This is a genomic window from uncultured Salinibacterium sp. (assembly GCF_963974405.1).
Lineage (GTDB): Bacteria > Actinomycetota > Actinomycetes > Actinomycetales > Microbacteriaceae > Rhodoglobus.
On the sequence record NZ_CAXBBH010000001.1, the window covers coordinates 342,020 to 397,064 of the forward strand.

General features: G+C 61.1%; 61 protein-coding genes (2 of these 61 cut by a window edge). 44 read left to right on the forward strand and 17 right to left on the reverse strand.

From position 1 onward, the window contains the following. A protein-coding gene (locus AACZ26_RS01620; protein WP_100387841.1) for a heme oxygenase (biliverdin-producing) crosses the window boundary here: on the reverse strand, positions 1-51 show its beginning. Its footprint begins 597 nt before the window's first position; 51 of the gene's 648 nt are visible here — the first part of the coding sequence; the start codon lies at positions 49-51; its stop codon lies off the left edge, out of view. 135 nt (positions 52-186) lie between these two features. On the opposite strand from AACZ26_RS01620, the gene AACZ26_RS01625 reads away from it, so the two are divergent. Then, entirely contained in the window at positions 187-1,674 is a 1,488-nt protein-coding gene (locus AACZ26_RS01625) for an MFS transporter (protein ID WP_339620612.1), read from the forward strand. Positions 1,675-1,698: 24 nt separating this feature from the next. Here the strand turns inward: AACZ26_RS01625 and AACZ26_RS01630 are convergent, their stop codons facing one another. Both AACZ26_RS01630 and AACZ26_RS01635 read right to left on the reverse strand, forming a co-directional pair. After that, entirely contained in the window at positions 1,699-2,106 is a 408-nt protein-coding gene (locus AACZ26_RS01630; protein ID WP_339618604.1) for a DUF4383 domain-containing protein, read from the reverse strand. Positions 2,107-2,230: 124 nt separating this feature from the next. After that, positions 2,231-2,533 carry a DUF2470 domain-containing protein gene (locus AACZ26_RS01635; protein ID WP_339618605.1) on the reverse strand — a complete coding sequence of 101 codons (303 nt, stop codon included), beginning with the start codon at positions 2,531-2,533 and terminating at the stop codon, positions 2,231-2,233. A 70-nt stretch (positions 2,534-2,603) separates the two neighbouring features. Between AACZ26_RS01635 and AACZ26_RS01640 the strand changes: the two genes are divergently transcribed. Further along, positions 2,604-4,583: a heavy metal translocating P-type ATPase gene (locus AACZ26_RS01640; RefSeq protein WP_339618607.1), complete on the forward strand. Its 1,980-nt coding sequence runs from the start codon at positions 2,604-2,606 to the stop codon at positions 4,581-4,583. 76 nt (positions 4,584-4,659) lie between these two features. On the opposite strand, the gene AACZ26_RS01645 is transcribed toward AACZ26_RS01640, so the two are convergent. After that, positions 4,660-4,815, reverse strand: coding sequence for a hypothetical protein (locus AACZ26_RS01645; protein ID WP_339618608.1), 156 nt, complete (start codon positions 4,813-4,815; stop codon positions 4,660-4,662). Positions 4,816-4,881: 66 nt separating this feature from the next. Here AACZ26_RS01645 and AACZ26_RS01650 point away from each other — a divergent pair, with 66 nt between their 5' ends. After that, positions 4,882-5,016 carry a hypothetical protein gene (locus AACZ26_RS01650; RefSeq protein WP_339618609.1) on the forward strand — a complete coding sequence of 45 codons (135 nt, stop codon included), beginning with the start codon at positions 4,882-4,884 and terminating at the stop codon, positions 5,014-5,016. Between the two features lie 165 nt (positions 5,017-5,181). Continuing rightward, positions 5,182-6,162, forward strand: a complete 981-nt coding sequence (locus AACZ26_RS01655; protein WP_339618610.1) for an Abi family protein — start codon at positions 5,182-5,184, stop codon at positions 6,160-6,162. A gap of 250 nt (positions 6,163-6,412) precedes the next feature. Here the strand turns inward: AACZ26_RS01655 and AACZ26_RS01660 are convergent, their stop codons facing one another. Continuing rightward, positions 6,413-7,162 carry an SDR family oxidoreductase gene (locus tag AACZ26_RS01660; protein WP_339620613.1) on the reverse strand — a complete coding sequence of 250 codons (750 nt, stop codon included), beginning with the start codon at positions 7,160-7,162 and terminating at the stop codon, positions 6,413-6,415. Positions 7,163-7,194: 32 nt separating this feature from the next. Continuing rightward, entirely contained in the window at positions 7,195-8,331 is a 1,137-nt protein-coding gene (locus tag AACZ26_RS01665; protein ID WP_339618611.1) for an alcohol dehydrogenase catalytic domain-containing protein, read from the reverse strand. A 43-nt stretch (positions 8,332-8,374) separates the two neighbouring features. On the opposite strand from AACZ26_RS01665, the gene AACZ26_RS01670 reads away from it, so the two are divergent. From AACZ26_RS01670 to AACZ26_RS01735, 14 genes are all read left to right on the forward strand, one after another. Then, a complete protein-coding gene (locus tag AACZ26_RS01670) occupies positions 8,375-9,571 on the forward strand; it encodes a CaiB/BaiF CoA-transferase family protein (protein ID WP_339618613.1) in 1,197 nt (398 codons plus the stop codon). After that, positions 9,568-10,701: an extracellular solute-binding protein gene (locus AACZ26_RS01675; RefSeq protein ID WP_339618614.1), complete on the forward strand. Its 1,134-nt coding sequence runs from the start codon at positions 9,568-9,570 to the stop codon at positions 10,699-10,701. Before AACZ26_RS01670 ends, AACZ26_RS01675 begins: the two co-directional genes overlap by 4 nt. Continuing rightward, positions 10,701-11,156, forward strand: coding sequence for a MaoC/PaaZ C-terminal domain-containing protein (locus AACZ26_RS01680; RefSeq protein WP_339618615.1), 456 nt, complete (start codon positions 10,701-10,703; stop codon positions 11,154-11,156). Before AACZ26_RS01675 ends, AACZ26_RS01680 begins: the two co-directional genes overlap by 1 nt. 22 nt (positions 11,157-11,178) lie before the next feature. After that, positions 11,179-12,192, forward strand: coding sequence for a LacI family DNA-binding transcriptional regulator (locus tag AACZ26_RS01685; RefSeq protein ID WP_339618616.1), 1,014 nt, complete (start codon positions 11,179-11,181; stop codon positions 12,190-12,192). A gap of 18 nt (positions 12,193-12,210) precedes the next feature. Next, on the forward strand, positions 12,211-13,182 hold the full coding sequence (locus AACZ26_RS01690) for an aldo/keto reductase (RefSeq protein ID WP_339618617.1): 972 nt from the start codon (positions 12,211-12,213) through the stop codon (positions 13,180-13,182). Positions 13,183-13,291: 109 nt separating this feature from the next. Beyond that, positions 13,292-14,461, forward strand: a complete 1,170-nt coding sequence (locus AACZ26_RS01695; protein WP_339618618.1) for a mandelate racemase/muconate lactonizing enzyme family protein — start codon at positions 13,292-13,294, stop codon at positions 14,459-14,461. Then, complete coding sequence (locus tag AACZ26_RS01700) at positions 14,448-15,134, forward strand: RraA family protein (protein WP_339618619.1); 687 nt, start codon at positions 14,448-14,450, stop codon at positions 15,132-15,134. Before AACZ26_RS01695 ends, AACZ26_RS01700 begins: the two co-directional genes overlap by 14 nt. 27 nt (positions 15,135-15,161) lie before the next feature. After that, entirely contained in the window at positions 15,162-16,028 is an 867-nt protein-coding gene (locus AACZ26_RS01705; protein ID WP_339618620.1) for an amidohydrolase family protein, read from the forward strand. A 164-nt stretch (positions 16,029-16,192) separates the two neighbouring features. Next, positions 16,193-17,518 carry an ABC transporter substrate-binding protein gene (locus AACZ26_RS01710; protein ID WP_339618621.1) on the forward strand — a complete coding sequence of 442 codons (1,326 nt, stop codon included), beginning with the start codon at positions 16,193-16,195 and terminating at the stop codon, positions 17,516-17,518. A 92-nt stretch (positions 17,519-17,610) separates the two neighbouring features. After that, complete coding sequence (locus AACZ26_RS01715; RefSeq protein ID WP_339618622.1) at positions 17,611-18,591, forward strand: sugar ABC transporter permease; 981 nt, start codon at positions 17,611-17,613, stop codon at positions 18,589-18,591. Then, entirely contained in the window at positions 18,588-19,517 is a 930-nt protein-coding gene (locus tag AACZ26_RS01720; protein WP_339618624.1) for a carbohydrate ABC transporter permease, read from the forward strand. Before AACZ26_RS01715 ends, AACZ26_RS01720 begins: the two co-directional genes overlap by 4 nt. A 2-nt stretch (positions 19,518-19,519) precedes the next feature. Then, positions 19,520-19,843 carry an L-rhamnose mutarotase gene (locus AACZ26_RS01725; protein ID WP_339618627.1) on the forward strand — a complete coding sequence of 108 codons (324 nt, stop codon included), beginning with the start codon at positions 19,520-19,522 and terminating at the stop codon, positions 19,841-19,843. 94 nt (positions 19,844-19,937) lie between these two features. After that, positions 19,938-21,254: an L-fuconate dehydratase gene (locus AACZ26_RS01730; protein WP_339618628.1), complete on the forward strand. Its 1,317-nt coding sequence runs from the start codon at positions 19,938-19,940 to the stop codon at positions 21,252-21,254. A 144-nt stretch (positions 21,255-21,398) separates the two neighbouring features. Beyond that, a complete protein-coding gene (locus tag AACZ26_RS01735) occupies positions 21,399-22,163 on the forward strand; it encodes an SGNH/GDSL hydrolase family protein (protein WP_339618630.1) in 765 nt (254 codons plus the stop codon). Between the two features lie 39 nt (positions 22,164-22,202). Here the strand turns inward: AACZ26_RS01735 and AACZ26_RS01740 are convergent, their stop codons facing one another. Both AACZ26_RS01740 and AACZ26_RS01745 read right to left on the reverse strand, forming a co-directional pair. Continuing rightward, positions 22,203-22,820 (reverse strand): bifunctional 4-hydroxy-2-oxoglutarate aldolase/2-dehydro-3-deoxy-phosphogluconate aldolase, encoded by a 618-nt coding sequence (locus AACZ26_RS01740; RefSeq protein WP_339618633.1) that lies wholly within the window; start codon positions 22,818-22,820, stop codon positions 22,203-22,205. A 39-nt stretch (positions 22,821-22,859) separates the two neighbouring features. Beyond that, positions 22,860-23,768 (reverse strand): sugar kinase, encoded by a 909-nt coding sequence (locus AACZ26_RS01745; protein ID WP_339618634.1) that lies wholly within the window; start codon positions 23,766-23,768, stop codon positions 22,860-22,862. A gap of 89 nt (positions 23,769-23,857) precedes the next feature. Here AACZ26_RS01745 and AACZ26_RS01750 point away from each other — a divergent pair, with 89 nt between their 5' ends. After that, positions 23,858-24,595, forward strand: coding sequence for an IclR family transcriptional regulator (locus tag AACZ26_RS01750; RefSeq protein ID WP_339618636.1), 738 nt, complete (start codon positions 23,858-23,860; stop codon positions 24,593-24,595). 16 nt (positions 24,596-24,611) lie between these two features. On the opposite strand, the gene mgrA is transcribed toward AACZ26_RS01750, so the two are convergent. From mgrA to AACZ26_RS01765, 3 genes are all read right to left on the reverse strand, one after another. After that, positions 24,612-25,640, reverse strand: coding sequence for an L-glyceraldehyde 3-phosphate reductase (mgrA, locus tag AACZ26_RS01755; protein ID WP_339618637.1), 1,029 nt, complete (start codon positions 25,638-25,640; stop codon positions 24,612-24,614). Positions 25,641-25,697: 57 nt separating this feature from the next. Continuing rightward, on the reverse strand, positions 25,698-26,471 hold the full coding sequence (locus AACZ26_RS01760) for a lysophospholipid acyltransferase family protein (RefSeq protein WP_339618638.1): 774 nt from the start codon (positions 26,469-26,471) through the stop codon (positions 25,698-25,700). 307 nt (positions 26,472-26,778) lie between these two features. Then, complete coding sequence (locus tag AACZ26_RS01765; RefSeq protein ID WP_339618639.1) at positions 26,779-26,976, reverse strand: hypothetical protein; 198 nt, start codon at positions 26,974-26,976, stop codon at positions 26,779-26,781. Between the two features lie 196 nt (positions 26,977-27,172). On the opposite strand from AACZ26_RS01765, the gene AACZ26_RS01770 reads away from it, so the two are divergent. From AACZ26_RS01770 to AACZ26_RS01790, 5 genes are all read left to right on the forward strand, one after another. Then, positions 27,173-27,430, forward strand: coding sequence for a hypothetical protein (locus AACZ26_RS01770; RefSeq protein WP_339618640.1), 258 nt, complete (start codon positions 27,173-27,175; stop codon positions 27,428-27,430). Positions 27,431-27,655: 225 nt separating this feature from the next. Beyond that, a complete protein-coding gene (locus AACZ26_RS01775; protein WP_339618641.1) occupies positions 27,656-28,759 on the forward strand; it encodes an ABC transporter substrate-binding protein in 1,104 nt (367 codons plus the stop codon). A 17-nt stretch (positions 28,760-28,776) separates the two neighbouring features. Continuing rightward, positions 28,777-29,634 carry an ABC transporter ATP-binding protein gene (locus AACZ26_RS01780; RefSeq protein WP_339618642.1) on the forward strand — a complete coding sequence of 286 codons (858 nt, stop codon included), beginning with the start codon at positions 28,777-28,779 and terminating at the stop codon, positions 29,632-29,634. Positions 29,635-29,656: 22 nt separating this feature from the next. Then, positions 29,657-30,514: an ABC transporter permease gene (locus AACZ26_RS01785; protein ID WP_339618644.1), complete on the forward strand. Its 858-nt coding sequence runs from the start codon at positions 29,657-29,659 to the stop codon at positions 30,512-30,514. A gap of 88 nt (positions 30,515-30,602) precedes the next feature. Next, a complete protein-coding gene (locus AACZ26_RS01790; protein ID WP_339618646.1) occupies positions 30,603-31,961 on the forward strand; it encodes an NtaA/DmoA family FMN-dependent monooxygenase in 1,359 nt (452 codons plus the stop codon). 2 nt (positions 31,962-31,963) lie between these two features. Here AACZ26_RS01790 and AACZ26_RS01795 read toward each other — a convergent pair whose 3' ends face one another. Next, positions 31,964-32,563, reverse strand: coding sequence for a PadR family transcriptional regulator (locus tag AACZ26_RS01795; protein ID WP_339618647.1), 600 nt, complete (start codon positions 32,561-32,563; stop codon positions 31,964-31,966). A gap of 141 nt (positions 32,564-32,704) precedes the next feature. On the opposite strand from AACZ26_RS01795, the gene AACZ26_RS01800 reads away from it, so the two are divergent. The 3 genes from AACZ26_RS01800 (at position 32,705) to dcd (ending at position 34,371) form a co-directional block, all read left to right on the forward strand. Next, entirely contained in the window at positions 32,705-33,199 is a 495-nt protein-coding gene (locus AACZ26_RS01800; RefSeq protein ID WP_339618648.1) for a flavin reductase family protein, read from the forward strand. Positions 33,200-33,292: 93 nt separating this feature from the next. Beyond that, a complete protein-coding gene (locus tag AACZ26_RS01805) occupies positions 33,293-33,700 on the forward strand; it encodes a riboflavin kinase (protein ID WP_339618650.1) in 408 nt (135 codons plus the stop codon). 65 nt (positions 33,701-33,765) lie between these two features. Further along, complete coding sequence (dcd, locus tag AACZ26_RS01810; RefSeq protein ID WP_339618651.1) at positions 33,766-34,371, forward strand: dCTP deaminase; 606 nt, start codon at positions 33,766-33,768, stop codon at positions 34,369-34,371. A 71-nt stretch (positions 34,372-34,442) separates the two neighbouring features. Here the strand turns inward: dcd and idi are convergent, their stop codons facing one another. After that, positions 34,443-34,970, reverse strand: a complete 528-nt coding sequence (gene idi / locus AACZ26_RS01815; RefSeq protein WP_339618652.1) for an isopentenyl-diphosphate Delta-isomerase — start codon at positions 34,968-34,970, stop codon at positions 34,443-34,445. A gap of 106 nt (positions 34,971-35,076) precedes the next feature. Between idi and AACZ26_RS01820 the strand changes: the two genes are divergently transcribed. The 5 genes from AACZ26_RS01820 to AACZ26_RS01840 are packed head-to-tail and all read left to right on the forward strand — an operon-like array spanning position 35,077 to position 39,073. Then, on the forward strand, positions 35,077-35,943 hold the full coding sequence (locus AACZ26_RS01820) for a squalene/phytoene synthase family protein (protein ID WP_339618653.1): 867 nt from the start codon (positions 35,077-35,079) through the stop codon (positions 35,941-35,943). Continuing rightward, positions 35,940-37,523 (forward strand): phytoene desaturase family protein, encoded by a 1,584-nt coding sequence (gene crtI, locus AACZ26_RS01825; RefSeq protein WP_339618655.1) that lies wholly within the window; start codon positions 35,940-35,942, stop codon positions 37,521-37,523. The genes AACZ26_RS01820 and crtI overlap by 4 nt, the downstream gene beginning before the upstream one ends. After that, the gene (locus AACZ26_RS01830; RefSeq protein WP_339620614.1) at positions 37,520-37,852 is read left to right on the forward strand and encodes a lycopene cyclase domain-containing protein; all 333 of its coding nucleotides are present in this window, start codon (positions 37,520-37,522) and stop codon (positions 37,850-37,852) included. The genes crtI and AACZ26_RS01830 overlap by 4 nt, the downstream gene beginning before the upstream one ends. After that, positions 37,849-38,223 (forward strand): lycopene cyclase domain-containing protein, encoded by a 375-nt coding sequence (locus AACZ26_RS01835; RefSeq protein ID WP_339618656.1) that lies wholly within the window; start codon positions 37,849-37,851, stop codon positions 38,221-38,223. Before AACZ26_RS01830 ends, AACZ26_RS01835 begins: the two co-directional genes overlap by 4 nt. Continuing rightward, positions 38,216-39,073: a prenyltransferase gene (locus AACZ26_RS01840; RefSeq protein WP_339618657.1), complete on the forward strand. Its 858-nt coding sequence runs from the start codon at positions 38,216-38,218 to the stop codon at positions 39,071-39,073. The genes AACZ26_RS01835 and AACZ26_RS01840 overlap by 8 nt, the downstream gene beginning before the upstream one ends. 86 nt (positions 39,074-39,159) lie before the next feature. On the opposite strand, the gene AACZ26_RS01845 is transcribed toward AACZ26_RS01840, so the two are convergent. The 3 genes from AACZ26_RS01845 to AACZ26_RS01855 all read right to left on the reverse strand — a co-directional run bounded on the left by AACZ26_RS01845 (position 39,160) and on the right by AACZ26_RS01855 (position 42,030). Next, complete coding sequence (locus tag AACZ26_RS01845) at positions 39,160-39,630, reverse strand: hypothetical protein (RefSeq protein ID WP_339618659.1); 471 nt, start codon at positions 39,628-39,630, stop codon at positions 39,160-39,162. An 83-nt stretch (positions 39,631-39,713) separates the two neighbouring features. Then, positions 39,714-40,514: an isocitrate lyase/phosphoenolpyruvate mutase family protein gene (locus AACZ26_RS01850; RefSeq protein WP_339618661.1), complete on the reverse strand. Its 801-nt coding sequence runs from the start codon at positions 40,512-40,514 to the stop codon at positions 39,714-39,716. A 58-nt stretch (positions 40,515-40,572) separates the two neighbouring features. Continuing rightward, positions 40,573-42,030, reverse strand: coding sequence for an MFS transporter (locus AACZ26_RS01855; protein ID WP_339618662.1), 1,458 nt, complete (start codon positions 42,028-42,030; stop codon positions 40,573-40,575). A gap of 242 nt (positions 42,031-42,272) precedes the next feature. Between AACZ26_RS01855 and dnaK the strand changes: the two genes are divergently transcribed. The 12 genes from dnaK (at position 42,273) to AACZ26_RS01915 (ending at position 54,717) form a co-directional block, all read left to right on the forward strand. After that, positions 42,273-44,141: a molecular chaperone DnaK gene (dnaK, locus tag AACZ26_RS01860; protein WP_339618664.1), complete on the forward strand. Its 1,869-nt coding sequence runs from the start codon at positions 42,273-42,275 to the stop codon at positions 44,139-44,141. After that, the gene (locus AACZ26_RS01865) at positions 44,142-44,831 is read left to right on the forward strand and encodes a nucleotide exchange factor GrpE (protein ID WP_339618665.1); all 690 of its coding nucleotides are present in this window, start codon (positions 44,142-44,144) and stop codon (positions 44,829-44,831) included. It begins immediately after the preceding gene. 17 nt (positions 44,832-44,848) lie between these two features. Next, the gene (locus AACZ26_RS01870) at positions 44,849-45,820 is read left to right on the forward strand and encodes a DnaJ C-terminal domain-containing protein (RefSeq protein ID WP_339618666.1); all 972 of its coding nucleotides are present in this window, start codon (positions 44,849-44,851) and stop codon (positions 45,818-45,820) included. Positions 45,821-45,825: 5 nt separating this feature from the next. Further along, positions 45,826-46,260, forward strand: a complete 435-nt coding sequence (locus AACZ26_RS01875; protein WP_339618667.1) for a heat shock protein transcriptional repressor HspR — start codon at positions 45,826-45,828, stop codon at positions 46,258-46,260. Between the two features lie 49 nt (positions 46,261-46,309). Beyond that, on the forward strand, positions 46,310-47,092 hold the full coding sequence (locus tag AACZ26_RS01880) for a DUF2071 domain-containing protein (protein WP_339618669.1): 783 nt from the start codon (positions 46,310-46,312) through the stop codon (positions 47,090-47,092). Between the two features lie 241 nt (positions 47,093-47,333). Then, the gene (locus tag AACZ26_RS01885; protein ID WP_339618671.1) at positions 47,334-48,182 is read left to right on the forward strand and encodes a nitrilase-related carbon-nitrogen hydrolase; all 849 of its coding nucleotides are present in this window, start codon (positions 47,334-47,336) and stop codon (positions 48,180-48,182) included. A 65-nt stretch (positions 48,183-48,247) separates the two neighbouring features. Then, positions 48,248-49,711: a dihydropyrimidinase gene (gene hydA / locus AACZ26_RS01890; protein ID WP_100387926.1), complete on the forward strand. Its 1,464-nt coding sequence runs from the start codon at positions 48,248-48,250 to the stop codon at positions 49,709-49,711. A gap of 79 nt (positions 49,712-49,790) precedes the next feature. After that, entirely contained in the window at positions 49,791-50,807 is a 1,017-nt protein-coding gene (locus tag AACZ26_RS01895; RefSeq protein ID WP_339618673.1) for a TIGR03842 family LLM class F420-dependent oxidoreductase, read from the forward strand. A 4-nt stretch (positions 50,808-50,811) separates the two neighbouring features. Continuing rightward, positions 50,812-51,765 carry an ABC transporter permease subunit gene (locus tag AACZ26_RS01900; protein ID WP_339618676.1) on the forward strand — a complete coding sequence of 318 codons (954 nt, stop codon included), beginning with the start codon at positions 50,812-50,814 and terminating at the stop codon, positions 51,763-51,765. Continuing rightward, positions 51,762-52,655 (forward strand): ABC transporter ATP-binding protein, encoded by an 894-nt coding sequence (locus AACZ26_RS01905; protein WP_339618678.1) that lies wholly within the window; start codon positions 51,762-51,764, stop codon positions 52,653-52,655. Before AACZ26_RS01900 ends, AACZ26_RS01905 begins: the two co-directional genes overlap by 4 nt. Then, the gene (locus tag AACZ26_RS01910; RefSeq protein WP_339618680.1) at positions 52,652-53,503 is read left to right on the forward strand and encodes an ABC transporter permease subunit; all 852 of its coding nucleotides are present in this window, start codon (positions 52,652-52,654) and stop codon (positions 53,501-53,503) included. Before AACZ26_RS01905 ends, AACZ26_RS01910 begins: the two co-directional genes overlap by 4 nt. A gap of 62 nt (positions 53,504-53,565) precedes the next feature. Next, positions 53,566-54,717: an ABC transporter substrate-binding protein gene (locus tag AACZ26_RS01915; protein WP_339618682.1), complete on the forward strand. Its 1,152-nt coding sequence runs from the start codon at positions 53,566-53,568 to the stop codon at positions 54,715-54,717. A gap of 76 nt (positions 54,718-54,793) precedes the next feature. On the opposite strand, the gene AACZ26_RS01920 is transcribed toward AACZ26_RS01915, so the two are convergent. Beyond that, positions 54,794-55,045, reverse strand: partial view of an ABC transporter permease gene (locus tag AACZ26_RS01920; RefSeq protein ID WP_339618684.1) — the final stretch only. Its footprint extends 561 nt past the window's final position; only the last 252 of its 813 coding nucleotides appear in the window; its start codon lies off the right edge, out of view; its stop codon occupies positions 54,794-54,796.

A 55,045-nucleotide genomic window follows, 5' to 3' on the forward strand; every position in this document is an offset into this window, starting at 1 on the left:
GCTTGACCAGGTGCGCTCGCGAAGAGCCTGCGAGAACGGAATGACGGCCACGGGGTCTCCTAGCGAAAGCGGGGTTAGGTATCCCTCACTCTAGCGAAGCCGAATTGGGCGAAACATCATCCGAAAGTTGGGTATTCCGCGGGACTGTATCGTGAGCACGTGAGTGCAACTGAACAGCCCCAGGTGATGGCAACGACTAAGCAGTGGTTCGCGCTGGGTGTGCTGATGCTGCCGACGCTGTTGGTGTCGATCGACAACACCGTGCTGAGCTTTGCCCTGCCGAGCATTGCCCGCGATCTGCGCCCGAGCGCGGTTGCCCAACTCTGGATTGTTGACGTTTATCCGCTGGTATTGGCCGCGTTGTTGGTAGGGACGGGCAACCTTGGCGATCGCTTTGGCCGTCGTCGTCTGCTGCTCATCGGTGCCTCAGGATTCGGAATCGTTTCGGTGCTCGCGGCGTTCGCTCCCGACGCCACCTCGCTTGTTCTCGCGCGCATTCTGTTGGGCGTCTTTGGCGCGATGCTCATGCCCTCCACGCTGTCGTTGCTTCGCTCGCTGTTTGCGGATCGCCGTCAGCGGCGCCTCGCGATTGCGATTTGGGCCGCAGGGTTCTCAGCGGGTTCCGCCATTGGGCCGCTCGTCGGGGGAGTGCTGCTGGAGAACTTCTGGTGGGGATCGGTGTTTCTCGTCGCTGTGCCGTTCCTGCTGCCGCTGCTGATCTTCGCGCCCGTCTTGATTCCCGAGTCGAAGGATCCCACCCCCGGACCGTTTGACCTGGGCAGCATACTGTTGTCGATTCTCACGCTCGGCCCGGCGGTGTACGCGATCAAAGAACTCGCGACCGAGGGTGTGGGAGTGCTGCCCGTTGTCCTGTTAGTAATTGCGGCGCTGTCCGGCTTTTTCTTTGTGCGCCGGCTGCTCGGGCAAGCCAATCCGATGCTCGATATGCAACTCTTTCGCGTGCCCTCGTTCAGTGGTGCCGTGCTCGTGAACCTCGTGAGCGTGTTCTCGTTGCTTGGCCTGCTTTTCTTCCTCACCCAGCACCTTCAGCTGGTGGAAGGATTGAGCCCGTTCGACGCTGCTCTTGCTCTGACGCCCGGCATTCTCGTGATCATTGTGGCGGGGCTCGCGGTGGTTCCACTCGTGCGTTTCGTGCGACCGGGATACCTGATGGCGGGCGGACTCACGCTGTCACTGCTCGCGTATGGCTCCATTGCACTGACCGGTAGCGATGCCACGGTGCTGAGCTACATCGTGGCGTTCTGTGTTCTTGGGGCCGGCATCGGTTCGGCCGAGACCCTCTCGAACGACCTCATCATTTCGAGCGTGACTCCAGACAAAGCGGGAGCGGCATCCGGAGTCTCAGAGACCGCTTACGAGCTCGGCGCAGTGCTGGGAACCGCGGTACTAGGGAGCATCCTGACCGCGTCGTACCGCTCGACCATTGAGATTCCGGAGGGGCTCAACGCTACCGATTCGACCGCAGCGCGCGAAACGCTGGGCGGTGCTGTTGAGGTCGCGTCGTCGGCGCCGGCCGGTGTGGGGGAGCAGCTGCTGGACTCCGCCCGTCACGCCTTCGACTCGGGAGTCGTCACCACGTCGTGGGTCGCCGTAGCGCTGATGGCGGTCGCGATCACGATCACGCTGGTGACGCTGCGCTCAGTGCGCAGCTAGCTACCTTCGTGAGCGGGTAGCTGGCTAGACGCTCACGCCAGTGGCGCGGCTGTCGGCGCCGATACCGACGAGCAGCAGTACGACAGCGGCCGCAAAGTGCAGAACATTGTCGGCGGCATTGAGCGCCAGAACGTTGAATTCTGATCCGATGAGCAGCAGTCCGGCGAACCCGAGCACGAGCAGGGCAAAGCCGAGCCCGGAGTTGGCGGCTCTCGCCGCAGCACGGTTGGAGAGTGCTGCTAGCACCAGCGCCGCACCAATTAAGATGTGGATAACGTTGTGGAAAACGTTCACTTGGAAGAGGTCGGCGAGCAGTCCGCCTTCGGTGTCGAAGAAACCTACACCGCCCGTGACGGTGAAACCCAGCAGCCCGATGAGCACAAAGAAGGCTCCGACGATTGAGCCAATCATGCGGTTGGGTGATCGGGTCATGATTTCTTCCCCCTTGCGGGCGCACGAGGTGTGTGCGCGATGCTGCTCCTTATTCGTACTCCTCCTCGGTGCTATTTGGCTAGAGCAGGGGAGGGTGAAACGTGAAGTGGATGCCGCAACGCTACTAGCTGTGCGGTCGAGCGTCGACGCCCAACTTGTCACACGCAGCGTCGTAGAGTTTCACGATCTCCTGGCGGATCTCCGCGCGCTCGCTAATCTCGGTGCTCCACGGCACGGTGACGTGATGTTCAATGCCGTCGACATCGGAGTACTGCCAGGTGCCTTCGCTGCCGTCGAGGGACACCATGGCTGCTGAGATTGCGGCAGATCCCGCGAACGCACGAACGATGAGCAGATTGTCATCGTTGTGGTCGCTGTTCATGTGGGCGAGGACTGCGGACACGGTTTCTTCGCTGAATGTGGTCACGGCTCTACGGTAGCTGGGAGTGGCCTTCAATGGGTTGATGGATACCCTCTAGGGGTATAGTGTGGCGCGCATGGACCACTCTCATCACGTTGCTCAGTTCCGTCGGCTGTTCTGGATCATGCTGGTGATCGCCGTGCCCGTCACGGCTTTCAGCATGATGTTTGCGCAGATCGTGGGCTACACGCTTCCCGACCTTGCGCTCATCCCGTGGATCTCGCCCGTGCTCGGTACCGTCATGTATTTCTGGGGCGGCAAGCCCTTCCTCACGGGCGGCTTCTCTGAACTGAAATCGCGCCAGCCGGGAATGATGCTCCTAATCTCGCTCGCGATCACTGTCGCGTTTGTCGCTTCGTGGGCATCCACGCTCGAGCTGATTGCGCACGAACTCGACTTCTGGTGGGAGCTTGCGCTGCTCATCGTCGTGATGTTGCTCGGCCACTGGGTAGAGATGCGGTCGCTGGCTCAAACCTCGAGTGCACTCGACTCGCTCGCCGCGTTGCTTCCGGATGAAGCGGAGAAGGTTGAGGGGGATGACTTCGTCACCGTGCATCCGTCTGACCTCGTGGTTGGCGATGTCGTAATCGTGCGCCCTGGCGGACGAGTGCCCGCCGACGGTGAAGTGATTGACGGTTCGGCCGAAGTGGATGAGTCGATGATCACGGGAGAGTCGCAGCCGGTTACACGCGGCGAGGGCGACCGCGTCGTGGCGGGAACCGTGGCCACCGATAACTCGATCCGCGTGAAGGTCACCGCGATTGGCGATGATACGGCGCTCGCGGGCATCACGAAACTTGTCGAAACGGCGCAGAGTTCATCGTCGCCCGCTCAGCGCATCGCCGACACCGCCGCTGGCTGGCTGTTCTGGTTCGCACTCGTTGCCGCCGCGATCACCGCAACCGTGTGGACTCTCGTGGGCAGCCCCGACGATGCCATCGTGCGCACCATCACCGTGCTCGTCATCGCCTGCCCACACGCTCTTGGCCTCGCCATCCCGCTCGTCGTCTCGATTTCGACCGAGCGCGCGGCACGAGCCGGGGTGCTCGTGAAAGACCGCATTGCGCTCGAAACAATGCGCAAGGTCGACACCGTTCTCTTTGACAAGACGGGCACCCTCACGAAGGGCGAACCCGCCGTGACGCACGTCGCGGGGGTCGGGGATGCGAGTGAAGACCAGGTGCTTCGACTCGCTGCCGCTGCTGAGTACGACAGTGAGCATCCGCTCGCAAAGGCGATTGTGGCGGCCTCGCGCGACCGCGAGCTCGAACGGGTCACTGCCTCAAACTTCAGCTCGTCGAGCGGTGTTGGCGTCGAAGCGTCTGTTGATGGTGCGACGATCAGCGTGGGCGGGCCGAGCATGCTGCGTCAGCACGACCAGAAGGCAATTGAGGTCACAACCGAGTGGGCGGATGCCGGCGCGATCATTCTGCACGTGCTCTCTGACGGTCACGTGATCGGCGCAATCGGTCTCGCGGATGAGGTGCGCGAAGACTCGCGCCAAGCGATCGATGCCCTGCACGCGCAGGGCGTCACAGTCGTGATGATCACGGGAGATGCGGATGCTGTTGCACAGTCGGTGGCCGCAGAGCTCGGTATCGACAAGGTGTTCTCGGGCGTGCATCCGGAAGACAAAGCCAGCAAGGTTGCCGAACTGCAGAAGGCGGGCGGCACCGTCGCGATGGTGGGTGATGGCGTGAACGATGCGCCAGCGCTTGCCCAAGCGGATGTCGGAATCGCGATCGGTGCCGGAACGGACGTGGCGATTGCTTCAGCCGGTGTTGTTCTCGCGAGCGATGACCCGCGCTCGGTGCTCGCCGTGTTCGAACTCTCGCGGCGCAGCTACGCCAAGATGCGCCAAAACCTGTGGTGGGCCGCCGGCTACAACCTCATTTCGGTTCCCCTCGCCGCTGGAGTGCTCGCCCCCATCGGCTTCGTCTTGCCGATCTCCGTCGGAGCACTGCTCATGTCGGCCTCAACCGTTGTTGTTGCGGCGAACGCTCAGCTCTTGCGCCGCCTCGACCTGCGGCCCGAAGCGGTTATCGGCAAGGACTGAGTTAGGCGGCCGAACTCCAGAAACAACTGTTGGTACCCACCGACGAGGATGGATGCCAACAGTATGCGCGTGAGGTTTAGCGGCCGAGCCAGCCGCCATCCACGTTGAGGATGGCGCCCGAGACGTAGTCGGAGGAGCGCGAGGCGAGGAACACGGTTCCAACCGCGAGGTCGTGTCGGGCCCTCGCCTCGACGCTCGTCCCGTGGAAGTCGCGCGTTGGACTAACGAACAAGCGCAACGAGCTATCTCGCCCGCCATCAGCCACATCGCCCGCTAAACGACTGACGGAAGAAATCCAATGGACACGTTAGTAAACTCGTGCCCCGACCCGGTCAGTCCCCAGCAAGAGAACCTTCAAAAACCGATCGGCACCTTCGAACGCGAGATCCACGCTGCAGCAATTAAGGTGTTCAAAACGATGACGGGCAACTAACAAACACTGCGCGGCATGTGTTTGTGCTAACCTCAAATTACTACATCTCCCACGCCTCTCTTGGATGCGCACTTGGGAGATTTTTTTGTTAAGGAGGAGCCCCCGATGTCCCGACAGCGTCGGCCATTGCGCCCACGTGGCAGTCTCCATTACGACAAAAAGGCGTTGAGCCTCGATAAACTCGTCGATCAGCTCGAGGAGCGCGGCTTAATGATTCCCGATCGGGATCGGGCCTCACGGTACCTTCGACATATTGGCTACTTCCGCCTCTCGCCATACACAATCCCGTTCCAGCACGGACAGCCGGATCATCTTTTCCGCGACGGGACTAACTTCGACGACGTACTGGACCTTTACGTCTTTGACCGAGCACTTCGACTGCTTGTCATGGACGCATTGGAGCGCGTCGAGGTCGCGATCCGCGCAGCGCTGTCCGATCATATGTCAACTAAGTACGACGATCCGCACTGGTATGTCAATCCCGTGCACTTTACGAGCGGCTCCAAACACCGAGGCCTGCTGCAGATCGTGCAGACGGCTTCGGATGACAAGCTTGAAGGCGAGCCTGAGTCGGTGGGGGTGGTTCAGGCCCCAGGAGGAGAAGCGCTCCCGTCGGGCGACCGTGCGGTGGCCCACCGTTCCGCCCTCGAACACTATTTGCTGACCTACGCAACTCCTGAATTGCCGCCGTCATGGCTCGTCGTCGAATCCCTCACGATCGGCCAGCTCAACAACACGATCAAGAACCTGAAACTGCGCGCCGACAGGACCGCGGTGGCGGCCAGCATCGGGCTGACCGAGCCAGTACTTGTGTCTTGGATGCGAACCTTTGTGCGTGCCCGGAACATTTGCGCTCACCACGGTCGCCTCTGGAACGTCGGTCTTGGCGTCTACCCAGCGGTCCCAAACTCGCGCGGAATCTCTTGGCTGAAGGGCGACAACGCTCTCCCTGCGCGCTCGGAAAAACGTCTATACCCAGTGCTTCTAGCACTCCAGTCAGTGCTCGATGTGGTGTCACCCCGGAGCGCTTGGGCGCAACGACTCTACGATCTCGTGAGCACTCGCCCACCCATGAACCTCGCGAGCATGGGTATTCCTAAGAATTGGGCAGATGATGACTTCTGGAGCGAGCACATCACTCGGTGATCTACCGATTGAAATTTCTCTCAGCGATCTTTAGCACGCTACCAATCTCCTCGATTCGATTGACTATTTGCCCATGCTGCTCGTTGCTGCGGCAGTTCTGGCAGTGTGCCGCAAGCCGATCGTCAGACGGACCATTACTAGCCGATTTCGGGAGATCAGTACGTTCCGTCCTTTTACATTTCGGCCATACTCAAAAACAACTGTTGGCACCCACCGACGAGGATGGATGCCAACAGCGTGTGCGTAAGGACTAGCGGCCGAGCCAGCCGCCATCCACGTTGAGGATGGCGCCCGAGACGTAGTCGGAGGAGCGCGAGGCGAGGAACACGGTGGCACCCGCGAGGTCGCTGCCGACGCCCCAACGACCAGCGGGGATGCGGTCGAGGATTGCCTTCGAGCGGTCGGGGTCGTCTTGCAGCGCCTGGGTGTTGTCGGTGGCGATGTAGCCGGGGGCGATCGCGTTCACGGTGATGCCCTTGCTGGCCCACTCGTTCGAGAGTGCCTTGGTGAGGCCGGCGATGCCCGACTTCGCTGCCGTGTAGCCGGGCACGTTGATGCCGCCCTGAAAGCTGAGCAGCGATGCCGTGAAGATGATCTTGCCGCGGCCACGCTCAATCATCGAGCGAGCAATGGCCTGCGTGAGGGTGAACTGGCTCGACAGGTTCACCTGAATAACGCGATCCCACAGCTCGGTAGGGTGCTCGGCGGCAGGGGCGCGCTCGATGGTTCCGGCATTGTTGACGAGGATGTCCACGTTGCGGGTCGCGAGAGTCTCGCCGAACGCGGCTACGGCATCCGGGTCGGCAAAGTCGCACGCGATGCCCTCGAAGGTGCGGCCATACGAGGTGACCGCCTTCTCGATGTCGCTGCCCGAAGCCTCGATGGTTGCGCTCACGCCGATAATGTTGGCGCCGGCGGCGGCGAGTGCCTCGGCCATGGCGAAGCCGATTCCACGCCGTGCGCCCGTGACGACTGCGGTGCTTCCGGTCAGGTCAAACATGCCGGTCAAGGGGTTGCCCTCGTGGTTCGCGCTCACTTCTGGCCCGCCACATCCACGAGAATTTTCATCGCTTTGCCCGCGGCAAGGTCAGCAAACGCTTCGCTGGTCTGCGACAGCGGCACAATGCGCGTGATGAGCAACTCGGCGGGGATGACGCCGCTGTCGACCAGCTCAATAGCCTTTTCGAAGTCGGTGCGTTGGTAAACGCGCGCCCCCAGAATCGTGAGTTCGCGCCAGAAGACGCGCTGCAGGTTGATCTCGCGCGGTGTCGGGTGAATCGCGACGACGACGAGAGTTCCGCGCACCTTCGCGAGGTCGGTGGCACCAAGCACGGCAGCCGCAGCACCCGAGACTTCGAAGACAACGTCGGCACCGGCATCCGCGGTCCACTCGTTGACCCACGCAACCTGGTCGACCTCGAGGGGGCTAATAGTCGTGAAGCCGAGCGCGTCAATCTGGGCGCGGCGACCGGCGTCGATCTCGATGACGACAACCTCGGCACCAAATTCGCGGGCGACGGATGCGATGAGCACACCAATCGGACCACCGCCGATAATCACGGCCTTGTCTCCGGGCGCGAGCCCCGAACGGCGAACATCATGCACCGCAACCGCAGCAGGCTCAACGAGCGCGGCGTGATCGAGGCGCAGCTCGGGCGGGAGGGCCACAAGCGTTTCGGCGGGAACATTCCACTTTCCCTGAAGGGCGCCGGGGGAATCGATGCCGATGAACTCAAGGTTCTGGCAAATGTGCTGATTGCCGGCGAGGCAGGCGGGGCACGTGTTGTCCCACCAGAGGGGCATGACGGTGACGTGGTCGCCAACGTTCCAGCCGTCAACGCCGTTGCCGAGGGCGGAAATGGTGCCGCTCATCTCGTGGCCGAAAGTGAGGGGCATCTGTACTCGAGCATCCATGTTGCCGTGCAGGATGTGCATATCGGTGCCGCAGAGACCGTTGTAGGCGACGGCAATTTGAACATCACCAGCTGCTGGAGGCTTCGGTTCGTATTCGTTGACCTCAAGGCGTTGCTCGCCAACATAACTCACGCTCAGCACTGGTGCGCTCCTTTGCGATTGGTGGTGCGCGAGGGTGATGAGCCACTGGATGTTGTTGATGAGCCGGTGGATGGCACTGGTTCCCTTGCGCCTATTTCTGCGCCATACTAGCATGATCAAACGATTGTTCACGAGTACAACAGAAGGCTGACCGGCAATGAATCACCGCAACGGCGCACCAACGGAGTCTGCGCCCTCTGAACTCCCGCTCGAGGGAATTCTCGTTCTGGACTTCAGTCAGTTTCTGGCCGGACCTGTTGCAGCACTTCGACTTGCCGACCTCGGTGCCCGCGTTATCAAGGTCGAACGACCCGGCACCGGCGACATCGGCCGCACTCTCGCCTTTGCCGGTCGCGAGTTCGACGGCGACACTGTTTCGTTCCATGCGATGAACCGCAACAAGGAGTCCATCACCGCTGACCTCAAGGTGGCCGACGATCTCGCCTACGTGAAAGAACTCGTTGAGCGCGCTGACGTGATCATCCAGAACTTCCGCCCCGGCGTCATGGAGCGCATCGGCCTCGACTTTGAATCTGTGCGCGCCATCAACCCCGGCATCGTCTACGCCAGCGCGACCGGCTACGGCGAAGAGGGGCCGTGGAAAGATCGCCCAGGGCAAGACCTCCTCGCTCAAGCGATGTCGGGCATCCCGTGGCTCAATGGCTCGAAGACTGACGGTCCTGTGCCCGTCGGTTTGTCGATCGCTGACCACCTGATGAGCTGCCACATTGCGCAGGGGGTCACGGCTCTTCTCGTGCGCAAGTTCCGCACCGGCAAGGGTGGGCTTGTGCAGACGAGCCTCCTCGAAGCGATGCTCGACCTGCAGTTCGAGCTGCTGAGCACCAAGCTCAACGACGACAGCATTACGGTGCAGCGTCACGGCGAGCACTCGGCCCACGCCTTCCTCGCCGCGCCCTACGGCACCTATCCCACCACAGATGGTTACATCGCGATGGCGATGAATCCGCTGCCCAAACTCGGCGATCTTCTCGGCATGCCAGAACTCAGTGAGATGCACGATCCGCAGCTTGCCTGGGATCGCCAAGAGTACGTCGAAGAGCTTCTCGCGGCACGCTTCGCGACAGGCACGACCCAGCAGTGGCTCGACGTCCTCGACGCTGGCGATGTGTGGTGTGCTCCAGTTCTCACGCTCGACGAACTGCTCGCCTCCGGCGGATTCGAAGCGATTCGGATGACGCAGCCCGTCACCCGCGGAGGCAACGAACTCTTCACGACCCGCAGTCCCATCCGCGTTGACGGCCAGATCCTCACGAGCAGTAAAGCGGCCCCCACCCTCGGGCAAGACAACGACCGAGTGCGAGCAGAGTTCCCGGCCAGAAAGGCAAGCGCATGAGCCCGACCATCCTTCGCGGAATGACCTGGGAGCACGAGCGCGGCTACGGCAGCGTCGTGAAGGCCGCCGAAGCGTATCGCTCGGTCGCTCCTGAGGTTGAGGTGCAGTGGGAGTACCGCTCGCTCCAGGCTTTTGCCGATCAGGATCTGCAGAGTCTCGTGGAGAACTACGATCTGCTCGTCATCGATCATCCGCACATTCCTGTTGCGGCGGAAGAGAAGCTCTTCGCTCCGCTCAATGGACGCGGATTCGATGCAGAACTCGCCACCTTGGCCACCCAATCGGTGGGGCGTTCGCACGAGTCGTACCAGCACCTCGGCCAGCAGTGGGGGCTCGCTCTCGACGCCGCTGCCCAGGTTTCCGCCTACCGGCCCGATCTTCTCGAGTCTGCGCCGAGCACGTGGGACGAAGTAATTGCGCTCGCCGAAGAGGGGCGCGTGCTGTGGCCCTTCAAGCCCGTCGATGCGTTCTCGAGCCTCGTCACTATCGCTTCTGGTCTCGGCGAAGACGCCATGACAACGCCCGGGGTTTTTCTCTCGGAAGACATGCTGACGCGAGCCATGGAACTGCTCACCCGCCTGGCGCGACTCGTGCCGGCCGAGAATGCAGGGTTCAACCCGATTCAGGTCGCTGATGTTCTCGCCGAGAGCGACACCTTCGCTTACGCTCCACTGCTCTTCGGATACACGAACTACTCCCGCGCTGGCTACCGATCGCACCGCTTGCAGTACATTGACATCCCGCGCTCGACCCGTGGTGTTGCCGGCTCGCTGCTGGGGGGAGCCGGAATCGCCGTCTCGTCTCGCAGTCAGGCGATGGATGCCGCGATCACACACGCCTTCTGGCTCGCGTCGGGTGACGTGCAAGCAGGAGCGTACTACGACGGCGGTGGCCAGCCAGGTAACGCCGTCGCGTGGGAGAGCGAGCGCACCAACGCCGACAGCCTCAACTTCTTCACGGGCACTCGCGCGACCCTCGAAGGCGCCTACTTGCGCCCACGGTTCGCGACCTACATCGAACTGCAGAATGCAGTCTCGCCCCTCGTGACCTCGGCCCTACTCGGCCAGATCTCGCTCTCCGAACTACGCGAACGCCTCGACGCTGGCGTCGCAGAATGGTTGGTGCGCTAATGCTGACAAAAGACCGTTGGTACGACGACCACGAGGTGGGGGAGCGACGCGAAACCGTCGGCCGCACGATCACGGAAGCCGACATCGTGTTGCACGCCGGCCAGACGGGTGACTTTTTTCCGCACCACATGGACGCCGCATGGATGGCAACCCAGCCAGCCGGTCAGCGCATCGCGCACGGAACCCTCATCGTCGCGGTAGCGGTGGGCATGACCGCTGGCGACATCAACCCACAATCAATGAGCTACGGCTACGACCGCATCCGCTTCATTCGCCCTGTTTTCATCGGTGACACCATTCGGGTGACCGCAGAGATTAGCGACATGGCGCTGCACCCGAAGCGACCGGATGAGGTTGGTTACGTGCACGAATTGGTGACGGTGATCAACCAGCACGGTGACACCGTGATGGTGCTGACTCACCTTTATCTGGTCAATCGACGTACCAGCGACTAGTTGCCCGAATACACTGGCAACCATGGCTACTTTGAGTGATGTTGCAACCCGCGCTGGAGTCTCGGTGTCGGCGGTATCGCGAGTGCTGAGCGACAAGCCCGGGGTACGGGTGAGCGAGGCAACCAGGCAACGTATTCACGAAGCGGCGCGCGAACTCAACTATCGCCCCAACTTCACCGCTCGAGCGCTCAAGTCGTCACGCACTCACGCGGTTGGACTCGTCGTGCCGGGAGTGACGAACGCGATTTTCGCTGAACTCATGCGGGGTGTTGAAGAAGAAGCCAGCAGCAAGGATTACATGGTGCTGATCGCGAGCACCGAACGTTTGCCTGAGGGTGAAGAATCAATCCCGCGCCTCATGGGTGAGGGACGAGTCGACGGAGTTCTCGTGCAATTCGGCGACCACTTGAGTGGTGACGACCTGCGCACCGTTACCGATAGCGGCCTTCCCGTTATCTCGATCAACACCATCAACCCGGGCAGCGGTGGCTCTGTTCGTCTTGAAGATGAAGCTGGGATGCGCCTCGCGACAGAGCACCTCATCGAGCTCGGTCACACCCGCATCGGCTACGCCGGCGGTGTGCCCACCTCGGAGTCGGGTCAGCGTCGTCTTGCCGGGTTCCTCGAAGCCATGGCGAATGCCAAGCTCACCGTTGAACCCGAGTTGGTAACCACCTTCGGGTATTACCCCAAGCAGGGTGCTCAGGCTCTCGACGCGATGGCGGAGCTGTCCACCCCGCCCACAGCAGTAGTTGTTGCGAACATCAACGCCGCTCACGGTGTGCTCTCCGAAGCGCGACGGTTGGGCATCCGCGTTCCTGAAGACATGTCGATCGTGGCCATGCACGACACCTGGACGGCAGAAATCGCCTGGCCGCCGCTCACCTGCGTGCGCCTGCCGCTCTACGAACTTGGCCGGGCCGCTATGGCCAGCCTGTGGGAGAACATCAACTCCGGAACCGCCGAAGACCGCATCATCGCCGACCCAGCACCGCAGCTGGTCGTGCGCGAATCGACCGCGCCACCCGCGCGCTAACTCTCTGGAGGAGCCTCCGTGCAGACTCGATCGACCCAACGGGGTCTTGAACTCACCGAAATCGGACTCGGAGCTGCGCAACTGGGCAACCTCTACCGGGAAACCACCGACGCTGAAGTCGAAGAGGGCGTCGCGGCAGCGTGGGATGCCGGCGTGCGCTACTTCGATACTGCGCCGCACTACGGGCTCGGGCTCTCCGAGCGCCGCCTTGGTGAACAATTGCGCACCCACCCGCGCGACGAATACGTGATTTCGAGCAAAGTCGGCAAGCTCCTCGTGCCGAACCCCGGCGGCGAAGACCGCATGGATGACGAAGGTTTTGCTGTTCCTGCCGTCACAAAACGGCAGTGGGATTTCAGCCGCGATGGCATCTTGCGGTCAGTCGAAGCATCGCTTGCACGCACCGGACTCGACTACCTCGATGTGCTCTACCTGCACGACCCCGATGATCACTTCGAGCAAGCCTCTACCGAAGGAATCGGTGCGCTCATCGAGTTGCGCGAACAGGGCGTCGTAAAAGCAGTGGGCGCCGGCATGAACGCAGCGGCACCGCTCGCGGAGCTTATTCGTCGCGCTGATGTTGACCTTGTTATGTGTGCCGGGCGGTTCACTCTGATCGATGACGAGGCGCTCGCCGATCTCTTGCCGACTGCCTTGGAGCGCAAGGTCGGCATCGTTGTCGCCGGTGTCTACAACTCTGGTCTGCTTGGACGCAACCGCCCGAGCCCCGACGCAACCTTCGACTACGAACCTGTTCCACCGGCGATTCTTGAGCGCGCCAATCGCGTGGCCGACGCGTGTGAAGCCCACGGCGTCACGCTGCCCGAGGCCGCCATTGCTTATGTTCTGCGGCATCCGGCTGTCATCTCGGTGGTCGTCGGCGCTCGCGGTGGCGATCAAGTGCGGTCGAATATCGAGCGCTACAGAGCGACAATGCCCGAGGGGCTATGGGGCGACCTTGAGGCCGCCGGCGTGATTGCTGCGCTGTAGCGACGTGCTGGTGTGGAGCTCGCATCCGGTCTAGACGCTCTTGTGATCAAACGATTGATCAGATACGGTAACCACTATCGCTCGCTACTAGAAATGAGGCGCCCTTCCCATGGGACTCACTGATACAGCTCTCACCATTACCGCCGTGCGCGCAGTGTTGCTTTCGCACCGGTACCAGCCAGGAGAAGAACTCACGTGGGTAGGAGGCACCATTTGGTCATGGGATGCCGCTCTCGTCGAGGTAACCCTCTCTGATGGAACAACCGGAGTCGGCGAAGCAGGCGCCGGCATCATGGCCGCCGAAGCCGTGCCCGGAATCGTGGATGCGTTCCGGCCCTACGTTCTCAATCAAGAATTCGCCCACCCGCTCGAAGTAGCCGACCACCTTCGCGCCTACACCGCTTTCTGGGCGCGCGGCGGAATGCTCAACGGTGTTGCCGGAGCGATCGAAACCGCGGCAGTGGATGCCGTAAGCAAGCGCCTCGGCGTGCCCGCCTACGACATTCTTGGCGGGCTCAAACGCGACTGGATCGAGTCCTACGCCAGTGGCGGACTCGGCACGACCTTCGGCGAGGTTTCAGACTGGGCAGCGGCACAGATCGAGGCAGGCTTCGGCACGGTGAAGTTCCGCGCGATGACCGACCCCGACACCACCATTGCGTTGCTCGACCACGTGACCGCGCTGCTGCCCGAGGGCGTGCAATTCGTGATCGATGCCGTGCAGGCCTGCGCCTCTCACCCCTGGCCCGTCGACGAAACAATTCGAGTCGGGCACAAAGCTGCCGAGCTGGGTGCCCGCTGGTATGAAGAGCCCTGCCAAGCGGATGACGTGGCCGGTTACGCGGCGGTGCGTGCTGCCGTCGACGTGCCCATCTCCGGTGTCGAATCCAACGGAACAGTCCGCGACTTCGCCCAACTTCTCGAGGCCAATGCGCTCGACGTCGCCCAGCCCGATGTCACTTTCGTTGGAGGGCCTAAAGCTTTTGCGCAAGTCGCCGAACTCGCCCACGCCAGCGGCGTAAAGACCGTTCCCCACGTCTGGGGCAGCGGCGTGACCTTCGCAGCGAACCTGCACACCGTTTTCGCCAACCCCCACGTTGAGCTCTTCGAGTACTGCACACTGCCGAATCCGCTGCGTGATGCGATGCGGGTGGAAGAGGTCGACTTCCGGGACGGTGGGATCGTGGCTCCGAAAGCCCCTGGCTTGGGCATCCAGTTGACTCCAGAGATCGAAGCGCGGTTTCCGTTTACTCCAGGAGGTGGACATGTCATCCGCTAGCACTCCATCCACCAACAGCTCGGGGTTTACGCCGCACCCCGGCGATGAGCGCCTCACGACCGCGATTCTCAGCGACTCGTGTGATGAGTCAGGGCTACGCAATCAAGTGCTGAACCAGCGCCTTGCTCCGATCACGCCAGGCTCGCGCGCGATCGGTCGCGCCCGCACTGTTCGCTTTGCGCCGGCGCTCGAATCCGATCTCGACGACCCCTACAAAGAGTCGATCGACTTCATTGACGGCATCGCTGCCGGTCAGATGATTGTCATTGCGACAGCGGAAAACAACGATTCAGGATTCTGGGGCGAACTGTTCAGCGCTGCCGCGATGGGTGCGAAAGCGTCCGGGGTTATTACGGATGGCAATCTGCGCGATACTGACAAGATCGCCGCACTGGGCTTTCCGGCATTCTCGCGCTCGCGTCGCCCCATCGACTTCCGTGCCCGCATGCGCGTCATCGCCTCCGATGTTGTCGTCGAGTTGGGCGGAGTGTTGATCGCACCCGGCGACCTCGTGATGGCGGACGATGATGGGGTGGTCGTGGTTCCTCAGGCGCGCGAAGACGAAATCTTGACTCGAGCTCGCGCCCGAGCAGCCAACGAATCGACGGTCCTGGCAGAACTGCTCGCCGGCGACTCGCTGCGCACCGTGTGGGAACGACACGGAATTCTCTAAACTGGCCACTCGCGAAGGGACAACACCGTGGTTTTTCCAATAATTGATGCCCACCAACACATCTGGAACCCCCACCGAGCTCACTATGACTGGCTCGACGAATCACTAGCACCTATCAATCAAGTGATGACGCTCGAGCAGCTCATTCCGGAACTGCGGGATGCCGGAGTCGACTACACAGTGCAAGTGCAGTCAGCAGATAACTTCGATGACACTCGCCTCATGGTGGAATCGGCGGCGGCCAATGAGCAAGTTGCGGCAATCGTGGGCTATGCGCCCATCGACCGCCCAGAGCAGGCGGCGCGCACAATTGAGTCGTGGCAGGGAGATACCCGCGTGGTTGGAGTGCGCACGCTTATTCATAATCAGGAAGATCCGGAGTGGTTGTTGCGCCCCAACGTTGCGGAAGGGCTGACGGTGCTGGAGCGCGCTGGGCTCACCTTCGACGTGGTCGCTGTGTTGCCCGAGCATCTCGCGCTGATTCCTGAATTGTCGCGGCGGCATCCGCAGCTCCGCATGGTTATCGACCACTTGGCGAAGCCGCCGATCGGCCTTGAGGAGCGCGAGCCGTGGTGGTCGGCGATTGCAACGGCGGCGGAGAACCCGAACGTTTATGCCAAGGTGAGCGGGCTCTACTCGGCGGCGGGTGCTCCGCAGCAGTGGACTACCGAGTTTGTGCGCCCCTTCTTTGAGCGTGCGCTCGACGTGTTTGGCCCTGCGCGTTTGATGTATGGCGGTGACTGGCCCATTTCGGTGCTCGCTGGCGGATACACGCGAGTGTGGCAAGGGCTCCAGCCGCTCTTCGACAGTGTGGATGCCGCCGACAGCGAGAAGCTGCTTGGCCGCACTGCTGCGGAGTTCTACGGCATCGATCCCGCCCGCATCGGCTACTAGGGCAGTGCGTGCAAACTGCGAGATAACGGTTGAAAAACCTTTGGTCAAACGTTTGCACAACCTTCGCGCTTGGTATAACGTTTGAGCACCGGAGAAATTGAGTCGTTCCAGCGTCTTGCATCTCTCCACTACGAAGCAGTAGTAACCCCCACCAAGGAGTGTCAATGAAGACGAAGAGGTTCCTTTCCGCCAGTGCAGGAGTGGCCATTATTTCCGCCGCTGCACTCGTTCTATCCGGCTGTTCAGCTGACGGAGGCGCAACCGCCCCCGAGCAAACTGACTCGGGTGGAAAAATCACGGTGTGGGTTGACCCACCCCGCGTTCCCGCAGCAGAAGCCTTCCAAGAAGCGCACCCCGAAATCGAGATCGACGTTGTTCAGATCGACGGCACCGTGGGCGGGCAGACCGTGAAGCAGGCTTTCGCCAACTTTGACTCCGCTGGATCAGGATGGCCCGACGCCATCTTCTTCCCCTCCAACGACGACATTGCCTGGGCAACCGGCGCAGCCAGCAACTACGCTGCCGACCTGACCGATCTGCTTCCCGATGTCATCGATGGTTACGACCCCGCAGTGCTCTCCTTCTGCGACATCGATGGTCAGATTCGCTGCCTCCGCAACGACGCTGCGCCTGACGTCTTCTGGTACAACAAGGCCTTCTTCGACGAAAACGGCTACACACTGCCGACCACGTGGGAAGAATATGGCGACCTTGCTGTCGAGATTGCCGCAGCTCACCCCGACAAGATCAGCGGATTCTTGGGAGACGCTTACGCCGTCAACCGCTACCTTCAGGCCGCCGACTGCCCCACCAACGACCGCCTCTCAGAGTCGGAAGTTCACATCAACCTCGACGACCCAAACTGTGTTCGCGCCAACGAATTGCTCTCGCAGATGTACGACGGTGGAGCACTCACCACTCAGGGAATCTTTGACGGTGACGCGGCAGCAGCCGGTGTAAACCTCGTCATGAGCCCCGGCGCTGTCTGGTGGGGAAACTACCTCTTCCGCGACACCTGGAAGATCCCTGCCGGCCAGATGAGTGCAAGCGCACCGCTGACCTGGGAAGGCGAATCAAGCCCGACCGCGGGTAACGAAGGTGGCGGCCTCTGGGGCGTTTCTTCACACATCACCGGAAAGCAGCTCGAGAACACGCTGACCTTCGCTACCTTCGTCGCCACCGACCCGGCTTGGCAGGTTGAGCTCTCAACCGGTCTCCCCGGCTACGGTCCGATTCAGGATGCGTGGCTCGCCAAGCTCGAAGCTGATGGCTACTTCGCTGACGTTGCAGCAGTGCAGCAGGCATTCAAGGATGCCGCTGGCGCAGTAGCACCGTACTCGTACATGCTTTACGACACGGGCGCAGCCTGGACCGAGACCGTCAGCCCCACGCTGATCGCCAACGGTTCAATGAGCGATGCCCTCAGTACCTTCGGAGAAGAACTTGTGAACCGCGCCACCTCGGTCGGTTACACGGTCACCGCCGAATAGAAGTAATCAGCTAGGCACAGCATGTGTGGGGGTTTCAGATCCATGAGGCCCCCACACTCTGTTCCACTCCCGAACGTATAGGCGAGGAATACATGAGCAGCACAACGCTAGCCACGAAGGGCACGGAGCCTCCGGCTACTGGGCCCCGGGCATCCACGACCCCGCGGCGTCACCGCACCCGCCACGCAGAGTCACGCGGCGCCTGGATCTTGCTCGCTCCTTACCTTGCGCTGTTTCTCATCGCCGCCGCGATTCCTATCGGCTACGCCTTCTGGATTGCCCTGCAAAAAGCGCCAACCCTCGTCAACCCCGCCAGCGGGTTCGGCGGTCTTGACTCGTTCATCACGGTAATTACCGACTATCGGTTCTCCGGAACGTTCATCAACATCTTCTCCGTCATGATCGTGTGGTTGCCACTCATGATGGTGGGCATCGTCGGCTTGGCACTGCTGGTTCACGCCAGCCCCGGCCGCTTCGGCTCTACGATGCGCTTCTTCTACTTCATTCCCGGAGCGTTGAGCGGTATCGCCAACTTCGTGCTCTGGGTTTACCTCCTCCACCCCACTCAGTCACCCCTCGCGCCACTCTGGCAAGAGGTGGGTTTTGGGTCTCTGAAAGAGATAGTCACCGACGGCAATATGCCCATGATCCTCACTGGAATGCTGTTCTTCCAGGGCGTCGGAACGTGGATCATCGTCGTCAACGGCGGGCTCAACGGTATTCCCGACGAAATCTTCGAAGCCGCCAAGATCGACGGAGCAAACGCGTGGGATCTGGCCTGGCGAATCAAGCTCCCGCTCATCCGCCCCTGGATTGGCTACGCCGCCCTCATGAACTTGGCCTACGGCTTTCAACTCTTCTTGGAGCCGTACTTGCTGCGACAAATCTCCTCGGGCGCGATCGCCGGCGAGTGGGCGCCAACCCAATTGGGGTACGCCTTCGCATTCACTAACCGCAACTTTCCGGCGGCGGCAGCACTGTCCATCATTCTGCTGGTGATCACCCTCAGCATCGGAGTTGTCATCGTGATGAAGAGCGGACTCTTCGGCGACGAGAAGGAGGAGAAGCGATGAGCAACAGCGCTCCCGGCGTCGTCGGCGCAAAACACTGGACTGTCGGTCGAATCGCCCGCATCACCGTGATGGTGGTCATCGCGGCCGCGTTTATCTTGCCCATCATCGGGTTCATTGCGATGGCCTTCCGAAGTCAAGAAGGTGTGCTCGCAGGCACCGACGGATTCCTCGGCCTTGGCGGAGTTTCGTGGGAAAACGCTGTCTACAGCTGGAGCCAGATCAATGGCTTTGGTCCCGGCGCCGGCGGACTCTTCACTCGGTGGGTCGGTAACTCCCTCGTCATTGCCGTCGTGGGTGGTGTGCTCGCTCTGGTCGCCGCGCTCCCTGCAGGCTACGCACTCGCGCGACTGCGATTCCGCGGTCGTAAGGTGATGCTCTTCGCCACGCTGCTCGCGATGGTGATGCCCAACACTGTTCTCGTCATCCCCCTGTTCCTCGAAGTGAACGCGATCGGTGCCGTCGGTCAGCTATGGCCGGTCGCCCTGATTATGGGCTTCTTCCCCTTCGGCACCTACCTCGTCTACATCCACTTCATGACGACCATGCCGCAAGAACTCGTTGAGGCTGCCCGCATCGATGGTCTGAGCGAGATCTCCACATTCTTCTATGTGGCACTTCCGATCTCGAAGCAAGTCATCGCGCTTGTTGCGTTCTTCTCCTTCGTGGCCAACTGGACCAACTTCTTCTTGCCCTTGGCGCTGCTGACCTCTAACCAGGAAAACAAAACTATCTCGATCGGCATCCAAGAACTCATCGGTGCCAGCCCGCTGTTCAACGCGACAGTGGCGGCTGGCCTCGACGTGAAGCTGTACATGCCGCAGCTCGCGCTTGCGACGTTCCTGTCGATGATCCCGCTGCTCATCGTGTTCCTCACGGCGCAACGCTTCCTGATTCGTGGACAAACCGTTGGTGCGGTGAAGGGATAGCAATGAAACGAGTCGCCCAGGTAATCGGCCTGCCACCCGAGAACCGTGAAGAGTACGAGCGGTACCACGCCGCCGTCTGGCCAACGATCCTCGAACGGCTCGCGGCCAGCAACATCCACAACTATTCGATCTATCGCCACGGCGACCTGCTGTTCTCGTACTTCGAGTACACCGGCGATGACTACGAAGCAGACCAGGCCGCCATCGCAGCCGACCCCGAAACGCAACGCTGGTGGGCGCTCCAAGAGCCGCTGCAACGGCCGCTGGATGATCGTGCGGAGGGCGAGTGGTGGAAAGAGCTTCCCGAGGTATTTCACAGTGACTAACTAGCTGCACCGCCAATCAGCGCACCGCAGCGCATCTTGACGCACTCTCGCGTCAACACCCCTTATCTGTTCTGAGCAAGGAGAACTCTTCAGCATGACTACCATCACCAGCGTTGACGTCTACGACGTTCGTTTTCCGACATCGCTCACCGCCGACGGCTCAGATGCAATGAACAAAGATGGCGACTACTCGGCGGCCTATGTCGTACTCCGCACTGACGAAGAGGGCGTCGCGGGCTACGGCTTCACTTTCACGATTGGCCGCGGTAATGACATCTGTGTTCTCGCAGCTCAACAGCGCGCAGTGCCCCTTGTCGGCCGGGATATTGATGAGATTGTCGGCAACCTCGGTGGCATTTACCGCGAGCTGAAGTCTGACTCGCAATTGCGCTGGCTCGGACCAGAAAAGGGTGTCGAACACTTGGCGATGGCCGCCGTGATGAACGCCGTCTGGGACCTTGCTGCTCGCCGCGCTAACAAGCCACTCTGGCGTCTGCTCGCGGACATGACCCCCGAGCAGCTCGTCGACACCGCAGACTTTCAGTACCTCACTGACGCGCTCACCAAAGAAGACGCCATCGCGATGCTGAGCGAACTTGCCCCTACCAAGGAGCAGCGCATCGCCGAACTCACCGAGTCGGGTTACCCCTGCTACACGACCAGTGCTGGCTGGCTGGGCTACTCCGATGAGAAGCTTCGCCGACTCTGCCAAGAGGCCGTGGATGCCGGCTACCGCCACATCAAACTGAAGGTCGGTGCGAATCTCGAGGAGGACATCCGTCGCTGCGGTATTGCCCGCGAAGTGATCGGTGCCGACGCGAAGCTCATGATCGACGCCAACCAGGTTTGGGACGTCGACGAGGCCATTGACTGGGTGAAAGCGCTCGCTCAGTTTGATCCGCTGTGGATTGAAGAACCGACAAGCCCGGATGACGTGCTCGGTCACGCTGCTATCCGCAAGGCGGTTGCCCCCATTGGCGTTGCGACGGGTGAGCACGGCATGAACCGGGTGCTCTTCAAGCAGATGTTCCAGGCCGAAGCGATCGACTTCTGCCAGCTCGATTCGGCACGCCTTGCGGGGCCGAACGAGATCATCGCCGTGTACTTGATGGCCAAAAAGTTCGGTGTTCCGGTGTGCCCCCACGCCGGTGGCGTTGGGCTCTGCGAACTCGTGCAGCACTTGTCGATCTTCGACTACGTTGCGGTGTCAGGCACTCTCGAGAACCGAGTTACCGAGTTCGTTGACCACCTCCACGAGCACTTCGTTGACCCCTGCATCGTCGAAAAGGGCGCCTATCGGGTGCCGATGGCTCCTGGTTACTCGGCCCAAATGCACGAGTCATCGCTCGCCGAGTTCTCGTTCCCCGGCGGCAGCTACTGGGTGGGTGCGGCTGCGTCTGTCGCGTCGTAGCGCCTGCAGGATCGTAGGGCTAGGCTGGTGGAATGATATAACCGACAGTTATTCATGATAGCTGCGGCTGGTGGCTAATTTTCTCAACCGCACTGATCGTAGTCTCGGCGCGCCCTGATTCCCCATTCGGAAGGTAGACACCGCATGACCCATCAGTTCTCCAGCTATGTCGCCATCGGCGACAGTTTTACCGAAGGCGTGGGAGACGAACTGCCGGATGGTCGGGTGCGCGGCTGGGCAGATCAAGTCGCGTTGGGGCTCGCGCTGGCCTCGCCCGAGCCCGTGACCTATGCGAATCTCGCCATTCGGGGGCGCCTTCTCGCGCCCATCGCGGGAGAGCAGTTGGCGGCGGCGGTTGCCCTCCGGCCTCAGCTGATGAGCCTCAATGGTGGCGGAAACGACATTCTGCGTCCCAAAGTGTCGCTGGATTCGATCACCGACCAACTGATCGCCGCCGTCGATACGGCGACGGCGAACGGCATCCATGTTCTGATGCTCAGTGGCGGAAACCCGAGCAAGCACTTGCCCTTGGGTTCGCTCATGTCGACGCGGGGCGATCGTTTGGCGAAGCAGGTGATGGAGCGGGTGTCGAAAGACAACGTCACGTTTGTCAACAATTGGGCTGACGAAGAACTCGCGAAGTTGAGTTACTGGTCGGTCGACAAGCTGCACCTCAATGCCCGCGGGCACGCCCGTGTTGCGAGCAATGTGCTGTCGGCACTAGAGATTCCGGTTCCCGACTTTGCTGCCGACGAGGGGCCAGCGGATGACGCTCGCCCCCACACTGCGGCCTACTGGCGTGAATACGTGCTCCCCTGGATCGGCCGCCGACTCACGGGGCGTTCCTCGGGCGACAACCGGGAGCCGAAGAGCGCGACTCTGCAGCCTGTGGAGATACCCGGGCGCTAACGCAACATGGCCGGGCAGTCAGCCGCATGGTGTGAGCTGCTAGCGGTGCGCCGCCAGCAGCTCGGCGAGCCGAGGTAGCTGGGTTTCGTCGACGAGCGCCGACCCGACCGCGACCACTTTGGCGCCAGCTGTGAGGTACTCGTCAGCGTTCGACGCATCCATTCCTCCGGTCGCGACAAAACGCATGCTCGGGAACGAACCGCGCATTGCTCCGAACCAGCTCGTGCCCAGAATGGATGCCGGGAAGGCCTTCACCCACGTGAGCCCAGCCCGCTGCGCTGTCTGAACTTCGGTCGCGGTGGCGACACCCGGAAGTGGCGGCATGCCCGCTTCGAAGGAGGCGCAAACAACGTCGAGGTCGAAGCCGGGGCTGACGGTGAAGGCGGCTCCGGCATCCGCGGCTTGGCGCACGTGTTCGAGGGTGACGACGGTTCCGGCACCAACAGATTTGCCCAGCTCCTTGCCGGCCGCAACAACAGCGCGCAGTGCTTCAACGTCTTCATCGCTCTGGATCGGCACCTCAACGGAATCGATGCCGAGCTCCCACGCAGTGCGTGCAAGCGAAACGCTGCGCTCGACCCCGAAGCCACGCAGGATCGCCATGAGCGGTTGGCCGTCGAAGAGCTGGTTGAGAGATTCGTTAGAGATCTGAGCCATGGGGAGTGCGCCTTTCAGAAGAGTGCAAATGCGGACGAGTTAGAGAGTGGGGAGGTCGGTCGTGGACTGCAAGACGAGAGCAGCGCGATCGTGACCGAGGCTCAGGCGCTGTTCGGGGCCGAGCCCAGTGAGGTAGCCGCTGAGGTAGCCGGCAGCAAAAGCATCACCGGCGCCGACAGCTTCGACGACCTTCACTGTGTGGGCTGGCACAAAAACGTGGCCAGCGCTTCCGAATTCGGTAGCGCCCACGTCGCCATCTTTGATCACGAGAATGTCGGGCTCGCCCAGCAGTTCTCGCACCGACTCGGGAGTACTCGTGCCCCACAGCACTTCAGCTTCATCACGGCCAACGAGCACGATGTCGGCGCGACGAGCGAGAGCGAGCAGGGTGGGCCCTGCGACGTCGACGGGCCACAGGGCGGCGCGGTAGTTGACGTCGAAGCTCACGACGGTAGTGCTGTTCTTCGCGCGGACGAGCACGGAATCGATCAGCGCCGCACAGCTCGCCGAGAGCGACGGGGTGATGCCCGAAATGTGTGTGATCGCAGCGTGCTCGAAGGGCACAGCGGCGAGATCATCCGGTGTCATCGCCGATGCGGCAGACCCTGCGCGATGGTAGATCACTCCGTTGCCGGGATCTTTGAAATAAAAACCGGTCGGGGCATCCGAGTTGAATTTCGCGAGACTCGTGTCGACACCGCGCTCGCGAAGTTGACGTTCCACGCGTCGCCCAAAAGAGTCCGAGCCGAGGTGGCCTGCCCAGGCGGCATGGTGTCCGAGCGCACTGAGGTGAACGGCAACGTTCGATTCAGCGCCGCCCGTTTCGAGCCGGAACAATTCGGCCGTCTCGAGGGACTCAGCGACAGTGGGCGTGATGAGCACCATCGTCTCACCGATGGTGATGATCTCGGGTTGCGGTGGAGTCTGCACGACTCCACTATCGACCATTTGCGCATTCTGTGCAACACTGTCGCATATAGTGCAACAGGCGTCGTCGACCCGCTGATCGAGCCGCGCAGTAGTTAGAGGGAGTCCGGATGTCGCAGAGCGTTCGTCGAGCAGCACGCATCATCGATTCGATTGCCCGCCACCCGGCCGGCGTGAGCGAGCTTGCGGATGAGTTCGGCGTGCACCGCTCCACGATGTTCCGCGAACTGCAGTCCCTCGAAGAGGTCGGCTACGTGCGCAAGCGACCGAGTGGTGAGTATGTGCTCGGTCTGCACCTTATTTCTCTCGCTCACCAAGCATCCGAGAGCTTCGACCTGGCCGAAATTGCGCACGAGCGACTCGTGAAACTGCACCGCACCGTCGGCAACACCATCCACCTTGCTGCCGTCGTCGACCACAACATTGTGTACGCCGACAAGATTGAAGACACCAGCGGAGTGCGCATGTATTCGCGCATCGGCAGCCCGGTTCGCCCCTACTGCAGCGGTGTGGGCAAAGTGATCCTGGCCGAGCTGGGGTCCGCTGATCGGGATGCCGTGCTCGCCGATGTGGTGTGGGAGAAGTTCACCGAAAAAACGTTGACCTCGCGCGCGGCACTCGATACCGAACTCTCCGCGGTCGCTGCGCGCGGCTGGGCGGTTGACGATGGCGAGTTCGAAGACTTCGTGAACTGCATCGCCGTGCCCATCCGCGGGCCGGCCGGTGTCGTTGGCGCGCTCTCGATCACCGCAATTCGGATGGTAGCCGACCTCAATGCGCTCAAGGCGCACCTTGCTCTGCTGCGCGGTGTCGCACGCGAGATTTCAGCGGAGCTCGGCGCGGTCTGAGCCGTGTTGCGGCTGTTTAGGAAACCGCACTCGATGGAGCCCAGAGGTTGATGCCGGCATCCTGGGCATGCTCGTCGATCGCCGCCAACTCTGCAGGTTCGAATTCGAGATTCTGTACTGCAGCAAGGTTCTGCTCCAGTTGCTCCACGCTTGATGCGCCGATGAGGGCAGAGGTGACTCGGTTGTCGCGAAGCGCCCACGAGATCGCAAGTTGGGCGAGTGACTGTCCGCGGCCGGAGGCGATGTCGTTGAGCGCCTTGACATGACCGAGGGTCGTGTCGTTGATCATTCCCGACTTCAAGGAGCCACCCTTGGCCGCACGTGAATCTGCGGGAATCTCCCCGAGATAGCGGTCAGTGAGCAGGCCCTGCGCGAGTGGCGAGAACGCGATCACGCCCAAGCCAAGTTCGTCGACGGTGTCGAGCAGCCCGTCTTCGATCCACCGGTTGAACATCGAATAGGAAGGCTGGTGAATGAGCAGTGGTGTTCCGAGCTCGCGCATGATTCGCACGGCTTCGCGAGTGCGCTCCGGCGAGTAGCTTGAGATGCCGGCGTAGAGTGCACGCCCCGACGTGACTGCCGTGTGCAGCGCCCCCATCGTTTCTTCGAGAGGAGTGTCGGGGTCGGCGCGGTGGGAGTAGAAGATGTCGACGTAGTCAAGGCCCAGACGATTCAGTGACTGGTCGAGGCTCGCGAGCAAGTACTTGCGTGACCCCATCACCCCGTAGGGTCCTGGCCACATGTCGTAGCCTGCCTTGCTGGAGATGATCATTTCGTCGCGGTAGGGCGTGAAGTCTTCCCGCAGAATCTGACCGAAATTCGATTCGGCAGAACCGGCGGGCGGGCCGTAGTTGTTAGCGAGATCGAAGTGCGTGACCCCAAGATCGAAAGCGCGACGCAGAATTGCACGCTGGTTGGTCAAGGGCTTGTCGTTGCCGAAGTTCTGCCAGAGGCCCAGTGACACTGCAGGCAGTTTCAGGCCACTTCGACCGACACGGCGGTAGGGCATCGGTTCGTAACGGGCATCATCAGCGACATAAACCATGGACTTATGCTGCCATGACTTGCTGGATACCTGATTGCAGAACGCGCTGGGGAAGCCCTACGCGTTCTTGCGTGCCGCTTCTGCGCGTCGTGCGTCACGCGCAGCATCCGCCGCCGCTGCCTCTTCTGGAGTGGGAGCGGTTCCGCCAAGGTGGCGCGGATGCCACCACTGGCCGGAGCCCTCTACGGGGTATGACTTTTGCGCGGTTTCGAGCAGACCTTCCATGGCATTTTTCAGCTGTGCGGTTGCCTCGAGCGCGTCATCCGTTGCCGTAACGGTGATGGGTTCACCCACGACCATCACGATGGGAACGTTGCTGCGTTCGCGCAGGGAAATCTTGCGATTCTTGGTCATGAGGCGTTGCCCGCCCCAGAGAGCCAGAGGAATGAGAGGAACGCCGGCTTCTGCAGCAAGTCGGGCCGCGCCAGTCTTGAAATCGCGAATCGTGAACGATGCGCTCACTCCAGCTTCAGGGAAGACGCCGATCAGTTCGCCTGACTTGAGCGCTTTCACGGCCGCGGCGTAAGCACTGGCACCAGCCTTCATGTCGACTGGGATGTGCTTCATATTCCGCATGAACGAACCGACGATGCGCTTGTCGAACACGCTCTTTTTCGCCATGAACCGGATGCGGCGACGATTGTGTAGCCATGTCGCCCACTCCACGAGTGCAAACTCGAGATAGCCGAAATGAGTCATCGCAATCACGGCACCGCCCGAGTCGGGCAAGTGCTGTGCTCCGATAACCGTGCGTCGAACGCGGAGAGCGCCGAACATGGCGCGTCCAGCACCGATCGCCGCCGTGTAGATGGGTTCGTTGCGATACCTCATTTGCCCACTTTAGGTGAGCGCCATGGGAGTTTGCTGCTGTCGAGTGGCGCCGGGTGCACGGGATGACTCGAGCCGTCGCATCCAGCGAACCCCCTGCTCGATCACAGTCAACACGGAGCACCCGTTCGTAGCATCGGGGCAGGGCCGCCCGAGAGTCGATCTCCGCCGAGGGTGCCCGCCCGTGTCCGGCCCTGTTCTGCGACTCTTGTGTGTTCTCGATCGCAGGGCGGGGTCGGCTTGTCAGTAAAAACTACTCACTTCCGTCAGGTGGCCTGCGGGGCTACTCTTCTGTCATGGACAGTGGGCGCTATCGTGACTCCGTGATTGCCGGGGGCATCAACCGGCGCGCTTCGGGGGCTGCGGCATCCGCGCTTCTGCTGGCTGTGGCGCTCGCCGGGTGCGTGCCGAGCGACTCTGGCTCTTCGGGGACAGCGAGCTCTAGTCCGCCCAGTTCCTCGCCTTCGTCGAGCTCGACACCGATGCCGACTCCGGATCCTCTCGTCATCCCTGGCTGCGACACCCTTCTTCCGCTCACTGACGCGCGCGACTTGTTTTCGCCCAACACTGAAGTTCTGGCTACGGAGGACACGGTTCCTCCTCGGGGTGACCCGCCAGAGTTTGATGTTGCAGCCTCGAACGCAACAATTGCGAAGAATTGCATCTGGGGTTTACCGAGATCTGATGGTGGCTTCACTCTCGCGGTGACGGACATTTCTGAGGCCGATGCGGAGAGCCTCACGACAGCGCTTGTGGCGGCTGGCTTCATGGGAGAAACCGTCAACGAGATCACAGAGCTCGAGCTGACCTCAGAGAACATGGTGGGCACCGCCAGCGACCTGCACTACTTTGTCGCTGATCTGTGGATCTACGTCAACGCGACAAGCGCCGATCTTGCCGTTGATGTTGCGGATCGAGCTCTCGATGCGGTGCGCGCAGCTAACCCCACTCGCACCTATTAGTCGGCCCCCGCGCACACCTGCGCTCCGCTAACGTCGTTAGCAACCGTTTGTGTGCGATTGTGCGCACGATCTGTCTACCCTGGGCGCAGATGAGGCTCTGGGCCCGCGGTGCGTCTAGGGCGGCCACACTGATCGAAAATCAAGTTTGCACAGTCAATCTTGATCATGTACGTTTTGTCTAGCCATCCAATGACGGATAAGGCCTAGGAAGGAACCTGGATCCAAGTGACTACACCTCTTGATTCCAAGAAACTGCGGGGCTTCGGCGTCGCAGGCCTCTTGGTCGCAGCACTCACATTGACCGCCTGCACAGCCCCAGCAGAAGAATCCACACCCGATGACTCCGACATCCTGATCTCTCAGGAAGCGTGTGATCGCAACAAGGCCGCAGGAACCATCACCTACATCTCTGGATACGGATACTCGGCCAGCGCTGGCCAGCTCGACGTATTCCTCGCCGACGAACTCGGCTACTTCGATGCCCTGTGCCTCGACGTAGAGATCAACGCATCGGGAGCAAACGGGCAACAGCTCGTCTCCTCTGGCCAAGCCGAGTTCACAGCACTCGGTTCGGCATCCGATGTGATGCTTGCCGCAGCAAACAGCAAGAACCTGACCGCGGTTGCCACCTACGGCAACACTCCACCCTTCTCGATCTTTGCGAACGAGAAGATCAAGAGCCTCAAGGATCTTGAGGGCGGTTCGCTCGGTTACTTCATCAACCTCACTCCGATCGCATCCGCAATGTTGGATGCCGCTGACGTCGATGTCAGCAAGGTCGAACTGATCAAGATGACCAACTACGACCCGACCGTGGTAACTCGCGGCCAGGTCGACGCCATTGTGGGGTACGCCTCTAACCAGCCCGAGAACCTTCGTGCGCAGGGCCTACCGTTCAGTGAGTTCTTCCCCTCTGACGTTGGTGTTGAGGGCACGTATAACGTCATGGAGGTCAACTCCGAGTTCTTGGCAGCCAACCGCGAAGTTGCGGCTGACTTCATGCGTGCATCGCTGCACGCACTGCAGTTCTGCCTCGACAGCAGCGATGAATGCCTCGACATGATCGCTCAGCTCGCCGAAGACAACGGGCAGGGTTCAGCATTCCCCCGTGAACAGCTTGAACGTACCTGGAACGTCGAATCTCAGTGGGTGCGCGACAGCAACAGTGGTCTCCCCGGAGCCCAGACTGCCGCTGACTGGGAAGCCGAGTACGAGCTCGTCAAGAAGTTCGGCAACGTCGACAGCCTGCCTCCCATCACCGACATGATGGACCAAACACTCGTCGCAGATCTCTATGCAGACGGTGAACTGATCTGGCCGGGAAATTAGCCAACCACCCAACTCGGATGCCGCACCATTCCACCCCTGGTGCGGCATCCGGTAACACGACACAGGTAGAAATTATGGATACCGCACAGCCGCACGCCGGCGTTCATATTGAGAACGTCTCCAAGAGTTTCGGCCCCGAGGGGGCACGCACGTTGGTGCTCAACCACGTGAGCCTGTCCATCAAGATGGGCGAGTTTGTCTCCGTTATTGGCCCGAGTGGTTGCGGAAAGTCGACGCTTCTCAAGACGGTTGCTGGCCTCATTGAGGCAGACAGTGGCACCGTGAAGGTCGACGGGATGACGGTGAAAGCCGCGACCAAGAACAAGATGATTGGTCTCGTTCCCCAGTCGCCAGCGCTGCTGCCCTGGCGCACCGTGCTCGACAATGTGCGTTTGCCTATGACCGTGAACCCCAAGGCGAATGCGAATCGCAATTTGCGCGACCCTCGAGAGATTCTGGAATCCTTTGGTTTGGGAGCCGCGCTCGACAAGTACCCAGGTCAGCTCTCCGGAGGAATGCAGCAGCGAGTAGCTATTGCCCGCGCTTTCGTGTTCGACCCGAGTGTTCTGCTCATGGACGAGCCATTTTCGGCACTTGACGAAATGAACCGTGATGCTCAGCGGCTCGGCTTGCTCGATTTTTGGCAGTCGAACCGCAAAGCGGTCATGTTCGTCACTCACTCGGTGCCCGAGGCGATCATGCTCTCTGACCGTATCGTCGTGATGGGTGCCCACCCGGGTCATATCGCCGAAATTATCGATGTACCGCTGCCGCGACCGCGCACCGTCGACGTGTACGCCACCGACGAATTCCGTGATCTTGAAGGTCACGTGCGCGAGACACTGCGCCAAGTGATGGGACAAAAGAGTGCCTAAGCGCCGCAAGAACGAGGACACCATGTCAACAACCGAAACCTCTGCTCTCGCCGTTCAGGCGGCAACGAGTGCAACCGGCCGCCGCTTTTCGCCGTTGGCCTCCGCCAAGTTCAAGCACAACCTCCGTTGGGCCAATTGGGCTCCCGCCGTCATCACTTTCGTGCTCGCGGCAGCGCTCTGGCAGATCACCGCGATCGCGAATCCCTATGTGATTCCGACCATCGATCAAGTCTGGTTGAGTCTCATCAACGACGCGGACACGTACTGGGCAAACATGCTTGTGACGGGTCTTGAGGTTGTGGTTGGCGCGAGCTCGGGCATCCTCGCCGGCTTCATTCTGGCGATCGTGATGGCCGAGTTTCAGATCATGGAACGCGCCATCATGCCCCTCGTGGTCGTTGTTATGGTCACCCCGATCGTCGCAATTGCTCCCGCCCTTGTGGTCGCGTTCGGCTTCGGGATGACGCCGAAGTTCATCGTGACCGCACTTGTCGTGTTCTTCCCGATGCTCGTCAACTCGCTTGCCGGGCTCCGAGATGTGGATGACCGTGCTCTCGACGTGATGAAGACGCTGCATGCCAGCCGCTGGGAGATCTTCCGCGATCTGCGTTTCACCGGATCAATGCCCTACGTCTTTGCGGGGCTTCGGATTGCTCTGCCGCTCGCCATCGTGGGTGCGGCGGTAGCCGAGTTCGTTGCCGCCGGTCAGCAAGCGGGGCTCGGATCACTCGTGACCATTGCGGCTGCGCAAGCCAACTTGCCCGTTACGTGGGCCAGCATCGCGCTGCTCTGCGTCATGGGAGTCATCCTGATTTCTCTCCTCGCCCTCGTGCGTAAGCGCGTTCTGTGGTGGAGCGATGGAGCCGCCGTCGGCCGTTAGTTTTTCGTCCCTCACGCACGTTTTCCCACTACAACTCTGACTTTTTTCACCCCCATCTGACTTTTTCACCACCATGAAAGGTTCCACCATGAAGAAGCTTCGCTTTGGCCTATTTGAGAATCCCCAAGCCAATGACTCGGGAACGTCGACGTGGCGTCACCCCGACAACAAGCGGGACATGTTTGACCGTCTCGATTACTGGCGCGAGATCACCACCATTTGCGAAGAAGCGGGCTTCGACTTCATGTTCTTGGCGGATGCCTGGGGCTGGGCTGATGTCAACGGCGAGCGTCCAGACATCTGCTCGGTCGAGGGCCTCGACTTGCCGCGACTCGATCCCGCGATTCTGGCCGCAGCCCTGATCTCGACGACCACGAATCTCGGTCTCGTGCTCACGGGATCCACTCTTCTTGAGCAGCCCTATGCTTTTGCTCGACGCATCGCCAGCCTTGATCACCTCTCGGGTGGGCGCATCGGGTGGAACGTCGTCACGACGGGAACCGCCGAGACCGCCTCCCAAGCGTTCGGTGTTCCGATGGTGGCGCACGATGAGCGCTACGACATGGCCGACGATTTCATGGAAGTCGTTTACAAGCTGTGGGAGGGCGCGTGGGAGCGTGACGCGCTCGAGCGCGACAAGAATGGTCGCTTCGCTGATCCTGCCAAGGTGCACCGCATCGAACACGACGGCCCGTACTTTAAGTCTCACGGTTATGGAAACTCCTCATACTCGCCGCAGGGCACCCCGGTGCTCTTCCAAGCGGGAACGTCCCCGCGGGGTCGAGAGTTCGGCGGCAAGCATGGCGAAGCAGTCTTCCTCGGCGGTGGTTCGGTGGAGAAGGTTGCCGAGCAGGTTGCGTCGATCCGCGAGGAGGCCGTGAAGAATGGCCGCGCCGCCGATTCCGTCAAGATCATGTCGGCATTCACGTGCGTCATTGGCGAGACTGCCGAAGACGCTCAGGCAAAGTACGACGCCGTGCGTGACACCGAGAGTCCCGATGTTGCGGTCGCGTCCTATGCCTGGTTTACGGGTCTCGACCTCTCATCTTTCGACCCGGCAACGCCGATGAAGGAACTGCACACCGAGCTTTCGCAGACTCAGGTGACACGCTTCGGCGACCAGACGGTCGGCGATGTTCTCGAGCAGTGGCATGGCAATGGCGTGCGCAGCAAGCCCTTCGTCGGCACGGCAGAGCAGATCGCAGACGAGATGATTGCTCTCGCCGAGGGTGCTGACCTTGATGGGTTCTTGCTTACGCCGATGATTCAGCCGAGCTCAACGATCGACTTCATTGAGCAAGTGTTGCCGATTCTGCGAGAGCGCGGCGTTGCCGGTGAAGGCTATGACGCACCAACCTTGCGTGAGCGTCTGCTCGGCACCGATGACTCGATTCTGCGCAGCGACCACCCTGGCGCCGCTTACCGGGCGACCTCGGCGACCGAGTAGAACTAGACGGTAGCGGCTCGAGCGGGGCGGGCGCCATCTTCACCGGCAAAGACGTAGTCGCCGGCACGGATGCGCTCGCTCACGTCTCGCGCCCACTGTTGCTCACCGCGCAATCGAGATGTAGCCAGTTCGAAGATCTCGCGCACGTAGGCGGGAGTCGAGGTCGAGGTTGCGACATCGCCAATGTGGTAGGTGTTGCTGGCAATTCTGGCGTCGATTTCGGTGACGCGGTGCGCGAGCCCGGCAAGCACTTCTTCGCGCTGCAGGGCGTACATGAACGACGTGAGCACCATGACGGGTTTGGTGTCGAAGACCTCGACGTTCCAAAGGGTGTCGCGAAGCATCCGAAGCAATTCCACTTCGCCTTCGTCGGTGATGCGGTAGGTCGTGCGCTCGGGGCGGTTGCCAGCAGATTCGGTGCCGTTTTCGGCGAGGTAGCCGTCGTTCGTGAGCGAGCGCAGCGCGTTGTAGATAGACCCGGGCTGGATGTTGGCCCACTCATCGATGTGCCAGGTCATGAGTTCGCGGCGCAGAAAGTAGCCATGAACAGGCTGGAACTGGTTTACAGCGCCGAGCACGACCAGGCGAGTTGTAGTCGACATGCCCCCAATCGTAGGGCAAGCAGCCTCGGAACTGGGGGAAAAGTCGCTTGTTTATATGATCAAAAATGACTAACATATGTTCCAATGTTCAAACTTGACTAGCAGTCGCTGGTTGAACAGCTCAAGCAAAGGAGTCCGCACATGTCCCTCGAGACCACCGCGGAAGAAATTTCCCCCCAGGTCGCACTTCGACGTGCGCTCTCGCTCTTTCCGACCGGTGTGGTAGCGCTCGCCGCTGTCGTCGACGGTGAACCGACCGGTATCGCCGTGAACTCATTCACCTCTGTCTCCCTTGACCCGCCGCTCGTCGCGGTGTGCCCTGCGCGCACCTCGGCCACCTGGCCTGTGCTCGCTCGAGCCACCCGCATCGGCCTCAGTGTTCTTGGTGCCGATCAAGAGAGCACGGCACGCAGCCTGGCCTCCCGCACGGGCGACCGCTTCGCCGACATTGCGTGGCGTGCGACCGAAGGGGGAGCTATTCACATGGATGGTGCCGCTCTGTGGCTTGAGTGTGAGATCCGCAATAGTTTCGATGGCGGCGACCACGAGATCGTGACCCTTGAGGTCATCAACTCTGAGGCCTTCCCCGAAGTCACCCCGCTTGTCTTCCACCTCAGCCAATTCCGCGGGCTCTAGCGGGGCAGCGTGCTCAGTGTTGTGGGCGGCCACACGCCCGCGTTACGTTCTCCAGCAACGGGTAGTGCTGTGCTCGCCGCTAGGGTTGGCCTAATGGAGCATCCCGCGACGCTGAGTTTTCGAGGCACTGTTGTACATGGTGACAAGCGCGGGCGTGAGCTTGGTTTCCCCACCGCGAACATCGCGGTCATCGATCACGGTGCTCTTCCTGTCGATGGCGTCTACGCCTGCTGGGTTACTTTTCCACCGGCGACAGTGCCGCATGGCGCGACGATCAGCATCGGAGACAACCCGACATTTGACGACGTGACCGATCGCAGGGTCGAGGCGTTCGTTCATGATTTCGATGGCGACCTTTACGGAGCCGAGGTCGAGTTCACGGTGCACTCATGGCTGCGAGGCATGTTCAGATGCGAGTCCCTCGACGAACTCATTGAGAAGACAGCGGCGGATGTCGCGGCCTCGCGCATCGCCCTCGCTCAACCTGCCCGGCGCCCCTAAATTCGCGGCTCCCCAGATTCGCTCATCTGAGCACTTTCGGGCCGCGATTTGGTTAGTCTTAGGCCATGCTTCTCAGTGATCGCGACATCCGGGCCGAACTCGACTCTGGCCGTATCGGCCTTGATCCGCTCGATCTCGAGATGGTCCAGCCGTCAAGTGTTGACGTGCGGCTCGACCGCTTCTTCCGTCTCTTCGACAACCACAAGTATCCGTACATTGATCCTTCAGAAGACCAGCCAGACCTCACTCATCTTCTTGAGGTGGATGCCGACCAGCCGTTCATCCTCCACCCCGGTGAATTCGTGCTCGGTTCCACGTTCGAGCTCGTGACGCTGCCCGACGATGTCGCGGCTCGCCTTGAAGGCAAAAGTTCGCTCGGACGCCTCGGCCTTCTCACCCACTCAACTGCCGGTTTCGTTGACCCTGGCTTCTCGGGACACGTCACTCTGGAACTCAGCAACGTCGCGACGCTTCCCATCAAGCTGTGGCCGGGGATGAAGATTGGCCAACTCTGCTTCATCAAGACCAGCTCACCCGTGGAATCGCCCTACGGCTCGGGCCAATACGGCTCGCGCTACCAAGGCCAGCGTGGGCCGACCGCCAGTCGCAGCTTCCAGAACTTCCACCGCACCGATGTGCGGTCGAACGATGCGGGTTCTCTCGGGGGTTAGTTCGCTGCGGCGTAGCGAGCCAGAAAGAGAGCTGCTTCGAAGCGCGAGCTCTAGCTTCTTGCGCTTGCCGCCTAGCGCTGAGCGTCTAGTTGCTCCAACTGCCAGCCGAGCCACGGACTAAACGCGAACGGGGTTGCGGCCACGGCGGTGTGCAGCGATCGGGGGTCAACCCAGTCGAACTCGTCGACTTCGTCAGGGTTGGGGGCTGCGGCATCCGTTGTCACGGCGCGGTACACGGGGCAAATCTCGTTCTCGACGATTCCGGATGAATCGACAGCGCGGTAACGGAAGTCGGGCAGCACCAGTTGCACGTCACTGACGGTGATTCCGAGCTCATGCTTGGCACGACGGATGATCGCGTCGGTCATGTCTTCGCCGGGAGCCGGATGCCCGCAGAACGAGTTCGTCCAGACGCCGGGCCACGTGAGCTTCGACAGCGCGCGACGAGTCACAAGTACTTCTCCCGCAGCGTTGTAGACATGGCAGGAGAACGCGAGATGGAGTGCGGTGTCTGTCGTGTGCACGAGGGCTTTATCGGCGACGCCGATGTGGTCGCCGGTATCGGAGAGAAGTACGACCTGCTCAGGGATTTCAGTCATGATCGCGATAGTCTGCCTAGGTGGAACGAAACGAAATGCCGCACCTCATGTGTCGGCTCGCACTCAGCCTAACCAATGTGTCTGAGCCTGCGGGGAGCTGGCGCGCGTGAGTGCGCGCCTGGCGCTGTATGACCGGGTCGCCGAAGACGCGGCCAGCATTGTTATCCGCAGCTATTCCACCTCGTTTTCTGCGGCATCCCGGTTTCTGGGTGCGGATGTTCGTCAGCACGTTGAGAACATTTACGCGCTCGTCCGCGTGGCTGATGAGATCGTCGACGGTGGTGCAGAAGAGGCCGGCCTCGACCTGCTTGCGACGACTCGCCAACTGAACGAACTTGAGCGCGAGACGGAACTCGCGATTGAGCAGGGTTTTAGCTCAAACCTCATCGTGCACGCCTTTGCGCTGACGGCCCGAGAGGTGTCGTTCGGTGCGGAGCTCACGGCTCCCTTTTTTGAATCAATGCGCATGGATCTCAGTGAGAAAGAGCACGATCAAGAGAGCTTTGAGCGTTACGTCTATGGTTCTGCCGAAGTCGTTGGGCTCATGTGCCTGTGTGCCTTCTTGCATGGCCACGATGTCAGCGACGAGCAGCGCGCCAAGTTTGAGCACGGCGCACAAGCGCTCGGCGCCGCCTTTCAGAAGGTCAACTTCTTGCGCGACCTTGCCGACGACTTCGAGACCCTCGGGCGCAGCTACTTCCCCGGCATCGATGTCGCGTCGTTCACCGAAGCCGAGAAGATCCGGCTGCTCGACGACCTTGATGCCGATCTGCGGGATGCCGCCATCGGCGCCGAATTGCCGGCGAGCAGCAAGAAAGCTGTTGCGCTCGCGCACTCTCTCTTTGCCCAACTCTCCAAGCGCATCCGGGCAACTCCGGTAAGCGAATTGGTGAAGACTCGGGTGCGGGTTCCAGATGCTGTAAAACTGCGGTTGGCTGCGGCTGCTGCGATGGGAGTGACCCCTCGACCATGAGTGACGTTGTTGTAATTGGTGGCGGTATTGCCGGGCTTGCGAGTGCGGCTTTGCTCGCGAAGGAGGGTCACTCTGTCACGCTTCTGGAGGGGCGGCCCGAGGTGGGCGGTCGCGCTGGTTCGTGGGAACATGACGGTTTTCGTTTCGACACGGGGCCGTCGTGGTATTTGATGCCGGAGGTGTTTGATCACTTCTACAAGCTCATGGGCACGAGCGCCGCTGAACAGCTCTCTCTGGTAACTCTCGATCCTGGTTACCGCGTCTACTTTGAGGGCGAGAAAGAAACCCTCGATATTTCTACCGACCTCGAAGAAAACCTTGCGCTGTTCGAGAGCATTGAGCCAGGTTCTGGCGCCCGCATGCGCAAGTACTTGGCCTCGGCCGAAGACACTTATGAGCTCGCCAAGAAGTACTTTCTGTATACGAGCTTTGCTGACCTGCGCACGAGCGCGACAAAAGAGGTGCTCGCGAAGGCCGCGCGCTTCATCCGCTTGCTCATTGAGCCCCTGTCGAAGCTGGTCGCTCGCACTGTCAAAGACGACCGATTGCGCAAAGTGCTCGGCTACCCCGCCGTGTTCTTGGGCTCCTCGCCGTATCTCACCCCGAGCATGTACCACCTCATGAGCCACCTCGATCTGTCGGATGGAGTGCTCTATCCGATGGGCGGTTTCACCCGGGTGATCGAAAGCATTGCCGACATCGCGCGCACGGCTGGTGTCGACATCCGCACCGATTCGAAGGTGACACGCATCGTGACGGTTGATGGTGTCGCGACCGGAGTCGAATACACGGATGCCGCGGGCACGTCGCACACGCTGACCGCCGACACTGTCGTCTCGGCCGCCGATCTTCACCACACCGAAACGACGATGCTCGAGCCCAGCGAGCAGACCTACCCTGCCGAGTACTGGCAGAAGAAGATCCCTGGCCCGAGTGCGCTCCTCTTGTACTTGGGCGTCAAGGGTGAACTGCCGGAGCTTGAGCACCACACGTTGCTTTTCATGAAGGACTGGCAAGAGGGCTTCGAGGCCATCTTTGGCCACGAGCCGACCGTGCCGGAACCAGCATCGCTCTACATTTGCAAGCCGAGTGGCGTTGACCCGAACGTAGCTCCCGAGGGTTACGAAAACGTGTTCGTGCTCGTGCCCATCCCGGCAGACCCCTCGATCGGCAGCGGGGAGATTGACGGCGACGGCGATCCACGCATTGAACGGCTCGCTGACAAGGTGATCGCTCAGATCAGCGACTGGACGGGCATCCCTGATCTCGCCGAACGCGTGACTGTGCGTCGCACTGTCGGCCCTGGCAACTTTGCTGACGAACTCAACGCGTGGCGTGGCACGGCGCTAGGCCCAGCCCACACTCTTAAGCAGAGTGCATTCTTCCGCGCAGGCAATGTGAGCAAGAAGGTGAAGGGGCTCTACTACGTGGGCGGGTCAACCATCCCGGGCATTGGTTTGCCGATGTGTCTGATCAGTGCCGAAGTGCTCGTCAAGCGGCTGCGCGGCGATACTTCCGCTGGCCCGCTCGCGGAGCCGCTTACTCCCGTCGCCGCGCCCCAACCGAAGCCGTGGCCGTGATCGTTCTCTACCTGCTCGCGCTGCTGGTTTCTCTCACCGGCATGGTGGTGCTCGATCGTCGGTTTGGTCTCTTCTTCTGGAGGGATGCTCGGCGCGCGCGCATCGTGCTTCCCGTCGGGGTGCTGTTCTTTCTCGTGTGGGATCTGTTCGGTGTCGGGCTCGGCATCTTCTTTCGAGGAGAGACCGAGTTCATGACAGGGCTGCTCGTGGCTCCCGAGGTTCCGCTCGAAGAAGTCTTCTTCCTCACGCTGCTCTGCTACCTCACCATGAACGTCTACGGCGCGCTCACTCGGGAGCCCCGCAGCGACTCTGAGAGGAGCACGGCATGACCTATTGGCTTCTCAACGCCGTCTTCTTGGCGCTCGTGGCGGTGCTCGCGATTGTCGTCGTTGTGCGTCGGCGCTCGCCGCAGTGGCGCGCCATTGCGATCACGATGGGCATTCTGTTGGTGATGACTGCTGTCTTCGACAACGTCATGATCTCGGTCGGCCTCGTGGGGTACAGCGCGGATGCCATCAGCGGTGCTTTCATCGGTGTCGCTCCGCTCGAAGACTTCGCGTATGCCGTCGCGGCCGTCGTTGCCCTGCCGTGCCTGTGGGCGCTGCTCGGGCCGCGAACCCCCGCGCGTGCGGCTGGCCCGAACGCGAGCACTGACCCTGGCTCGAGCATCCGGGCTGCCTCGGAGGATCGCCATGCTTAAGGACCTGTTTCTTTCCTCGCGCCCTTTGAGCTGGGTTAACACTGCCTTTCCTTTTGCGGCGGCGTACTATCTGACCGCCGGCGTGATCGACCTCACCTTTGTGCTCGGCACGGTCTTCTTCTTGGTGCCTTACAACTTGGCGATGTACGGCATCAATGACGTCTTCGACTACGAATCTGACTTGCGCAACCCGCGCAAGGGCGGAGTTGAGGGCGCGCTTCTTGACCCGCGGATGCACCGGCCAACGCTCATCGCCGCCGCCGTCACAACGATCCCGTTCCTCGTCTATCTCGTCATCGTCGGCAACCCTCTTTCGTGGCTCGTGCTGCTTATCAGCATGTTTGCCGTTGTTGCCTATTCGGCGAAGGGGTTGAGGTTCAAGGAGCGTCCGTTCCTCGACTCGTTGACGTCGAGCACCCACTTCGTCTCGCCAGCCATCTACGCGCTCGTGCTCGCGGGGGCCGTCTTCACGCCGCAACTGTGGGCAGTGTTGGGTGCATTCTTCCTGTGGGGGATTGCCTCGCACGCCTTCGGGGCTGTGCAAGATGTGGTCGCCGACCGAGCTGCCGATATTTCGTCGATCGCAACGGTGATTGGGGCGCGAGCCACCACGCGCTTTGCGGTCGTCGCCTACCTTGCGGGCGGCATCCTGTTGCTCTTCTCGGCCTTCCCTGGCCCGCTCGCCGCTATTCTCGTGCTGCCCTATGCGGCAATGTGTGCGCCATTCTGGAACATCACGGATGCCACAGCCGAGTCAGCAAACAAGGGGTGGAAGAACTTCCTCGCCCTCAATTTCGTCACAGGGTTCTTCGTGACGATGCTGCTGATTTGGTGGGCGTTTAGCCGCTAGTCCACAAGGGCTGTGAGCGCGACCCGTGTAACTTGAGCGGCCAAGCCAGCCTGCTCAGCCTGCTCAGCCTACGCAGCCTGAGCAGGCTAAAGAGTCGGAGGCTGAGCGCTTTCGCTCTGAGCTCGCAGATTCTTGGCCATCGTTTCGAGCACGGTCACCGCCGTTTGGTATTGCTCGGTGGTAACTCCCACGGTCGCTTTGGCGCGTTCTTCTGCAATTACGGCCGTGAGGCGTTCAACGACACTGCGACCGCGGTCGGTGAGGGTGTACAGCGATCCATTGATGGTGAGCCAGTCGCTTTCGACGAGTTCGTCGAGGGATTCGCGCGATGTCGTGTGGGCTTCGCCCATGGGCGGGGTCACGGCACTTTTCGGCATCAGGAATGGTGCGATTTCGATGTCGAGACGATCGATTCCGGCCGGCCCTTGGGAAAGCACGAGCAGCAATTGCCACTGTCGGCGAGTGATTCCGTGCTCTTCGAGCGTGACCGCGAAGAGGTCTTCAATGATCCGGTCAACCAGCTTGACCCAGTAGCTGATGGGTTGTTGCGTGTCCATGAGCTGACATTACTCCTTTTGCCTCGCGGAGGGTGGGCCTTCCCGCGAGATCACAGTGAAGGCCCACCCGAGCGCGATTGCCGTTAGTAGACGAAGCCGAGTTCGTCGGGGTAGTCGCCGAGTGCGGTCAACTGAGTGGCGGTCTGCTGAAGGTGCGAGAGAGTCAGGCCGAGAGTGCGAGGGCCGAAGCTTACGCGCGCGACTCCGAGCTCGGCCAGGCGGGTCAACGGCACGTAGCCAGCTCCGCCAATGACCGAGATCGGGCCGTTGATCTGCTCAATAGCCTGAGTAATCATGTTTTCGTCGCCGAGGCCGAGCACAAAGATGCAGTCCGCGCCTGCAGCAAGGTAGGAGTTTGCCCGCTCGACCATGTCATCCCACTCGCCTCCGCCAGCAAGAACGTCAACGCGGGCATTGATTGCGACGGGCACGCCAGTAGCGTCACCGGCCGCACGCGCGGCGGCGACCCGAGCAGTGGCGTGGGCGATATCGAAGAGCGGAGCTTTGGCGGGGCCTGAGCTGTCTTCGATGTTGAGACCGGATGCTCCCGCCGCGATCAAGCGTTCGACGTTGGCTTGCACGCCGGCGGCATCCGGTGCGTAGCCTTTCTCGAAGTCGACGGAGACGGGGATCTCGACGGCATTGCAGATGATGGATGCGGCTTTGAGCGCTTGCTCGACGGTGAGACCTTCGCCGTCGGCCACGCCGTGCGCGAAGCTCACCGCGTGGCTAGCCGTGGCGAGGGCGCGCACTCCAGGGGCTTCGGCAACGATGCGCGCGGTGATGGCGTCCCACACGTTGGAGACGATGAGGGGAGTTCCTGGCACGTGGAGTGAGCGCAGTAGTTCTGCGCGAGCGGCGGGGGTGGTGGCGTTTTCTGTCATGTGCCAAGCATCCCTTGCCTAGTTGGCTACTGCCAGTGAATTTCAGACGACACCCTTGCTAGTCGATGACCGATTGCTTGGCCTTGACGGGCAGCATGAGCCCGAGGCCAGCAAGCAGCACAATCACGATTCCGATGATGCCGAATCGAGTATCGCCGGTCATCGATACGAAGATCGTGAAGAGTCCGGGGGCGAGGAAGCTGACGGCGCGACCCGTTGTGGCATAAAGGCCGAAGATCTCGCCTTCTCGACCAACGGGGGTGATGCGGGCGAGGAAGCTACGGCTCGCGGCCTGCACCGGCCCGACGAAGAGTGTCAGGAACAGCCCAGCGATCCAGAACCCTGCCTTGGCGTCGCCGATGAACAGCACGGCGAGACCGGCGAGTACGAGACCGATCAGCGAGCCGATGATCACATTCTTGGCTCCGAGCTTGTCGTCGAGCCATCCGCCAATAAAGGTTCCGATACCGGCGACCAGGTTGGCGGCGACGGCGAAGTAGATGACTTCGCTCGGGCTAAACCCGAACACTTGAGCGGCGATGATGGCGCCGAACGTGAAGACAGCGGCCAGGCCATCCCGAAAGACTGCGCTCGCGAGCAAGAACATGAGCACTTGAGGACTCTTCTTGGCGAGGCTGGCGATGGTGCGAAAGAGCTTCAGGTAGCTCGCAAAGAAATTGACGCGGTTCTCTCGAGCGCCTGCGGGAATCTCGGGAACCGAAATCAAGACGGGGATGGCAAAGATCGCGAACCAGGCTGCTGATGCAAGCACGGCGAAGCGGATGTCGAGAGCGCCACCTTCAGCGCCGGTGGGTGCGTTCAGCAGGCCGCTGCCGGTTTCGCTTCCAAAGTCCTGAATGAACAGCACGAGCAGGATGATCAGCAGCACGATGCCGCCGATGTAGCCCATGCCCCAGCCGAAGCCCGAAACACGGCCGACGGTAGCGGGGGTGGAAACCTGCACGAGCATGGCGTTGTAGTTGACGCTCGCGAACTCGAAGAAGATGTTGCCGGCGGCGAGAAGTGCCGCGCCGAGGTAGATGTAGGAGGGAACGGGCACGACGAAGAACATGGCGCCCATGGCCAGTACGACGAGGCCAGTGTTGATCGCGAGCCACAGCTTGCGGCGTCCCGACCCATCGGAACGCTGGCCCAGGATGGGCGCCAGAATTGCGACGAGGATGCCGGCGATGGTGAGGGCACCAGAGATCACCGTGGTGTTGCCAGCTTTCGCGAGAACGAGTGCCGGGTTCTTCTCGTCGTCACCGGCGGCGGCAACGATCTCGGGGTCGATGAAGAGGCCGCTGGCGAGGTAGGTGCTGAATACGAAGGTGGTGACGACGGCATTGAATGCAGCGGACCCCCAGTCCCACAGGGCCCAGGCTCGCACTCGACGCTTGGGTATTGCGGCATCCGTGATGAGGCCTTGCCCCACGGTGCCGATCGCGCGCGTGTTCGAGACCCGAGGAACAGCAGGAGTGCCGGGGGCGTCGTTGTCGCCAGTCTTGTCCGTCATGCGAACAGGTTAGTGGTGTGCGGTAAACAATGGGTGCTGTTCGCGCCGCAAGTTCTCGCTAGTTGCTTCGTTTCTTCGGTGAGGGAAGAGTGCCGGGGCCCCGAGCGAATACCCTCCAGCCACCTTGAGTCACACACACTCAACTTTCAGCTACTGAGCTTGACTCTCGACGCGGGCAGGAGCAAACTTGATACATCGCGACTCAAGTTCGCAAACCCAAACGCTTAAAGGAGTAAGAGCACATGGCTCGAGCAGTAGGTATTGACCTCGGAACCACGAACTCCGTTGTTTCCGTTCTCGAAGGTGGAGAACCCACCGTCATCGCAAACGCCGAAGGTATGCGCACCACGCCATCCGTCGTCGCATTCACCAAGGATGGCGAAGTCCTCGTTGGTGAAACCGCCAAGCGTCAGGCCGTCACGAACGTTGACCGCACCATTGCTTCCGTCAAGCGCCACATCGGCACTGACTGGACCGTCAAGATCGACGACAAGAAGTACACCCCGCAGGAAATCTCCGCTCGTACGCTTGCCAAGCTCAAGCGCGACGCCGAGCAGTACCTGGGTGAAGACGTCACCGACGCCGTAATCACGGTTCCCGCATACTTCAACGACGCTGAGCGTCAGGCAACGAAGGAAGCCGGTGAGATCGCGGGCCTCAACGTTCTGCGCATCATCAACGAGCCCACCGCTGCTGCGCTCGCGTACGGCCTCGACAAGGGCAAGGAAGACGAGCTCATCCTGGTCTTCGACCTCGGTGGCGGAACGTTCGACGTTTCGTTGCTCGAAGTGGGCAAGGATGACGACTTCTCGACCATTCAGGTGAAGTCCACTTCGGGCGACAACCGCCTCGGTGGAGACGACTGGGATGCCCGCGTTGTTGACTACCTGATCCAGCGCTTCAAGGACTCGACGGGTGTCGACGTTTCTGGAGACAAGATCGCTAAGCAGCGCCTCAAGGAAGCTGCTGAGCAGGCTAAGAAAGAACTCTCGTCGCAGATGTCGGCAAGCATCCAGCTTCCGTACCTCTCGCTCACCGAAAATGGTCCGGCCAACCTCGACGAGACGCTGTCACGCGCCAAGTTCGAAGAGCTGACCGCTGACCTGCTCGAGCGCGTGCAGAAGCCCTTCAACGACGTCATCAAGGAGGCAGGCGTCAAGCTTGCTGACGTGGCGCACGTCGTTCTCGTGGGTGGATCAACCCGTATGCCCGCCGTTGTCGAGCTCGTCAAGAAGCTCACCGGTGGCAAGGAACCCAACAAGGGCGTGAACCCTGACGAGGTTGTCGCAGTCGGCGCAGCACTTCAGGCTGGTGTCTTGAAGGGTGAGCGCAAGGACGTTCTCCTCATCGACGTCACCCCGTTGAGCCTCGGTATCGAGACCAAGGGCGGAATGATGACCAAGCTCATCGACCGCAACACGGCAATCCCGACCAAGCGCAGCGAGACCTTCACCACTGCGGATGACAACCAGCCGTCCGTGTCGATTCAGGTCTTCCAGGGTGAGCGTGAGTTCACTCGCGACAACAAGAACCTCGGTACCTTCGAGCTCACCGGCATCGCGCCGGCGCCTCGCGGAATCCCGCAGGTTGAGGTCACCTTCGACATCGACGCCAACGGCATCGTGCACGTATCCGCTAAGGATAAGGGCACTGGCAAGGAGCAGTCGATGACGATCACGGGTGGCTCGAGCCTCTCGAAGGAAGACATCGAGCGTATGGTTCGCGAAGGTGAAGAGCACGCTGCAGAAGACAAGGCACGTCGCGAGGCTGCTGAAGTCCGCAACAACGCTGAACAGCTCGCATACTCCACCGGAAAGCTCATCACCGACAACGCAGAGAAGCTGCCAGAAGACGTCAAGACCGAGGTTCAGGCCGATGTCGACGCGCTCAACACGGCACTCGCTGGCGACGATGAAGCCGCGGTCAAGACCGCGTTCGACAAGCTCAGCGAAAGCCAGCAGAAGCTCGGTGAAGCAATCTACAAGCACCAGGAAGAAAACCCTGAGGCTGCTGCAGAGGGCGACGATGCAGCTGCGAGCGAGAGCTCGGATGAAGACATCGTCGACGCAGAAGTTGTTGACGAAGACGAAGCTGACTCGGACAAGAAGTAGATGTCTGACAAAAACAAGGACCACGACGACAACCAGGAGCCGGTGATCCGCGACAAACGTCGCGTCGATCCGGAAACCGGCGACATTCGTGCGGCCGACTCGGCTGCTACAGAGGAATCTGCGGCAGCCGAGGGGCAGCCCGCTGCTGATGAGGCTGCGGATGCTTCTGACGAATCTGCTGACGCTGGTGAACAGCCTGCTGCAGGTGCCGATAAGGCTCCCGACGAGCTGAGCGAAGAAGACCAACGTCTTCTTGAGGAAGCAAGTCGAGACCTCGTCGCCGAGATGCGCGATCAGATGCTTCGTGCGCAGGCTGAGCTGGTGAACTTCCGAACTCGCGTTGAGCGGGATCGGGTCGCTAACCGCGAAAGCGTGATTGCGGATGTTGTCCGGTCGATGCTGCCGGCTCTTGATGACCTCGACCGTGCCGACAAGCACGGCGACATCATTGAGGGATCGCCTTTGGCACTGGTCGCTCAGAAGATCAACTCCAGCTTCGAGCGGTTTGGGCTGCGCAAGATCGGTGAAAAGGGCGAAGCGTTCGATCCCGCTTTTCACGAGGCCGTTGTGCACTTGAACGACCCGGATGCAACCGAGAACACGATCGCCGACGTCATCGAGCCTGGCTACATTCTTGGTGAGCGCGTTGTGCGTGCCGCGAAGGTTGCAGTCTCTGGCCCTACTGAATAAGTCGGGGGTGGCGTGTAGTGGCTAGCCAAGATTGGTTCGATAAGGACTTTTATGCAGTGCTCGGTGTATCAAAGGATGTCTCCGAAGCTGATTTGAAGAAGACCTATCGCAAACTCGCGCGCCAGTTCCACCCGGACTCCAACCCGGGTGATCCGAAAGCTGAGGCGCGTTTCAAGGAAATCAGCGAAGCACATTCCGTGCTTTCTGATCCTGAAATGCGTCGCGAATACGATCAGGTTCGTGCCATGGGCTCGGGCGCCCGCTTCCAAGCGGGCGGCCAAGCCGGCGGCTTCGAAGATGTCTTTGGTGGCATGTTCGGTGGCGGCGGTCAGAGTTACGGCGGCGGTCAGTCGAGCGCGAGCTTCGAAGATCTCCTCGGTGGCATGTTCGGTGGGCCGGGCGGCCCTGGCGGCGGTCCCGGCTTCCGGGGTGGCCCCGCCAAGGGCCGTGACCTGGCGGCGAACACAACGCTCGACTTCGCGACAGCGATCAACGGCGAAACGATCAAGCTCCAACCAGCAGGCGGTCGTCCGATGAACGTCAAGGTTCCTGCGGGAGTCAGCGACGGTCAGAAGATCCGCCTCAAAGGTAAAGGTGAGCCGAGCCCCAATGGCGGCCCGGCTGGCGACTTGGTTTTGACGGTGACCGTGCGTAAGCATCCGGTATTCGAACGAGACGGCAACAACATTCGTGTTGTTGTCCCCGTCACGTTTGTGGAAGCAGTGCTCGGCGCCACCATCGAGGTTCCCACGCTCGGTGGCGCTCCCGTGAAACTGAAGGTTGCCCCTGGCACCCCGAGCGGGCGAGTATTGCGGGTAAAGGGTCGCGGAGTCGCGACAGCGAAAGCAACGGGAGACCTGCTTGCCGAAGTGCAAGTGGCGGTGCCCAACCGCATCCCGGAAGCTGCGCTTGCGCACCTCGAGGCCTTTGCAGAAGCGATGCCCGCAGAAAACCCGCGGGACGAACTGATTGCCAGAGCCAGGAGCTAATAACCATGGATGAGTTCACGCCCGCCTTCGCTATTGCCGTTGCGGCAGAGTTGGCAGGCATGCATCCGCAGACGCTGCGACAGTACGACCGTCTGGGTCTCGTGTCTCCCACGAGAACCAGCGGTCGGTCGCGGCGTTACTCTATGCGCGACGTTATGCAGTTGCGTGAAATTGCGGCGCTCAGCGCCGAAGGCCTCAACCTCGAAGGCATCAAGCGGATTCTCGATCTAGAAAACACGGTGACGGAGCTCAGCTCGCGCGTTCGCGAACTCGAAGCGGCGCTCGCCGACGAGCTTCTCGCCAGGCCGGGTCGCCGCGTCTTCGCCGCTGGTCAAGCGGGCGAAGTGATCTCCCTCAAGGCCGGAACGAGAGCCGAACGCACCGACCAGGTCGTGCTCTGGCGGCCGTTCGTTCGCCGCGATAACCAGCTGCCACGCTAATGACAAGGCCATCGCGTGAGCTCCCAGCAACCCCGCGAAAGGCGCGCTGATGTTCCGTGAAGCACCACCGCTCGGCGGCCCAGCCATTCTTCGACAACGCTGGAGCGAAGTCTCGTTTCTGCACTGGAAAGTAGACCCCGCGCTCGTCGCACCGTTCATGCCAGCAGGCTGCCGCCCGGATACCCTCAACGGCAGCACGTGGGTGGGGCTCATAGCTTTTCAGATGTCGCACAGTTCCTTCTTCGGTGGGCCCCGCATCCCGTGGCTCGGTGATTTTCCCGAAGTCAACGTGCGGCTCTATTCTGTCGATGACAAGGGCCGGCGAGGCGTTGTTTTTCTGTCCCTCGAGGCATCGCACCTGATTCCAGTACTCACCGCCAGAGCAGCTTTTGGGCTGCCCTATCAGTGGGCATCGATGAAGATCGGGCAGCGAGAAGGACAGGTTGCCTACAAGACGAAACGGCATGGCCGGCCGGATGCGGCATCCCACATCATTGTGCGTCCCGTGGACGATCCGGCGGCGAGCGTTGCGCTCGCGGCTGACCCGCTTGCGACGTTTCTGACTGCGCGGTGGGCGTTTCACGAGACCTACCGTGGACGCACTATCTACTGTCGCAACCACCACGAGCCGTGGCCCTTGCAGCCCGCTGAACTGGTGCACCTTGACGACGGGCTGCTGGCGGAGGCCGGGTTTGAGGGCCTCGCTGACCGCGCGCCGGATTCGGTCATGTACGCGAGCGATGTCACGACGACGTTCGCTACTCCCCAGCGACCTCTCCAAATTTCGAGGCCAATTGTGCGCCCGGTGTGGACGTCTGAGCGTTCTTCCTAGGGTCATTCAGCAATATGCCCAAGTCGCATAGACAATTTTGGGCAATATGGTCTCATCAGCACAAATGAGCATTGCCTCTTTGCTGACACAGGGACATGATGAGTAACCACAACGTCATATAGGCACAACACGATTGAAACGATGAACCCTGAGAATGATGGCACGGGGATAGTTCCCGTGAGCGCGTCATTCTCTCGGCTTTTCGCCGCAGACAACGACGCCACATAACGCAGGAGGCACCATGACGACAGTTCGCGCAGCGATCACTCAAACCACGTGGACAGGCGACAAGGAGTCGATGATCCAGAAGCACGAGCAATTCGCTCGGGATGCCAAAGAGCAGGGCGCTCAAGTCATTTGCTTCCAAGAATTGTTTTACGGCCCGTATTTTGGAATCACCGAAGACAAAAAGTATTACGCCTACGCCGAGCCCGCTGATGGCCCCATCGTGCAGCGTTTTCAAGCACTCGCCAAAGAACTCGACATGGTCATGATCTTGCCAATCTACGAAGAGGCCATGACCGGGGTTTACTACAACACCGCAGTGGTCGTGGACTCCGACGGCACCAACCTCGGTTCGTACCGTAAGCACCACATTCCTCATCTCGACCGGTTCTGGGAGAAGTTCTACTTCCGTCCCGGCAACATGGGGTACCCCGTTTTCAATACCGCGGTTGGCCCCATCGGCCTCTACATTTGCTACGACCGACACTTCCCCGAGGGCTGGCGCGAACTTGGTCTCAACGGTGCCGAGATTGTGTTCAACCCGAACGCCACCAAGCCCGGGCTCTCCAATCGTCTCTGGGAGGTCGAAGGCCCCGCCGCTGCGGTCGCCAATGGCTACTTTGTGCTTCAGCCCAACCGCGTTGGCCGCGAAGACAACGAATACGGTGACCTTGCTGTCGACTTCTACGGCACGAGCCAAGTGATCGACCCGCGCGGCAATTTTGTGGGAGAGCGCGGATCGGGCACCGACGAAGAAATCATGATTCGCGACCTCGACATGGACCTGGTTCGCCAGATGCGTGACGACTGGCAGTTCTACCGTGACCGTCGTCCGGACTCGTACACCTCGATTCCGAAGCCATAACGTCAGCCCCGGGCTGTCTACGCGCCCGGGGAAAACAGGCACACGACAAGCAAGAGGAGCGAATCATGGCCACCACTCTTATCTCCGGCGGAACAGTCGTCAGCTCAACGGGCCGAGCCCCAGCCGACGTCCTGATCGACGGCGAAGTAATCAAGGCTGTGCTGTCACCCGGCAGCACGCTGTTTGGAACGGATGTTGCGGCATCCGTCGACACCGTTATTGATGCCACGGGAAAGTACGTCATTCCCGGCGGCATCGATGCGCACACCCACATGGAGCTGCCCTTCGGTGGCACCGCGGCAATCGACACGTTCGAGACGGGCACTCGCGCTGCGGCGTGGGGCGGCACGACCGCGATCATCGACTTCGCGGTGCAGACCTTTGGCGAGCGCATCGAGGATTCTCTCGCAGCGTGGCACGGCAAGGCATCCGGCAACTGTGCGATCGACTACGGCTTTCACCAGATCGTTGGTGACGTTACGCCTGATTCGCTGAAGGCCATGGCGAAGCTGCCCGACGAGGGCATCACGAGCTTCAAGATGTTCATGGCGTATCCGGGCGTTTTCTATTCGGATGACGCTCAGATTCTGAAGGCCATGCAGGTGTCCCGCGACACCGGCCTCATGACGATGATGCACGCCGAGAACGGCCCGGTTATCGACGTTCTCGCTGAGCAGCTCGTGGAGCAGGGCAAAACTGACCCGTACTATCACGGTGTCGCTCGCGCCTGGGAGATGGAAGAGGAGGCGACGCATCGCGCGATCATGCTCGCCAAGCTCACCGGTGCTCCGCTCTACATCGTTCACGTCAGTGCGAAGCAAGCGGTCGAACAGATCGCCGGCGCTCGCGACCGCGGCCAGAACGTGTTTGCTGAGACCTGCCCGCAGTACCTGTACTTGAGCCTCGAAGAACAGCTGGGTGCTCAGAGCGAGCAGTACGGCCACTTCGAAGGCGCCAAGTGGGTGTGCTCGACTCCGTTGCGTTCGCGCGAAGAGGGCCATCAGGATGCCATGTGGCAGTCGCTGCGTACGAACGATGTGCAAATGGTCTCCACCGACCACTGCCCGTTCTGCATGAAAGACCAAAAAGAGTTGGGCCTCGCGGACTTCCGCAAGATCCCCAACGGCATGGGAACGGTCGAGCACCGTATGGACCTCATGTACCAAGGCGTTGTCACGGGAGAAATCACTCTCGAACGCTGGGTTGAACTAACGAGCACCACCCCCGCTCGAATGTTCGGAATCTATGGCCGTAAGGGCGTCATCCAGCCCGGTGCCGATGCCGACATCGTCGTCTACGACCCCAACGGCCACACCTCGATCGGTATGCCGGTCGACGAAAACGGCAAGCCAACGGGCAAGAAGCACCACATGAACATGGACCACGCTGCCTGGGAAGGCTTCGAAATCGACGGGCACGTCGACACCGTTCTCTCCCGTGGCAAGGTCATTGTGGACAACGATCAGTACCTCGGTTCGAAGGGTGATGGCCGCTTCATGAAGCGTGGCCTCACCCAGTACCTCACCTAAACGGTTGAAGTGCGGCATCCGTTCGGCAATGACCGACGGATGCTGCCTTGGCCTACCTTCCACGCGAACGAGGAGCACCATGGATTTCGGAGCAGTACTTCAGACCAACCCGCCAGCAGCGCGAACAGTTCAGCTCGCCAAGCTTGCTGAGGCACACGGCTTCAGCCATGTGTGGACGTTCGATTCCCACATTTTGTGGCAAGAGCCTTACGTGATTTACAGCCAGATTCTCGCCGAGACTCGAAAGATCACGATCGGCCCCATGGTGACAAACCCGGCCACTCGCGACTGGACAGTGACGGCATCCACCTACGCAACACTCAATGAGATGTACGGCAACCGCACCATTTGCGGCATTGGTCGTGGTGACTCTGCCGTGCGCGTCACGAACGGCAAACCGACAACGCTGAAGGATCTTCGCGAGTCGATTCACGTCATCCGCGAACTCGCGAACTCGCGCTCGGTCGAGCACGCCGGAGCACAATTGCAGTTTCCGTGGAGCACAGGCTCGGAGCTCGAAGTGTGGGTTGCCGCGTATGGCCCGCTCGCGCTCAAGCTCACCGGGGAAGTTGGCGACGGGTTCATCCTGCAGCTTGCCGACGTCGACATCGCCGAGTGGATGATCAAGAAAGTGCGTGACGCTGCTGAGGCGGTTGGTCGCGACCCGATGTCGATCAAGTTCTGTGTCGCCGCACCCATGTACATCGGTGACGATTGGGAGCACATGCGCGACCAGTGCCGCTGGTTTGGTGGAATGGTCGGCAATCACGTCGCCGACATCGTGAAGAAGTATGGGGCCGATGGTTCTGTGCCGAAAGCACTCACCGATTACATCAAGGAACGCGAAGGCTACGACTACAACGAGCACGGTCGGGCGGGCAACTCGCACGCCGCGTTCGTGCCCGACGAGATTGTCGACCGGTTCTGCCTCATGGGAACCGCTGAGCAACACATCGAGAAACTCGAGAAACTGCGGGCGCTCGGCGTTGACCAGTTTGCTGGCTACCTGCAGCACGACAATAAAGAGGAAACGCTGCGGGTCTATGGCGAAACAGTAATTCCCGCCCTGACCGATACCGTGACGGCGAAGGCCTAACCCGATGACGGCAACCCGCAACGACAAACGTGGGGGGAGTGCCGTCCACGTCTCGAACTCGTCAGCATCGATGGCCATGCCTGGGCGCGAGCGTCTGCTCAGTGGTTTCGGCTGGGGTATTGCTGGTGTGCTTCTGATCGCGCTGATCTGGGAGGGCTACAAGTTCTTCGGTCCAGACAACGGTGTGCTGATTGGTGAACTCCGCGTGCTCCCGCGCACGACCGACCTGGCCATGCCGCACCTCTGGGACATGATGGTGCGGTTGGCTGAGCCGGTTACGCGCGCCGACGGTGCACTTCCCCTCTGGGCCGTCGTTGCGCTCGCCGCTCTCACCACGCTCGGCATCGCCGCCGCGGGCTGGGCGGTAGGAGTGATCGTGGGCATCGCCTTCGCGCTCCTCATGCAGCGCTGGCGCCTCGCCGAATTCGGACTGCTGCCGTGGATCGTCATCAGCCAGACCGTACCGCTCATCGCCTTCGCCCCCGTGGTGAAGAGCTGGGGCTCCCGCGTCGAGATCGGCTCGTTCGAGTGGCAAGACTGGATGTCGGTGGCGCTCATTGCGAGCTACCTCGCGTTCTTCCCGATTACGGTCGGTGCGCTCAAGGGGCTGCAGTCTCCTGACCGCATCCACGTTGAACTGTTTGAAACCTACGCTTCGGGATACTGGCCGACACTGCTGAGGTTGCGGCTCCCGGCATCCGTTCCCTATCTTCTGCCTGCGCTTCGCCTTGGTGCGGCGAACGCCGTCATTGGCGCTGTTGTTGCCGAAGTGTCGACGGGACTTCAAGGCGGCATCGGGCGCCTGCTTATTCAATTCGCCGGTCAAGCATCGGGTGACCCTTCCAAAGCGTGGGGACCGATCTTCGGCGCCATCGTGCTTGGGCTCGTGGCTGCCGGCTCGGTGGCGCTGCTCGGCGTAATTCTCAAGGACTATAGACGAACCGAGGAGGCCGCATGAGCGACCAGATCCCGACCACTACTTCCGCCATCAACCTCGGCGCCAGCATGACAGCGGATGCCGCTGCCGTGCAGGTGCGCGGAGTCAACAAACAGTTTCAGACCGCGACCGGCATCGTGCATGCGCTCGAGAACATCGACCTCACGGTTCAGGCTGGCGAGTTCGTTTCGCTCATTGGCCCGTCGGGGTGTGGCAAGTCGACCCTCATGCGCTTGATTGCCGATCTTGACGATCCCACGTCTGGCGAGCTCACGGTGTTCGGTAAGACGGCGACGCAGGCTCGGCTCGATCAGGACTACGGCATCGCCTTTCAGCAGGCCGGGCTTTTGCCGTGGCGCTCGGTGGCCGCGAACGTCGCGCTTCCGCTGGAGTTGCACGGCGTAGCATCCGCTGCTCGTCGCACTCGTGTCGCGGAGCTGCTCGACATGGTGGGCCTCACCGAATTCGCCGACCGCTTTCCCGATCAACTCTCGGGCGGAATGCAGCAGCGCGTGGCTATCGCCCGTTCTCTTGCCGAGCAACCGCGACTGCTACTGATGGATGAGCCCTTCGGCGCCCTGGATGAGATGACGCGCGAAAAGATGCAGACCGACCTCGTTCGCATCGCCGCCGACACGGGAGCCGCTGTCGTGTTTGTGACCCACTCGATTCCTGAAGCGGTTTTCCTCTCTGACCGCGTCGTCGTTATGTCGCCGCGACCAGGGCGCATCAGCCAGATCGTTCCCATGCGATTGGCTGCCGCCGACGGCCGCGAAGAACGCGACGATGACCTGCGCGAAGCATCCTCCTTCTTCGAGATGGTTACCGAAGTGCGAGAAGCGTTGCACGGGGGAGCCGATCGCCGGGCCGACACCTCTCAGCGGAGCCCGCGAGGAGTGGATACTCGATGACGGCGAACTCGAGCACTACGGCGAACGCGATCCTTGGTCGCGGGGTGGGGGCGCGCCGCTCAAGGGGATGGAGCCCACGCACGGAAGCCACCCTTCGCGTCGTTGCGCCGGTTAGCTTCGGGCTGATCGTGCTCGTCATCTGGCAACTGCTCGTGACGGTGGGCGGTGTTTCTGATTACCTGTTGCCGAGCCCGGTCTCGATCGTGACGGAACTCGTAGATTTCTGGCCGTCCGTTGTCTCAGCCACGGCATTGACCGGCACTAACAGCCTGCTTGGACTACTCGTCGGCTCGCTCGTGGGCATCACTGCCGCGGCGCTCGCCGCGCGGTGGAGCATCATCGACCGGATGAGTGCACCGATCGTCGCGGCCCTCGCCGTTGTGCCGATCGTTGCTCTCGCCCCCGTGCTGAATTCGATGTTCGGTGCCGATAGCCAATTCGGTCGTCAAGCGATCGCCGCCATCGCCTCGTTTGTGCCAATCTTCATCAACACACTGCGGGGGTTCCGCCAGACGACTCCGGTGCATCGAGATCTGATGAAGGCCTACGCCGCGAACTCGGGCCAAATGCTGAAGTCGCTTACACTGCCCACGGCGCGCCCGTTCATTCTGACGGGCATCCGCATCGCATCCTCGCTCGCTGTGATTTCGGCACTCGTCGCAGAATACTTCGGCGGACCACGAGGGGGACTCGGCAGCTTGATTGCGACCTCGGCCGCCTCAAGTGCGTACGCCCGCGCCTGGGCATACGTCGTGGCATCCATCGCTCTCGGTTTGCTCTTTTACGTGGCGACGCTCGCACTCGAGCGACTCGTCTTGCGTCGCGTACCGACGGGAGGTGCTCGCTAACTACACGCTCGACCAGCTCTACCAGCAGTATCCACTTGCACCGTGAATCTGGAAGGTCTGACATGAAGTTCACTAAACGCCGCACACTCGCGGCCGGAGCATTCGCTGTTACGGCAGCGGTCCTCCTCGCAGCATGCTCCACTGGCGATGGGGGTGACGGCGGTTCTTCGGAGTCCGCTGACGGCCTCACCGAAGTGACGCTCCAACTCCAATGGCTCCCTCAGGGCCAGTTCGCCGGCTACTTTGCCGCAGCAGAGCAGGGCTACTTTGAAGAAGAGGGCCTCGACGTCGAAATCATCCCCTCGGGCGGTGACATTGTGCCGCAGGATGCTCTCGCCAACGGAGACGTTGACTACGCCGTTGCCTGGGTCCCCAAGGTGCTTGGCTCGATCGAGCAGGGTGCCAACCTGACCAACATTGCGCAGATCTTCCAGAAGTCGGGCACCCTTCAGGTGTCGTGGGCCGACTCGGGAATTGACTCAGTTGCTGACTTCGAGGGCAAGAAGATTGGCTCGTGGGGCTTCGGAAACGAGTGGGAAATCTTCGCAGCCATGGCAGCAGAAGGTCTCGACTCCTCGACTGTGCAGATCATCACACAGGACTTCAACATGAACGCGTTCCTGCAGGGCGACATCGATGCAGCTCAGGCAATGACCTACAACGAGTACGCCCAGCTGCTTGAGTCCACCGACCCCGACACAGGAGAGCTGTACCAGCCTGAAGACTTCAACGTCATCAGCTACGAAGACACCGTTGGCGCCATGCTCCAGGATGCGATCTGGGCGGACACCGAACGTCTCGACAGCGACGAGGACTACCAAGACACGACTGTTAAGTTCTTAAAGGCTGTTGTTAAGGGTTGGATCTACGCCGCGGAGAACCCCGAAGCTGCTGCCGAAACCACTCTTGCTGCCGGCTCTGGTTGGGGTCCAAGCCACGAACTGTGGATGGTCAACGAGACCAACAAGCTGATCTGGCCGGCACCGAACGGTATCGGCGTTATCGATGAAGCTGCGTGGGACCGCACGGTTGAGGGTGCCATCAGCGCCGTCAACGAATCGGGCGCCAGCCCCATCACGACGGCCCCGCCGGCAACGGCCTGGTCGAACGACTGGATCATGAAGGCTCTTGAAGAGCTCGAAGCCGATGGCGTTGACACGACCGGGGCAGACTTTGCGCCGATCGACGTCACCCTGCTTGAGGGCGGCAACTAGCCGAAAATGCTCGAGACGGATGCCGCCCTCACTCAGGTGAGGGCGGCATCCGTTCGTGTGGGGCTAGTGTGTTCCGCTACTCGCGTTCGTCGGCTCCGCGGGCCAGACGCTGCGAGACCCACACGGGGATGAACGAGGCGAGAATCACGACGGTCGCGACAACATTAACGAGGGAGGCCTCGTTGGGTCGCGCCATCTGGTTCATGATCCAGAGCGGCAGGGTGTCGACGCCCGGCGGGGCAGTGAAGATAGTGACAACAACTTCGTCGAAGCTCAGCGCGAAGGCCAGAATCGCTCCGGCAACGAAAGCACTGCGGAATTGCGGGAA

What these genes read in the sequence shown, in the direction of transcription:
- AACZ26_RS01795 (WP_339618647.1), bottom strand. Translation starts at nt 32,563, where the DNA reads ATGTCGACTACAACTCGCCTGGTCGTGCTCGGCGCTGTAAACCAGTTC.
- AACZ26_RS01905 (WP_339618678.1), top strand. Translation starts at nt 51,762, where the DNA reads ATGAGCGACCAGATCCCGACCACTACTTCCGCCATCAACCTCGGCGCC.
- idi (WP_339618652.1), bottom strand. Translation starts at nt 34,970, where the DNA reads ATGACTGAAATCCCTGAGCAGGTCGTACTTCTCTCCGATACCGGCGAC.
- AACZ26_RS01740 (WP_339618633.1), bottom strand. Translation starts at nt 22,820, where the DNA reads ATGGCTCAGATCTCTAACGAATCTCTCAACCAGCTCTTCGACGGCCAA.
- AACZ26_RS01845 (WP_339618659.1), bottom strand. Translation starts at nt 39,630, where the DNA reads ATGGACACGCAACAACCCATCAGCTACTGGGTCAAGCTGGTTGACCGG.
- AACZ26_RS01885 (WP_339618671.1), top strand. Translation starts at nt 47,334, where the DNA reads ATGACGACAGTTCGCGCAGCGATCACTCAAACCACGTGGACAGGCGAC.
- AACZ26_RS01640 (WP_339618607.1), top strand. Translation starts at nt 2,604, where the DNA reads ATGGACCACTCTCATCACGTTGCTCAGTTCCGTCGGCTGTTCTGGATC.
- AACZ26_RS01855 (WP_339618662.1), bottom strand. Translation starts at nt 42,030, where the DNA reads ATGACGGACAAGACTGGCGACAACGACGCCCCCGGCACTCCTGCTGTT.
- AACZ26_RS01915 (WP_339618682.1), top strand. Translation starts at nt 53,566, where the DNA reads ATGAAGTTCACTAAACGCCGCACACTCGCGGCCGGAGCATTCGCTGTT.
- hydA (WP_100387926.1), top strand. Translation starts at nt 48,248, where the DNA reads ATGGCCACCACTCTTATCTCCGGCGGAACAGTCGTCAGCTCAACGGGC.
- AACZ26_RS01805 (WP_339618650.1), top strand. Translation starts at nt 33,293, where the DNA reads ATGGAGCATCCCGCGACGCTGAGTTTTCGAGGCACTGTTGTACATGGT.
- AACZ26_RS01760 (WP_339618638.1), bottom strand. Translation starts at nt 26,471, where the DNA reads ATGAGGTATCGCAACGAACCCATCTACACGGCGGCGATCGGTGCTGGA.
- AACZ26_RS01780 (WP_339618642.1), top strand. Translation starts at nt 28,777, where the DNA reads ATGCCGCACCATTCCACCCCTGGTGCGGCATCCGGTAACACGACACAG.
- AACZ26_RS01835 (WP_339618656.1), top strand. Translation starts at nt 37,849, where the DNA reads ATGACCTATTGGCTTCTCAACGCCGTCTTCTTGGCGCTCGTGGCGGTG.
- AACZ26_RS01680 (WP_339618615.1), top strand. Translation starts at nt 10,701, where the DNA reads ATGCTGACAAAAGACCGTTGGTACGACGACCACGAGGTGGGGGAGCGA.
- dcd (WP_339618651.1), top strand. Translation starts at nt 33,766, where the DNA reads ATGCTTCTCAGTGATCGCGACATCCGGGCCGAACTCGACTCTGGCCGT.
- AACZ26_RS01650 (WP_339618609.1), top strand. Translation starts at nt 4,882, where the DNA reads ATGGACACGTTAGTAAACTCGTGCCCCGACCCGGTCAGTCCCCAGCAA.
- AACZ26_RS01785 (WP_339618644.1), top strand. Translation starts at nt 29,657, where the DNA reads ATGTCAACAACCGAAACCTCTGCTCTCGCCGTTCAGGCGGCAACGAGT.
- mgrA (WP_339618637.1), bottom strand. Translation starts at nt 25,640, where the DNA reads ATGGTTTATGTCGCTGATGATGCCCGTTACGAACCGATGCCCTACCGC.
- AACZ26_RS01865 (WP_339618665.1), top strand. Translation starts at nt 44,142, where the DNA reads ATGTCTGACAAAAACAAGGACCACGACGACAACCAGGAGCCGGTGATC.
- dnaK (WP_339618664.1), top strand. Translation starts at nt 42,273, where the DNA reads ATGGCTCGAGCAGTAGGTATTGACCTCGGAACCACGAACTCCGTTGTT.
- AACZ26_RS01840 (WP_339618657.1), top strand. Translation starts at nt 38,216, where the DNA reads ATGCTTAAGGACCTGTTTCTTTCCTCGCGCCCTTTGAGCTGGGTTAAC.
- crtI (WP_339618655.1), top strand. Translation starts at nt 35,940, where the DNA reads ATGAGTGACGTTGTTGTAATTGGTGGCGGTATTGCCGGGCTTGCGAGT.
- AACZ26_RS01670 (WP_339618613.1), top strand. Translation starts at nt 8,375, where the DNA reads ATGAATCACCGCAACGGCGCACCAACGGAGTCTGCGCCCTCTGAACTC.
- AACZ26_RS01625 (WP_339620612.1), top strand. Translation starts at nt 187, where the DNA reads ATGGCAACGACTAAGCAGTGGTTCGCGCTGGGTGTGCTGATGCTGCCG.
- AACZ26_RS01660 (WP_339620613.1), bottom strand. Translation starts at nt 7,162, where the DNA reads ATGTTTGACCTGACCGGAAGCACCGCAGTCGTCACGGGCGCACGGCGT.
- AACZ26_RS01720 (WP_339618624.1), top strand. Translation starts at nt 18,588, where the DNA reads ATGAGCAACAGCGCTCCCGGCGTCGTCGGCGCAAAACACTGGACTGTC.
- AACZ26_RS01745 (WP_339618634.1), bottom strand. Translation starts at nt 23,768, where the DNA reads ATGGTCGATAGTGGAGTCGTGCAGACTCCACCGCAACCCGAGATCATC.
- AACZ26_RS01880 (WP_339618669.1), top strand. Translation starts at nt 46,310, where the DNA reads ATGTTCCGTGAAGCACCACCGCTCGGCGGCCCAGCCATTCTTCGACAA.
- AACZ26_RS01665 (WP_339618611.1), bottom strand. Translation starts at nt 8,331, where the DNA reads ATGCTAGTATGGCGCAGAAATAGGCGCAAGGGAACCAGTGCCATCCAC.
- AACZ26_RS01695 (WP_339618618.1), top strand. Translation starts at nt 13,292, where the DNA reads ATGGGACTCACTGATACAGCTCTCACCATTACCGCCGTGCGCGCAGTG.
- AACZ26_RS01900 (WP_339618676.1), top strand. Translation starts at nt 50,812, where the DNA reads ATGACGGCAACCCGCAACGACAAACGTGGGGGGAGTGCCGTCCACGTC.
- AACZ26_RS01700 (WP_339618619.1), top strand. Translation starts at nt 14,448, where the DNA reads ATGTCATCCGCTAGCACTCCATCCACCAACAGCTCGGGGTTTACGCCG.
- AACZ26_RS01685 (WP_339618616.1), top strand. Translation starts at nt 11,179, where the DNA reads ATGGCTACTTTGAGTGATGTTGCAACCCGCGCTGGAGTCTCGGTGTCG.
- AACZ26_RS01735 (WP_339618630.1), top strand. Translation starts at nt 21,399, where the DNA reads ATGACCCATCAGTTCTCCAGCTATGTCGCCATCGGCGACAGTTTTACC.
- AACZ26_RS01715 (WP_339618622.1), top strand. Translation starts at nt 17,611, where the DNA reads ATGAGCAGCACAACGCTAGCCACGAAGGGCACGGAGCCTCCGGCTACT.
- AACZ26_RS01675 (WP_339618614.1), top strand. Translation starts at nt 9,568, where the DNA reads ATGAGCCCGACCATCCTTCGCGGAATGACCTGGGAGCACGAGCGCGGC.
- AACZ26_RS01765 (WP_339618639.1), bottom strand. Translation starts at nt 26,976, where the DNA reads ATGACGAGAGGATCCGGAGTCGGCATCGGTGTCGAGCTCGACGAAGGC.
- AACZ26_RS01910 (WP_339618680.1), top strand. Translation starts at nt 52,652, where the DNA reads ATGACGGCGAACTCGAGCACTACGGCGAACGCGATCCTTGGTCGCGGG.
- AACZ26_RS01730 (WP_339618628.1), top strand. Translation starts at nt 19,938, where the DNA reads ATGACTACCATCACCAGCGTTGACGTCTACGACGTTCGTTTTCCGACA.
- AACZ26_RS01895 (WP_339618673.1), top strand. Translation starts at nt 49,791, where the DNA reads ATGGATTTCGGAGCAGTACTTCAGACCAACCCGCCAGCAGCGCGAACA.
- AACZ26_RS01850 (WP_339618661.1), bottom strand. Translation starts at nt 40,514, where the DNA reads ATGACAGAAAACGCCACCACCCCCGCCGCTCGCGCAGAACTACTGCGC.
- AACZ26_RS01800 (WP_339618648.1), top strand. Translation starts at nt 32,705, where the DNA reads ATGTCCCTCGAGACCACCGCGGAAGAAATTTCCCCCCAGGTCGCACTT.
- AACZ26_RS01875 (WP_339618667.1), top strand. Translation starts at nt 45,826, where the DNA reads ATGGATGAGTTCACGCCCGCCTTCGCTATTGCCGTTGCGGCAGAGTTG.
- AACZ26_RS01750 (WP_339618636.1), top strand. Translation starts at nt 23,858, where the DNA reads ATGTCGCAGAGCGTTCGTCGAGCAGCACGCATCATCGATTCGATTGCC.
- AACZ26_RS01790 (WP_339618646.1), top strand. Translation starts at nt 30,603, where the DNA reads ATGAAGAAGCTTCGCTTTGGCCTATTTGAGAATCCCCAAGCCAATGAC.
- AACZ26_RS01725 (WP_339618627.1), top strand. Translation starts at nt 19,520, where the DNA reads ATGAAACGAGTCGCCCAGGTAATCGGCCTGCCACCCGAGAACCGTGAA.
- AACZ26_RS01630 (WP_339618604.1), bottom strand. Translation starts at nt 2,106, where the DNA reads ATGACCCGATCACCCAACCGCATGATTGGCTCAATCGTCGGAGCCTTC.
- AACZ26_RS01710 (WP_339618621.1), top strand. Translation starts at nt 16,193, where the DNA reads ATGAAGACGAAGAGGTTCCTTTCCGCCAGTGCAGGAGTGGCCATTATT.